The following is a 57,516-nucleotide window of genomic DNA, read 5'->3' on the forward strand; positions in this document are numbered from 1 at the left end:
ACATGACTTTACAAGAAGCATGGGATTTCTTTTCTTCCCCTTATAACCTAAACGACATTACGCCGGCTTTTTTTCATGTGGAAATCACCTCCCAGGTTCCGAAAAAAATTTATGCGGGCCTGATGATCAGTTACCGGATGATAGCAGTGTTCGGGATTCCGATGGCCTGGCTGTCGGAAGTCAGCCACTGCGACGAACCGAAACGCTTCGTCTACCAGCAGCGCGTGGGGCCGTTCAAATTCTGGAGCCACGAGGTCTGCCTGACCGAAACCGGGAACGGTATCCGGCTGGAAGACGTCATATTCTATGCGATGCCGCTCGGTTGGCTGGGCGAACTGGTTCACCGCTGGCTGATTGCGGATCGGCTGGCGCGCATCTTCGATACCCGCCGCGATCGTTTGCAGGCCGGATGGGCATCCGCCGCACATGCGGATTGATCGGGAAATTCAGGTTTTGAAATAAGTCTCATGAGGACCGCGGATCATCGGCGTCAAATGGCCGAGGAACTGGCGGGCGCTTTGTTCCCAGGAATAATTCAGCGCATGGCGCCGGCAGTCGGCCGGATTCAGTTTCAGCGCGTCCAGCGCGGCCTGCCGCAGATCGGCGCCGAGTACGCCGACCGGGGCCCTGCCGATGATGTCGATCGGGCCGGGCGCGGGAAAGGCCGCGACCGGCACGCCGGAGGCCAGGGCTTCGAGAATCACCAGGCCGAACGTATCGGTGCGGCTCGGAAATACCATCACATCCGCGGCGGCTGCGTATTGCGCCAGCATTTCGCCGGTCTGGAAGCCGACGAAGCGGGCTTTCGGGTATTTGCTTTCCAGCTCCGGCCGCTGCGGGCCGTCACCGATCACATATTGGGTGCCGGGCAGCTCCAGCTTTAAGAAATCTTCGACGTTTTTCTCGACCACGACGCGCCCCACATAAGCGAAGATCGGGCGTTTGTCCGTCAGGAAATTTTTTTCGCGCGGCCGGTAGAGTTCAGTGTCGACGCCGCGCGACCAGATCACCATCCGTTCGAAGCCCTTGTCGGCCAAGGTTTGCCGCATCGATTCGGTAGTGACCATCACGCGCGTGCTTTCACTGTGAAACCAGCGCATGTAGCCGTAGCTGATCCACAACGGCAGGCCGATGCGCATCTTGAAATATTCGGGAAAGCGGGTGTGGAAGGAGGTGGTATAGTGATAGCCCATTTCGCGGCAATAGCGCCGTGCGGCGAAACCCACGCAGCCTTCGGAAGCCAGATGAATCGCGTCCGGTTTGAAGGACTGAAGGGTAGGGCGCAGGCGCGGGCCGCACAAAAATGCCAGGCCGACGTTCGGATAGCCGGGGCAGGACCAGGTGTAAAATCGGTCCGGGGCGCACAGCTCGACCGTGTGCCCAAGCCGGTGCAGCATTTCCATCGTATGGGTCAACGTGGTGACGACGCCGTTGATTTGCGGATGCCAGGCGTCGGTGATCAAGGCGATTCTCAAAACGGCAGCTCCTTATGTCATGATGGCGAGGAAGGACATAATTCACTCGTTGGGTTAGGAACTCCGCCTCTCCTCGATTCGGGCGCGCAGCTCCCGGTGACGGACTTCGTCGATCGGGAAATTCCAGAGCAGCGGGAAAGCGAGCAGCATGATCAGGCCGGGCAGCCAGCCGTAGATGTGCATCAGCGCCGAGATCGAGGCCGGGCTATGGCTCGCGGCATTCGGGATGAAACCGAACAAGGCCGGAAATCCGGTGCCCATCATCACGCCGAGCGCCACGGCCAGCTTGATTGCCATCCCCCAGAGCGCGAAAAAGAGGCCGGTGCGCTGTTTGCCGGTATCCAGCGTGTCTTGGTCGATCACGTCGGCGGCGATCGAATTGGACAGAAAGAAGATGGTTGCGAAACTGCTGCCGCGCAGCACGATCAGGGTGCCGTAGAATACGATGTCGCCGGCGCCGACCCAAGGCAGCGGCAGGCTCCAGAACCCGACCCAGAGCGCGGCGAGGGTGACCGCCCGGTGCTTGCCGATCCGGTCCGAAAGCCGCAGCCACAGCGGCATCGCGACCAGCGAGGCGAGCGTTTCGCCGAGAATCAGCGGCGCGAACAGTTCGGGCCTGCCGATTACATGCTTCAATACCAGTTTATGCAGGCTTGCCTGGATCATCAGTCCGGCCCCGAACAGAACGATCGCGATCACCGTGCGGAGAAATGCCCTGTTTTGGCACACGGAAATCAGCGCCGACCGGCCGATCAGAATTTCCCCGGTCAATTTTTCGGGCGGCGGTTCCGGCACCCGCCAGAGCGTGACGGCGACCAGCGGCGGCAGTGACAGGATCACCATCAGCGCGATGGCGCGCATTTCGTCGCTGCCGCCTGTATGTCCCGCCAGTCCCATCGCGGCCAGGACGGCGAGAAACAAAAATTGGCCGGCGGCGCCGAAGCCTTCGCGCCAGGCGGCGATCCGCGAACGCTCCCGGTAACCGGTCGCCAGTTCGGCGCCCCAGGCCTTGTAAGGCAGGTCGAAAATCGAATAGCCGATCGACAGCAGGCTTGCCCACGCCATCAGGTAGAGCAGCGAAACCTCTTTCGGCGGAACGAACAGCATCCAGGTGGCGAACATGATGAGCGGCGTGCCGACCGCCAGCCAGGGCTTGCGCCGACCCCAGCGGCTGTGCCAGCGGTCGCTGATCGTCCCGATCACAGGGTCGGTCAGCACGTCGAAGATGCGCGAAACGGAGATCATCGCGCCGACGCCGGCCAAAGGCAGCCCCATTTCGCCGGCATAAAAAGCGGGGATGAACAGCGCCATCGGCAGGGTCATCACCGCATCGGTCAGATGCGGCAAGGCGTACAGCGCCATCGTTTTTCGGGACAGCAATCCGGCGGCGGCCGAATCGACGGGATCGGGGCTCGTCAAGGCATCGCTCCTCTTGGGGTGAAAGCGTTTGCTCGAATCCCCTCAGCCTAACATACTTCCGTTAAACTCAACACCTTGCCGTGATGGCGATCCAAATCGATCGGGCTAATACAAGAAGCTGTCATTCCGGCAGCTCCTGAAGGAATGACCAGCAATAAGCCCATAAGGCGATTATTCTGGTCAACGGTTAAACTCGCCGGATCGAATGGTCTTCGATGACGATCAGCTGTTTTTTATAAAGCGCGCCGATCGCTTGTTTGAAGGCTTTTTTGCTGGCGCCGAAGGCCGCGTAGATGGCTTCCGGCGGGCTTTTGTCGCCGAGTTTCAGTACGCCGCCGTGTTTGTCCAGCTCCGCCAGGATCCGGTCGGCCAAAGGCTCGATCTTGCCGTAGCCGGGTTCGTTCAGGGTCAGGTCGAGCTTGTCATCGTCGCGGACTTTTTTGATGTAGCCGGTCAGCTTCTGGCCCTTGCGGAGCGGCCGGAAGATTTCGTTCTGATAGAGTATGCCCCAGTGGGTGTGGTCGACGACCGCTTTGACGCCCAGTTCGGTAGGATCCGCAATCAACAGGGATACTTGCTGGCCGGTTTTGAACTCGGGCCCTTCATCCGACAGGAAACGCTCGAGCTTGGTCGTCGCGACAATCCGCCCTTTGACGTCTTCGTACAGTTTGACCAGGTAAGACCGGCCGGGCTTCATTTCGGCGATTTGTTCGCTGAACGGCACCAGAAGGTCCTTCGGGATGCCCCAGTCAAGAAACGCGCCGTAATAATTGACCGAGACGACTTTCAGCCAGGCGATGTCGCCCGCTTCGGCCAAAGGGTTTTGCAGGGTCGCCGCCAGATGGCCTTCGCCGTCGATATACACGAAAGCGGAAACGCTGTCGCCGACCTGATAGGTCGTGGACGGTTTTTTGTCCGCCAGCAGCACCATCGGCGAGCCGGGCAGACCGAGGTAAATATTCGGGCCTTGAATTTTGACGACCTTGAGTGAGTTGGTTTTGCCAATGTTGATCATGGAATGGGAAATAGTTGAATGGAGCGTTCGATCGAATCCGCTGCTTCTTTTAGCTTAAATTAGCAGGATCAAGTGTTTGATAGGCGCAGGAGTAAGTTGCAATTCAGCAGCATACCAGATGGCCTTCCAATGGCTCATTAAGGAAAATAAAAAACACTAAAATAATGGTTGTCAGCACTGATCCCAGCAAGACCAAAAAATTTAATTTTGCATTATTTCTGAGCTTCCATGCTGCGATGGTGCCAAGAAGCGGGATTGGGGCTCCCCATATGAATGTTTGCGAGGTCATTACCCGAACACTCCAGGGAGGAGTAATTTCCCATTCCGCGAGCACGGGGAGTTCGGAACGGAGCGTATTCAAATATCCGTTTAGGGAGAAAAGATACAGACTTCCCAGTACGGACAGGCCGTAAAGCGTCAATCGGGAAATCTGTATCGGCAATTTCATTGTTTCGCCTAATTAGTGATTAGAAACCTTACCGCATCCAGCTTCAGCTCGGCCGATTCGATATTGTCGTGGGCGAGCAGCGTCATATCTTTCAGATGCTCGATTTCCTCAGGCTTGATCGACGGATTGACTTTTTGCAGGCGCATCATCCGTTTGATCTCTTCGGCCAGCGAGCCGAGCATTTCCCGGGCCGCATGTTGAACGAGCTCCTGTTTGTCGGTTTGGGCCCGTTGTTCGGCAACGCCGAGCATTTGCGTCAGATGATGGCGCTGGTTGTTGATGAAAGTGACGATTTTACTCTTGTCGAAGGTGATGCCGGCATCGATCAGGTCGTCATAATCGACGGTATCGGTCAGGTCCTGCTTGTTCTGATCGATCAGCACGCGGATCGGCGTGGGCGGCAGGAAGCGGCCGATCTGCAGTTCGGGCGGCGCGCTGCATTCGGCTACGAATAGGCATTCGAGCAGGAATTGCCCGGCCTTCAGCCCCGGATGTCTGACCACATTGATCGAGGCATTGCCGGTTTCGCTGGAAATGACCAGGTCCATCGCACCCGACACCATCGGGTGCTCCATCGTCAAAAACTGGAAATCTTCGCGAGCCAGCGCAATCGACCGGTTGATCGTGGCCGTCATGCCGTCTTCCGACAGGCTCGGAAAGTGCGAGGTGCGCAGATGGTCGCTCGGTTTGATGATGAAGCAATCGGGCGAATGGAATTCGGTATCCACGCCGTAGCTGTCGAACACGTCCTCCATGTATTGCCAGAGATGGCTTTCCCGTTCGAAGCGCTGCAATGCGTCGATGTATTTGTCGGCGATGTCTTTGCGGCAAGAGTTCAGTTCGAGCAGTTGGTCGCGGCCTTGATGGAGCTCGGCCTCGATTACGGCGCTGCGCTCGCGGGTTTTGGCGATAAAGCCGTCAAGTAAATCGAAGTCGCGCGCCGCCAGCAGGGCATCCAGTTCCGCCGCGAGTTCGTCCGCGACGTGCTGCGCGGCCGAATTGTTATGGCGGAACGCGTTCAGACCTTCGTCGTACCAGCGGAACAGCAGTTCTTGTTCGCTGCCGCGTAGGTACGGCACATGGATGCTAATGATGTGTTTCTGCCCGATCCGGTCGAGGCGGCCGATCCGTTGCTGCAGCAAATCGGGGTTGACGGGCAAATCCCACAGGATCAATTGGTGCACGAACTGGAAATTGCGGCCTTCGCTGCCGATCTCCGAGCATATCAGCAAGCGGGCCGAGCTTTCTTGGTCGGCGAAATAGGCAGCCGCACGGTCGCGTTCGATGATCGTCATCCCTTCGTGAAAGACCGCTGCGGCGATACCGGTCCGGTTCCTCAGCGTTTGTTCCAGGTCGATCGCGGTTTGCGCTTCCTTGCAGATCAACAGCGCCTTGTCGTCGCCGAAGCGCTTGATGGTATCGACTAGCCAGCCAAAGCGTGGGTCCTGTTCGAGGTCGTCCCGGTTTTCCTGGCCTTCCAGTGCATAGCCGTAGCGTTCGCGATCGGGGAAACCCTGCACCGTATGCCGGGAGTTGCGGAACAGGATGCGGCCGGTGCCGTGGTGGTCGAGCAGCACGTTGATCAATTGCGCACGGGCATGCGCGGATTTTTCCGGATTGTTCAGGTTTTTCAGCAAACCTTCGACATTGTCGTCCTTGACCAGCGCCTGCAGGGCCGCAGCGGCTTCATCGGTTAATGTCTCTTCGGCCAGCAGTGCGCGCGCCGCATTCGCGACCGGCTCGAAGTGTTTCTCGTCTTCCAGGTAACGGCTGTAACTGTAGAAACGGTCCGGATCGAGTAGCCGCAGACGGGCGAAGTGGCTCTCCTTGCCCAGTTGCTCGGGTGTTGCGGTCAGCAGAATCAGGCTTGGCGTCTGCAGGCCGAGCTGTTCGACGAACAGGTATTCGGGGCTCGGATTGGCTTCGCTCCACTCCAGATGGTGCGCTTCGTCCACGATCACCATATCCCAGCCCGCTTCCAGCGCCTGCTTCTGCCGGTTCGGATAGCGGCTGAAGAAGGATTGGCTGCACAGCACCAGTTGTTCGTTCACGAACACGTCTTCGTTTTCACGAGGTTCCTCGTCGAACTCTTCTTCGGCGAGCTCGTTCTCCAGATTGATGTTACGACAGCGCTCCTCGTCGACGATGCTGAAACGCAGATTGAAGCGGCGCAGCATTTCGACCAGCCATTGGTGCAGCAGCGTCTCGGGTACGATGATCAAAATACGGCTGGACAGTCCGTTGATCAGCCTGTGGTGCAGGATCATCCCGGCTTCGATCGTTTTGCCGAGGCCGACTTCGTCCGCGAGCATGATCCGCGGTGCGAGCCGGTTCGCGCATTCGTGCGCGATATAGATTTGGTGCGCGATCAGGCTGGTGCGTCCGCCCATCAGACCCTTGACCGGCGACTGGTGATGTTCGCGAAGCCGCCGCCAGGTGTCGTAGCGCAGCGAAAACCAGGACGGCGGATCGAACTGGCCGGTGAACAGACGGTCCTGAGGTTTGTTGAATTGAATGTGGTGGTTCAGTTCCATTTCTTCCAGGCGGAATTCCTTGCCCGCCTTGTTTCTGCCGATATAGGTAATGACGCCGTTATTTTCGGACACGGACTGTACGGTAATTTTGGAGCCGTCGATGGCTTCGATCGTATCCCCGGGTGAAAATTTGACGCGGGTCAGCGGGGCGTTATCACGCGCATAGATTCTTTTCTCGCCGGTCGCCAGGAACAGTACAGTGACCCGATTGTAGGCCGCTTCAAGAACCAGCCCGAGTCCCAATTCCGATTCGGTATTGCTGATCCAACGTTGTCCCGGAATGAAATTTTCCATTGATCGATTCGCTCGTCTTAAGATGTGAATAAAGGCAGTTATTATAAGCCTTGTCGGGAAAAGTATACGGAGAAATCATCCTGAAACTGGAAGGCGGATCAAGTAGCTAGAGATATTCCGGTGTACAACCGGGCCGCCGAGGTCGGCATGTTAAGCCTCCGTTCAGATCATGCGGCTTATAATGGATAACATAATCATTTTAAGCTTTGATAACGACTGATCTTTTAACTGAAATTCCGAGACGGCTATGAAAAAAATATTGACCTTAATCCCAATTTTTGCGATGGCCCTGAGCTTTGCAGGCGCTGCCGAAGCTTCCGGCGGCCACCCCGGCAAGGCCAAAGGGCATTACAAGCATAGACATGGGCACCGGGACGAGGTGGTGCATTATTATGTGCCGGTAGCGCCGCCTGCGCCTGCACCTGCACATTATTATCCGGCGCCGGTTCCTGCGCCGCAGCCTTACCGGCAGCCGGCGCCCGACCGCCGTTCTACGGCGGGGCTGGCAGGCAGCGTGGTCGGCGGCGCATTGGGTTATCAAGTCGGCAACGGCAATCCCCTTGCGGCCGGCGTAGGGGCGGCGGCCGGCTCCCTGATCGGCAACGAAATCGGCAAATAAGCCGGGGAACGGAGCGGATTCATTGAATGACTCCGCTTTTTCGGCTTGTTCTATTGCCCGATCAAATTATTTTTTTCGTTAAGGAAGCATTCAGTTAAATCATGGATAATGCAATCAACAAAAAATTTTAATCGTTATTTTTTAAATACTTGATACATCATGGAGAACGATTTTATGAAAAAGTCATTGTTATTCATTTCCCTGGCGGTGTCAGCCATGATGTTGCCGGGTGCAGCATTCGCGGATGGATGGGGCCATCATCACGGACATGGGCACGGTTGGGGACATCACCACCACCATCATCATGGCCATTACTATCCTGCCCCTATCGTGCAGAATTATTATCCGCAGCCGGTGGTAAGCTACATTGCCCCACCGCCGGCCGTGGTTTATCCTGTGCCGGCAGCTGTTCCTGTCCCGGTTCCAGCTCCGGTGCCTTACTATTCCGGCGGCGGTCGTCCTTCCACAAACGGCTTGGCGGGCGGAGTGATCGGCGGCGTGATGGGCTACCAATTGGGTGGAGGCGACCCGCTGGCGGCCGGCATCGGTGCTGCGGCCGGTTCATTTTTGGGTAACGGAATCGGCGGCTACTAACTCACCTGCACTTAACTTATCTACGCGGGTCTTTTTTTCAAATTTCTCAAGCAGTCATCAAGACCTTTCGCCGGCCCGGCCGGCAGGTCTTGAGTTTTTCCTCCGCATTCCGGCCCCGTGGGCCGCATAGTCAAACGGGTGAATTGCGTTACACTTAAACCGTGTTGTTTATTTTTTAACCGGTTTAACGTGGGTGCTATGGTCCTTTTTCTCCGTACTGCAGTTTTCCTCGCTGTTTTCTCGGCCTTAGGCTGCGCTAGGACGTATCAGGCCCGTTATGTCGAGACCAGCAACTTTCTGAACGATTATTCGATTCTGGAGGAGGATCGGGACGACGATGCGTTGATGAGCTATTGGAAGGAAGGCGCCGATTGGTCGCATTACAAAAAAATCATCGTCGATCCGGTCGTGATTCGGAAGACCCTGGATTCCGGGCTAAACGATCGCCCCCAGATCGAAAGCAGCCGCCTGAAAGAATTGCTGGAATACCGGGTGCGTGAAGCCTTGAAGAGGGATTTCAAATTGGTTACCCGTCCGGGACCGGATACGATCCGGGTCCAGCTGGCGATTACCGATGCCGAGACTTCGACCTTGTTCCTGGACCAGCTCACGACTTTGTATCCTTCGGCACGCGTGTCGTCGCTGCTGAAGCGGCTGGCGTTCGGCACCGAATCGTTCGTCGGCAAGGCGAGCATCGAAAGAAAAGTGACCGATTCGACGACCGGGGAGTTGTTGATGGCCTCGGCCGATTGCCGGGCTGGAGGAAAAACGCTGGTTGGCTCGTTCAACGACTGGGATGACGTCGAACAGGCTTATGTGTACTGGGCTCAACAGTTGAGCTATCAGCTTTGCGAAAAGGCCGGAAATCCCGAATGCCGGGAGCCGGAGTAGCATAAAGAGGCGGGAGGAGAGAAGCTTTAGTTGTGCCCACCTTGTCTAAAGCTTCCCGAAGCGCGTCGAATTTCCCGTGTCGGTAAAATTTTTCGATTATTCCTTATCGAGATCGCTCAGGAACATGTCCTGAATCAGATTCCTCTCGCCGCGGGTCAGTTTGAAACGCGCATATTTGGTACCCGGCGGCAAAGTTTCATGCTCCTGCTTTGTGTTGGACAGCGGTTTCCTGCGGTCCTTCAGGCGCCTTTCCGCTTTGCGCCGGTTGAGTTTGGCGGATGCCGATTCGCCGCCCTGCGTTTTTTCCTGTATTTCGGCTGCGGTCAATCGATTGGGCGAGCCACGGCGATCACTATTCGGACGCGTATCGGTTGCGCGTCGGACATGTTTTCGTAAGTTAATAATATTCATTGCAGTAATAACCTATATCGTTGATGGCGAAATGGAGATACAAAATGCTGCAATTCTCGTTTCTCCATAACAATCAAATATAGAACAAAATCCCCCCTTCCTCTACCTTATAGTCTGTAAGTTTTTGTATTCTAATATTTCTTGATTTCAGAGCGAAGCGGCCAGCCGCCGCAGCGCATCGCCGCCGTTATTGAATAGCGGCCAGCCGTCCCCCGGTAAAACGGTTTTGATGCCGGGCAGGGCGGCCAAGCGTTTGAGCGAGTCGACTGCGTGGCTTTTATCCTGCAGTTTGTCGTCCGGCAGCAGGCACAATTCTCCGCCTACATGGCAGCGGATCAGGTCGCCGGTGATCAGCGTTTCGTCTTCGAGCAGCAGCGCCAGTTCGCCGGGCGTTTTCGAACCTTTCAAGCCGTACACGGTCAATCCGGGGACGATTTCTTCATTTCCGTCGAGCCAGACATCGCAGGAAAACGGAATCAGATCCTTCTCCCCGGCCGGTCCGTAGAGCTTGGCGCCGTATTCCTGGGCCATCAGCCAGCCGGCGCGAACGTGATCGAAATTGGTAATCACCACCAACTTGACGCCCCCCAGGGTCTGCAGGTGTTTGCGGTCGTGAGCGGACAACGGCAGCGGGTCGATTGCAACATTACCTTCGGGTCGAACCCACAGCACGCTGTGGAAGTCCAGGTTGCGTTCTTCGTTGAAAACCGACCAGCCGAATAAATCTTTACGATGTAATTGTTTCATGGTTGCGTTTCCGGAAGATTGAAGGGTAAAAATTATTGTTCGCTCCTGCCATGCTGCAGGCGCCGCTTTTCGGTTTGAGCCAGAACGGCCAGGCGCGCGGCCGCCGTCATTTGCGTCCAGCCGGTGATTTCGTCGAGAGTGCGAAAGCAGCCCAGGCAGAGGTTGTTCCGGTCGAGACAACAGCATCTGACACAGGGCGAAGCCGGTGGTTCCTGGGAAAAATTCATCGGGTTGCGCTGTAAGAAAGGGCGGGGCATCAGCGGTGCAGAATCAATTCCAAGACCAGCTTGCTGCCGAAATAGGCGAGCAGCAGCGATAGAAAACCGCACAGAGTCAACTTGATCGCGGTCCGGCCGCGCCAGCCGTAGCGGATGCGTCCGAAGATCAGCCCGGAAAAGATGATCCAGGCCAGTATCGACAGCACCGTCTTGTGTACGAGGTGTTGCGCGAACAAATCTTCTATGAAAATAAAGCCGCTGATCAGCGAAATCGTCAGAAAAAACAAGCCGGCGCTAAGCATCTGAAACAGCAGCGCCTCCATCGTCTGCAGCGGGGGCAGGGATTGAATGAAGCGTTTCGGCGGATGGCTGCGCAATTGCTGATCCTGAATCGCCAGCAGTATCGCCTGCACGGCGGCAATATTCAGCAGGCTGAATGCGACAATCGAAGTCAGGACGTGCGTGCTCATCTTCCAGTTATGGATGTGCAGCGGATGGGGCTTTTCGGACAAAGTCGAATCCAGTCCGAGCATCAGGGCGGTGACCGGAAACAGGATCACACCGAGCTTTTCGACCGGTTTGTTCAATGCCGCAGTCAACAGCAGCAGGGATACAATCATCGAAACCAACGAGGCGGTGCTGAAAAAACTGAAATTAAATCCCTGGTATTGCTGGAAATTGGCCCCAATATACGCAAAGTGCGCGGCGACACCGATCCAGCCGGGCGACAGCGGCGCTTTTTCGTTCCTGTGCTTATGGAAATGCCGGGCGATCAGCAGCGCATTGCAGACATATGCGCCGATGGACAGAAGAGCAAGCTGAAGTGTGGTCATTCAACGGTTTCGTGGCTGAAAATGGGTCCGATTCGAATCGATTATGCGGTTGTGAAAGCGTCGGCGTCCGCCTCGGCTTCTGGAAAATCGGTGAAGATTACAGGACTGCTCAAGGTATGGTAGTATAGCCTGTTAATGTGTCCTGATCCTAGCCCATTATGTGCGGGGCCAGTTTTCCCAGTCACCAGTAAGTTTACGCCATGTTTGATAATTTAACCGACCGATTAAGCGATACCCTCAAAAAACTGAAAGGCCAGGGCCGCCTGACCGAGGACAACATCAAGGATACCCTGCGCGAGGTGCGCATGGCCTTGCTGGAAGCCGATGTCGCCTTGCCTGTGGTGACCGATTTTATCGAACGCGTCAAAACCGGCGCTTTGGGCCAGGCCGTGCAAAGCAGCCTGACGCCGGGCCAGTCGATGATCAAATTGGTACAGTCCGAGCTGGTCAAGGTGATGGGGGAGCGCAACGAGGCGTTGAACCTGCGCACCAACCCGCCCGCGATCGTGCTGATGGCGGGCTTGCAGGGTGCCGGTAAAACGACTACCGTCGCCAAACTGGGCCGCTGGCTGAAAACGAACCAGAAGAAAAAGGTCGGCGTGGTGAGTGCCGACGTTTATCGTCCGGCCGCAATCAAGCAGTTGGAAACGCTGGCGCAAGATTTGGAGCTCATGTTTTTTCCGAGCGATCCGAGCCAAAAACCGGTCGATATCGCCAACGCCGCGATCGACGCCGCGAAGCGCAAGTTTCTGGATGTGCTGATTATCGATACCGCGGGCCGTCTGCACATCGATGACGAGATGATGGCCGAAATCAAGGAACTGCATGCGGCGGTCAAGCCGATCGAAACCTTGTTCGTGGTCGACAGCATGACCGGCCAGGACGCAGCTAACACCGCAAAGGCGTTCAACGAAGCGCTGCCATTGACCGGCGTCATTTTAACCAAAGCCGACGGCGATGCGCGCGGCGGTGCGGCATTGTCGATCCGGCATATTACCGGCAAGCCGATCAAATTTATCGGCGTCGGCGAAAAGGCCGAGGCGCTCGAACCTTTCCATCCCGACCGGGTCGCTTCGCGGATTCTCGGCATGGGCGACATGCTCAGCCTGATCGAGGAGATCGAACAGAAAGTCGACAAGGAAAAAGCGCAGAAGCTGGTCCGCAAGATTCAAAAAGGCAAGAGTTTCGATCTGGAAGACTTCCGCCAGCAACTGATCGAAATGCAGAACATGGGCGGCGTCGGTACGATGCTGGACAAACTGCCGGGTATGAGCAGCGTGCCGCGGGAAATCCGGGAGAAGGTCAACGACAAGGAACTGGCTCGCCAGATCGCGGTGATCAATTCGATGACTCCGCAGGAGCGCCGCTTTCCCGACCTGATCAAAGGCAACCGCAAAAAACGGATCGCGGACGGTTGCGGCCAGGATCTGAACGCGGTGAACCGGATGCTGAAGCAGTTCATGATGATGGAAAAGATGATGAAAAAGCTGAAAGCCGGCGGCAACATGGCGAACATGATCCGCGGCATCAAGAGCAACGTACGCGGACTGCGGCGCTGAGCTTTGTGCTTGAAAGCCCTTTCCCTTTGCGGGAAAGGGCAGGGTGAGGACGATTGAAAGGCGCTGACCACGGCAGTATTGGTTTTAAGTAATTTCCGAATAACTCCTCTCCCTCCGGATTGCCGTTAAGTCAAGAAATAAAGATACCGTAGAGTGGAAGCGTAGCGCATCCACTGCACTGCCATTGCCGGATGCGTGAGCTACGCTTATCCGGCCTGCAGCTCTCTTGACTTAACGGCATTGCCCTTGGAAAAGGGAGTTTCCCGGACTCAGAGTTTTCTTAAATCCCTTCCCTCAAGTCTTCTCGCAGGGTAAATAGTCAGGTTAGAGGGCATGTCGGCTACTCTGAAGGGCATAAAGAGCGTACTGGGTAATCGAACGCCGCCGATCCCTATTTGACATCTCACCCACAAGATCCACAAACCGAATTTTGAGCCTATTCCGCACTTTACATATCGCTAAAATCGCGTAGAATAGGCGGATTAATTTTTTGAATTAAATGTTTCGAGGAAAACTTTAATGGTTACCATTCGCCTTACCAGAACCGGCGCGAAAAATCGTCCTTTTTATCATGTCATCGTCGCCGACAGCAGAAGCGGCCGTGACGGTCGTTACATCGAGCGCGTCGGCTTCTTCAATCCTCTGGCGCGCGGCAACGAAGTCAGATTGCGTCTGGACAGCGAACGCGTCGAATACTGGAAATCGCACGGTGCGCAACCTTCCGATCGCGTTGCAAGACTGATTAAAGACGCTGCGAAGGCGTCGGCCTAATTCGGGTTGACCAAGGAACGCGATAACACCGTCTGCGTCGGCAAAATCTCCGGCGTTTTCGGTGTCAAAGGCTGGCTGAAGATTTTTTCTTATACCAGCCCGAAGGAAAATATCCTGACGTATTCTCCCTGGATTTTAATAAAAAAGGGCGAAACGAAGATTATCGAAATCGTTGACGGTCATTTGCACAGCGGTGGCGTGATTGCCCAAATCAAGGGCGTGAGCGATCGCAATCAGGCGGAAACCCTGCTCGGCTACGAGATTTTTATCCGCCGCGAGCAATTGCCCGAGACGTCCGAAGGCGAGTATTACTGGTCCGATCTGATCGGGCTGGAAGTAGTGACGACCGAAGGCGTGGTATTGGGCGTCGTCGACAACCTGCTCGAAACCGGCGCGAACGACGTATTGATCGTCAAAGGCGAGCGCGAGCGTGCGGTGCCGTTCATTCAGGGACGGACAATCGTGAAGGTCGACACCGATGCCGGCCGGATCGTGGCCGATTGGGATCCCGAGTTTTAAATCGGCGGCATGCGTTTCGATGTCGTTTCGATTTTCCCGGACATGGTGGCTGGCGCTGCCAGCTACGGGGTCACCGGCAGGGCGATCGAGCGGCAGCTCGTCAGCCTGAACCTGTGGAATCCCAGGGATTATACCGAAGACCGCCACCGGACCGTCGATGATCGGCCCTACGGCGGTGGCCCGGGCATGGTGATGAAGTATCCGCCTCTGCACGATGCGGTGGCGGCGGCGAAAGCGGCGGGCGAAAGTCCCGCCAAAGTGGTCTACTTAAGTCCTCAAGGCAGATTATTGACCCAGGAAATGTTGGCCGAGGCCAGCCGACTCAGTCAATTGATTCTTGTCGCAGGGCGTTATGAAGGCGTCGACGAGCGCTTCGTCGAACTCGATTGCGACGAGGAATGGTCGCTGGGCGACTACGTGATCAGCGGCGGCGAATTGGCCGCCTTGATCGTAATCGACGGGGTAACGCGGTTATTGCCCGGCGTGCTCGGCGATGAAGCGTCCGCGGAGCAGGATTCGCACCGGAACGGCTTGTTGGATTGCCCGCACTATACCCGGCCCGAGCATCTGGACGGCCATCCGGTGCCGAAGGTGTTGCTGGGCGGCAATCATGCCGAAATCGAGCGCTGGCGAATGAAACAGGCGCTCGGCAGAACATGGCTAAGACGCCCGGACTTGCTGGAAAAAATGCAGTTGAGCCCGGATCAGCAAGCCCTGCTGAATGAATTTAAAATTGAACTTGATGTTTATTAGGTGTGGTAATGAGCAATATTATTGAAGCATTGGAAAAAGAACAATTAAAGCAGATCCCGGAATTCGGGCCTGGTGATACCGTGGTCGTGCAAGTCCGGGTGAAGGAAGGCGAGCGTGAAAGAATCCAGGCGTTCGAAGGCGTCGTGATCGCGAAGCGCAACCGCGGTCTGAACTCTGCTTTCACCGTCAGAAAAATTTCGCACGGCACCGGCGTCGAGCGTGTTTTCCAGACGCACAGCCCGCTGATCAGCGAAATCCAGGTCAAGCGCCGCGGCGACGTGCGTCGGGCGAAGCTGTACTACCTGCGCGATCTGACCGGTAAGGCGGCGAGAATCAAGGAAAAACTGTCCTAAGTTTTTCAGTTTTTCTCAGGAATCAAAAAAGGCGGCTTCGGGTCGCCTTTTTTATTTGTGGTTATTTAAGGCTCTTTCTTTCAGTGGATTGACCAACTTACACGGTCAGCGACCCCAGTTCGTAGGATGCGCTGACCATCGGGAAGCGCATCGTTTGTGATCGGTGCTTCATAATGCCAATAAGAAGGTGCCTCTCTCGCTAACGATGCGCTTCACTTCGTTCAGCGCATCCTACGGCCCTCATCTGGCATATGCCCATATGGTTGATTACTTTGTCTCGGATGACAAATTTTATAAAAAATTCAAAAACAATGAAATACTAAAAGTTAACTTTATTAAATTCGATGAATACAATGAAATATGCAAATGAATATAAATTCAACTTCAAAAATAATGGCAGACTTTATAAATCCACCTAACAAAGCGATGCAGCTGAAAACGCCCTTTGGTTCTTTCTTCAATTTCGATGGTTACTCGAAGTTTCCGACTTCGGTCGATTTCCCGAGGGGCGTTTCCGCTGATCTTGAACATTAGATCGCACCGAACGCCATGTCTATCGCTAGCATCTACCACTACACCAGCATTGAGTCGCTCGCCCTCATACTGAAGACGCGCAAGCTTCGATTCACGCGACTCGATGGTGTTGACGACGTTCGAGAGGCTCAGGCCCACGTCGGAATCGACTTTGGGAAGTTCTTCTTCGTAAGCTGCTGGACCCAACAGACCGAAGAGAGCATCCCTCAGTGGAGCATGTACAGCCGCGAGATGCAGGGCGTCCGTCTCGAACTTCCAGAGTTTCCGTTTGCCAACGATCCCCTACGGCCAAAACCCGGATGGGGCGGCATCGAGTGGCAAGGAGACCTTTTGAGCCCGCTGTCGTTCGAGGTGCTTTGGGGGTCAAGCTACTTCATCGTTCCCATGTTTCTCAAACGGGAGCACTTTGCAGGGCCGGTCGAGTATGTTTCCAACGTCTCCGACGTGTATGCGCATTCCATCCGCAGAGAAGTTCATCCAGATGGACGGGTGAACCTGAAGATCGATGGCCTCCCACTGCTGCCTCGCCGAAAGTCAGCCGAATGGTTCTTCCAGAAGGAGTATCGGTTCTCGCTATTCGTACTGCCTTCACTGCCCGTTCCACCTGCGGGCCCGGGCACGCCGCAGTTCTTCGAGAGCGTCGGGCAACATATGAGCAACTCATTCATCAACAACATCGACCCTGGGATCACCTACGTAGATGTACCACTATCCGACCAGGCAATTCAGAGTCTCGTTGTTCGAACTGGGCCACTGGCTACGCCCGGCGGTCGGGCGTGCGTCGAAGCGCTCGTTGCTCAGCTTGCACCGCAGGCACGTATCGAGCAAAGCGGGCTCTCCGGCGCAATTCGTGCAAAGGGGCGGTAGGGCCGTAGGTACGATTAGCAAAGCGTAATCGTACGAATTTGGATTGGCTTCCTCCGATTACGTTTCGCTAATCGGAGCTACAAATATTTTTAGGTACTTTATGCGCCACAATCGTGGTGCAGTCGCCTTGGCATATTACGCCGAATGAGGTTCGGCTGGCATGCGTTTTTCGTGCCCACGCGGAACCGGGCCGCGATGTAAAAGGCGCGTACCCTACATTGTTTCTGGCGGCCTTTTTTATGCGCGAGAGCCGTAGTGGGCGTTTTTCTGCTTGAAGAAATTCAAATTTTCTATTTCTTGACACGTTGGCTTTGGATATACTTCGCCGAAGCCTCCTCACTCAGACTACGAGCGGCTGAAAATGCGCTTTTCGAAGGTGAAACATCATGAACTGGCAGGAAGTCTGCGAGCATCCCAGCTTAAAAAATTTACCCTTTAAAATCGAACTGGACGAATACGGGCATATTGTCATGAGTCCTGTCAAAATTAATCATTCCATTTTACAGGGCGAAATAGAATTTACTTTGCGCTCCCTGCTCAAGGAAGGGAAAACGCTGCCTGAGTGCGCGATTAAAACCCGCAAAGGAACAAAAGTTGCGGACGTAGCATGGGCTTCATTGGATGTATTGGCAAGGATTAAAGGAGAAGTCGAAGCCTCGATCGCCCCAGAAATTTGCGTCGAAATCGTTTCCGGCAGTAATACAAAAAAAGAAATGGCGGAAAAAAGACAACTATATTTCGAAGCGGGAGCAAAAGAAGTTTGGTTATGTAATGAAAGCGGTGAATTGATTTTTTTTAACGCCGAACAACAGTTAGTTCATTCCGAAGTAGTTCCTCTGTTTCCCGATAAGATCGAAATATGACCCTTGTAAGGTACCAGCTCACCCTGCCTTATCTTTTTTCGAAAAACCCGTGTAAGGCGGAACCGGTTTGCCGGGTTCCGCCATAGGGGATGGAGCAGAGTACCGGAGGGTTTCTGTGAGCCTGATGCGGTGAGCGTAACTTTGCTTTTTTGTCGGCTTCAAATTGGCGGATCGCCTATCGGCATCCGCCCTACGACGGCTTATCTTTTTTCGAAAAGCCGCTTGTCCCAGATGATCGGCTCGGGCGGGGCGATGATCAGTTTTTGCGCATCCGGATGATGGGGGTTGACCAGGGCGTTGGCATCCAGACGGGCGATCACCGACGGCACGACCAGGACCGCCGTTCTCGATTCCCCCAGCCATTGATCGCCGAAAGCTCTGGCAACTGCGTTGTCTTCAATATCCCACCCGGCAGGAAGCGACTCGGCATCGTGCATTTCAACCGATACCGAATCGAGTGCTTCGGCGATTACATAAACATGCGTCGTCGGAATTCGGCCGATGTTCGCATGCGCCAGAATTTCGACCATTGCGCAGGAATAACTCAACGAGCCGTAAATGACCGGCCGGCCGGGACTGTTCCACCGGCCCCCGACAATCGCTGCGCCGGTGCCGTCCCACACCGGATGCCGGTTGTCGGCTATCCGGAAAATCCGCATCATGCCGCGATACCGTAAAACAGTTTCCAGAGCAGTTCTTCGACACGGCGCGCGCCGAGTTCGGTCATCGACACTTCGAGCGGCGTCCGGCCTTCCAGCATCGGATGAGAGGTGTGCAGAAACGCTCTTGCTTCATCATCCGAAACCCAGACATAGTGTGCCGTCGCATAAACCCTGGCTAGACGTTCGGCGCGTTCCGATTCTTCCGGGCTCAGCCGGTCGCGGCGGCGCTTGAAGGTTGCCTCGGGCACGATCCGATACAACAGCCGCTTTTTTTCCTCCAGACTCAAACCGATGCGCTCGACGCTCGCCTTGAGCGCTTTTTTAGGCAAGCCTTCGGCAACCAGCCGGTCGAGTTCGGAAAAGGAATGCGGAACGGTTTCCAGTTCCATCACGGAAGCGATATTTTCAGGCGTAACGAGTAGCATGGCGAAGACTGTCAGGTATCATTTTGACGATATTAATGGATCGAATGATGCCGCTTGTCAAGCGAAGATTTCAAAACGGGAATGGCTAGGCGGCTGTGCTGTAGGGCGGGCACGATGGGTTTTATGGGTTCACGCGGAATAGGATGGTAATCCCGAAGGGTGAGTCGAAAATCTGCCTGTCGTACATCTTGATTCGACCTCGATAGTTTGAATGATTTCTTAATTAGGGCCTTTTCACTTTTACTACGGCGCTTTTTGTGTCACCGAGCTCCTTTTGCACTGCTGCGGGCGCATAGAATTCCCAAGGCGGAACACCGGTTCCGCCCTGTGAATGGCTAGACGCTTTCAATATCCGAGCGCGATCCGGATTGGAGGCTCCACTCTCCGATGTTTTGCTCTTTCCCGAGATGGTGCCAGTTGCTTTCAATCCATTCTTTAATCTGGGCATGGCTACGCAAATGGCCGGGCATTCTTTCCTGTATCAAGCGCTCGACCTCCAAGACATCAAATCTTCGCTTGAAGGGAGTGTTTTCCATTAAATGGTTCAAGAAATCAAGCATCTCGTAACCCTGATTTCTATCCAGTTGCTCAATATCCGGATGTCCCTTAATTCCTGTATTACCGCTGATATACTCCGAACTCCATGAATAATGATATTTGCTATCGTTCAGATCGGAAGCTTTTATTTTTACCGTCATAACGCACCTATATGGAATATGAACTTCCATCAAAGAAAATTATATACGCGCAAGAGATAGTAAAAATATTATTAACGAACAAATTACTTATTATTAATAGAGTCTAATATTGCAAAAGGTTTTTAATGTGAAAGCAAGTAAAAATCGATCTATGAAAATATCAGACGTAATTTCAATATTCTCTTACGCCATCCCGTCCCATCGCCCCTCTGTTGCCGTCATAACGACGAATGAGACCATGATCGGGCATTTCCTTCCCGATACTCATTCCGTCAAAAGTCTACCCCCAGACGAAAATATTGGTCGCATTTCTCGTTGCGAAGTTCAAGAATTTTTTGTCCGTTGGCTGTGTATTCCCGGGGTGAACTCGAAAAACGGCGAGGCATCCAATGTGGAAAGTCATAAACGGAAAATGAAGCGCTCTATTCGTTACAGGCGCAGGAGAGATTTGCATGGAATATCCCGATAAAATACTCGCCATCGTGCTTGCGGGCGGCGAAGGCTCAAGGCTCTATCCTCTCACTGCGCATCGCTCGAAGCCGGCGGTTCCTTTCGGAGGGAAATACCGCCTGGTGGATTTCGTGATCAGCAATCTGATCAATTCGGGCGTAGGATCGATTTATGTGGTGGTGCAGTACAAATCCCAATCCCTGATCGAACATTTGCACAAGGCCTGGGAGCCTTCCCGGGTGTCGACCGGTGAGTTTGTGATGGAAGTGCCGCCGCAAAGACAGTTTGGCGACGACTGGTTTCAGGGAACAGCCAATGCGGTGTATCAAAACCTGACGCTGCTCGACCGGCATCAGCCCAGGCTGGTGGCCGTTTTCGGCGCCGATCATGTGTATCGGATGGATGTGCGCCAGATGATGGAGTTTCACTGCGCCAACGAGGCGGATGTTACGGTGGCGGCGCGATCGGTGCCGCTGGCCGAAGCCGTTTCTTTCGGCGTACTGGAAACGGATGAAGCTGGACGAATCAACGCTTTCAGGGAAAAGCCGGCGCAGCCCAGGCCGATGCCGGGCGATTCCAAAAGGGCTTACGTGTCGATGGGCAATTATCTTTTCGATGCGGAAAAGCTGCGTGCCATCGTCGAGGAGGCCCATCAACGCGGCGAAACCGATTTCGGCGGTGAAATCCTGCCGCGTCTGGTGGGGACGCACCGTCTGCTCGCTTATGATTTCGCCTCCAATCAGGTTCCGGGCATCAAACCTTATGAAGAAACCGGATACTGGCGCGATGTAGGCACGCTTCAATCCTACTGGCAGGCCCATCAGGATCTTCTCGGGGAACGGCCTTATTTCGATTTGTTCAATCCCCAGTGGCCTATCCGTTCGTCCCGTTACGACGGCCCCGGCGTAAAAATCACCAGCCATTACGTGGAAGACAGCTTGATCTGTTCAGCCAGTTGGCTAAACAAAGTGCTGGTCTGCCGCAGCATTGTGGGGCGGGAAGTGGTGCTGGAGGAAGGCGTGCAACTGGATGAGTGCATCATCCTGGATTACGTGAAAATCGGGAAGGGCAGCCGGTTGCGCCGAGTTATCGTCGACAAGCAGAATATCATTGAAGCGGGCACCGTGCTCGGATTCGATCGCGAAAAAGACGCCCGGCAGTATTTCGTGGATGCGTCGGGGATCACCGTCGTGCCGCGCGGGAATCGGATGATTTCCCTGGCCTATTGAGCGCGGCCGGCTGGCGGGCTATCCGTTTCCGTATAGATACTGTTTCGCGTTGACGAAGGCGCCCATGACGAACAGGGAAGTCGCTATCTCGCTGCCGACGATGATCCGGCAAGGGTGGCGAAGGCGCGTCCATTCGTAAGGCTGAAAAAGATGGCCTTTTATGCCTTCTCCCAGCGCATCCGAGATCGCCTTCAAACCCGTGGCGATCAAGCCGTCATCCCGCGGTTCATGCCGCAGCAGCACCAATGCAGCCACGGTGAGGGCGGCGTCGAACGCATTCAGGGTAAAGCCGATCAGCTCGGATTTGCAATAGTCCAGCGCGACTTGACGAATTTCTTCGATTTGCCCTTCGGGAGCCAGGTTGTTTTTTTCAGCCTCGCTGAGCGTCAAGTAGGCTTCGTAGAAGCGGCCGATGTAGTAAATGTATATCTCCGGCAGATAATACTGAAAAGCGGATTCATGCCTGAAGTTGCCGCTCACGACTGTTCGGTAATGAAAATCGAGCAGGCGCCGCACGGTCTTCAAATTGTCTCCTTCAAGGGACAACCACTGCTTTCTGTTGACCAGCATGGACTCCAGAATGTCCATGTTATGGCCGGGGCAGATTTCGTTCCCTGACGCCTCCCGAACGATCCGTCCGTCGGATTTTGGGAACCGCTTGTCGAACCAGATCGGAATCGCTCCCTGATAGTCCAGCGGGCGGGTCATCCGGATTGTCGGCGGATTTGAGGTGTAGCCGCTGCCGATCTGGTATTCGGTGATGATTTCCATCCAGGGGTGCGCCAAAAAATTCCGGCATTCCCTGAGTAGTTTCACATCGGCGGCAAGGTGCTTTTCCTCGACAATATCCAGCCACTTTTTCGCGATGGAAAGCGTGAAAAAAGTCGTGTCGGTATCGGGAGCATAATCGCCGAAGCCCAGATCCTTTTTGATGGCTTGATTTTTTTTGTCCAGCCGGGGCAGGCATTCCGCCCTTTCATCCTCAGGAAAACAGGTCGTCGCGGGATGCCGGAGGCCGTTATTGGGGGTTACCAGCCATTCCTGGCAGGTGACGACGCAAAAGTGGAGCAGGTTTTCCAGGATTTGCACGATTTGCCGCAACTCATCGGGCGGTAGCCGGTTTGTTGCGACCCGGGTTAGCAGCAATTCGAAAAAATTGGCATCGTAGAAAGCGGTACGGTGGATAAACCAGTGCGAACGCTGAAACAGCTTTTCCGCAATGCCTTGATAAGGTTTGCGGACGATCTTCAATTTTACGGGATTGCAATGAATGAAGCAGCGGATTAAGGCGAACAACAAAACGGCATTCTGGTATTCGAAAGCGCCGACGCCGCGGAGAATATTTAGGAAGTTTTCGCCGTTCATCTGATCGTCGCCGGACAAAACGACCTGCGCCGCAACCGGAAAATAGGGATTTTTGTTATGTGAGTTCCACGTTTGCAGGATATCCTGCATGCAGCGTTCGATGACGGTATCCAACGCGTCCGGTTTGGGATTTGTCTGGATCAAGGGTATTTTTTCCCGCCGGCGAAAATGTGGCTTGTCGATCCGGTCGAGCAGTTCGGCAATCGGCATGAATGTCCGGTCGATCCAGTCGGCATCCCGCCACTCATCGTAACCGGCACGCATTGCGGCGCGGATAACTGCCTGATAGGCGGGAACAGCCTGCATCGGAATCCCCGGATGGCGGCAGCCTTTAAGGATCAGGTATTTCAATAACCAGTTGCCCGCGGCTTTTCGATAAAGCCGCTTCAGATTACGGCCCGGTTCTGCGTAGGGCTGTTCTGTTAAAATAGGCGCATCGCAGATGTCATAAATATTGGCGTATTGGGCCATCCATCCACCCTCCCGGATCGAGTTATCCGCTCAGCCTGAGCCAATCGCGGCTTCAAGTCGGTACGCCGGACAACAGATGCAAGAAATCATCGAGCCGGTTGGCTTCCGACGCGATCAGCCGCGTTTTTTGCCTGCGGCTTAATTTTTTAAGCCGCAGTTCGCGCCGGGTTGCGGAACTGCGGTCATGCCCGGTTTCCAGATACACGAGCCGCTCAGGCCGCCGGCCGTAGAAATATTTAGCGCCGCGCCCGTCGGCATGCTGCTCGAAGCGCCTCTGCACGTCATTGGTGATGCCGGTATACAGCGAGGTATCGCTGCAGAGGATGATATAGACGAACCAGGTCATCGGCAGCCTACACCGCGGTCCCGAACAGCCTGCCGACGCCGGCCGTCAGTCCCATCGCCAGCGCGCCCCAGAATGTGACCCGGAAGGCGCCTCGGGACAGGCTGGAGCCGCCGGTATAGGCCGAGACGAGGCCCAGCAGCGCCAGAAACAACAGGGACGACGCTGCAACCGCCAGTCCGGTATCGGGGCCCGGTGCCCATAGCGCGATCAGTAGCGGGAGGGCCGCGCCGATCGAGAACGTAAACGCCGAGGTGAGGGCTGCCTGGAGCGGACGCGCGGCGCCTTGCTCCGAAATGCCCAGTTCTTCCAGCGCGTGTGCGCCGAGCGCGTCGTGGTCCATCAGCTGGATCGCGACCTGCTCCGCAAGCTGCGGATCGAGGCCGCGCCGGATGTAGATGCCGGTCAGCTCGTCCAGTTCATGCGAGTGGTTTTCTTCGAGTTCTTTGCGTTCGCGCGCCAGGTCGGCTTTTTCGGTATCGGCTTGCGAGCTGACCGAAACATATTCGCCGGCCGCCATCGACATCGCGCCGGCGGCCAGCCCCGCCGCGCCGGCCAGTAAAATATCGTGCTGCGCCGCGCGCGAAGCCGCGATTCCCACAATCAAACTGGCCGTCGAGACGATGCCGTCATTGGCTCCCAATACCGCGGCGCGGAGCCAGCCGGTTCGATGCGTACGGTGAGATTCCGGATGGTGAAATTGCATGCCGATTTCCTGGTTAACACAAGTCGGGTTCGAGGGAAAGCAGGCGGTTGATCCGGGCTTTGATCTCCTTGGCCGCTTTTTCCAATGCTTTCCTTTCCGTTCGGTTCAGGTAAGGATGGAGATGGCGAATGACGCCGCGCCGCCCGACCACGACCGGAATACTGAAGCAATTGTCCCGGATTCCGAGCCAGTCTTCAAGATAGGTGCTGAGAGGCAGGGTTCTATGCGAATCGTAGACAATCGCGCGGACCAGTTCGCAGACCGCGGCGGCGATCGCGAAATTGGTGTAGCCTTTGGCGTTATACACATCGAAACCGGCGTTGTACACGGCGTTGAAAATTTTGCGGTGCAAAGGGTTGTCGTCGATATGCTCGCTGCCCATCGAAGCGGTGCTGAACAGCGGAAACTGGTTCGGACCGTGTTCGCCGAGAATATAGGCGCGCAGATCGTCCGGATGGATCTGCTGCTCTATCGACAGCAGCGACCTGAAGCGCGCCGAATCGACCAGGGTGCCGATACCGATAATTCTTGAAGCCGGAAAACCCGAAATCTGCGTTGCCAGATAAGTCAGGATATCGACCGGATTTGTGATGATGATCAAAATTGCGTCCGGATTGTTGCGCGCCAAGCGCGGAATCAACTGCCGGAACAAGGCTGCATTGGCCGGGCCGAGCTCCATGCGCGCGGTCATGTGGCCCGATAACGGCACCGAGGCGGTAACGATCAGAATGTCGCTCTCTGCGACGGCTTCGATCGGAGCGCTCTCGATCTGCATCGTGCGTTCGCAGAAGGCGAGGGCATGCTGTAAATCCAGTTCGTCGCCATGCGCTTTGGCCAAATTCCTGCCGGCCAGCACCAAATGGTCGCAGAGGCCTTTCAGCACCATTGCATAAGCGATGGTCGATCCGACATGGCCGGTGCCGATAATGGCAATTTTCATAGGCTGGGGCTCCCATACGGCGGAGTTGTCGAAAAGATACGGCGGGTTACACTCGCCGATCCAGGGATTCTGCCGGGAAAGGCTCCACCGTTGAAGACTGCACAATTAAAGCCGATCGTTTTTAAAAGCACTTTACCCGGCTGTGGCTCATTCTACTCTGTTTCGCCCCGGCTGCAGACAGCGAAAGGAGGTTAGTCCGCCGGTAAGGGCTGAGCAGCGGCAACGACGAGGTTGCATCGGCGCGGGAAAGAGAGCCGGAGGACGGAGGGAGGCAGGGGGCAAAATAGCGAGAAGCGCGGGACTGCGAAGAAAAAAGGTGGGCGGAAAAACCGCCCACCAGCTTTTTTATCAACCGTTCAATCTTACGAAGCCGCCTCGGCCGCTGCTTCGTACGGTTTGGTTGTGCGAGCATCCTGCGGGGCGTTCAGTATCACGTCGGCCGCTTTTTCGGCGATCATGTAAATCGAGGACACGATAAAGAAGCCCGGAATCTTCGGGAATACCGAGGCGTCGACGACGCGCAGGCCCTGGATCCCGCGGACGCGGAACTGGCTGTCCAGTACCGCCATCGGATCGTTGTCGGCGCCGATCGGGCAGGTGCAGGAGGCATGGTGGCCCCAGGCATTGAAGCGGACGAAATCGCGCAATTGGTCGTCGGTTTGCACGTCTTTGCCGGGCGCGACTTCCTCGGTCAGTATGCCTTGTTCGAACAGCGGCTTGGCAATGCTGCGCACGAATTTGACGCCTTCGACGACCGAATCGAGATCTTCGCCTGTAGTATCGTTGCCTTCCTCGAAATAGCGGAAATTGATGTAGGGCCGGTCGCGCGGATCGCTGGAGGCCAGCCGGACTTCACCGGCACGGTTGACCGTGTGCGCTTTCAGCACGGCCCAGGTCAGGTAGTTCAGATTGTCCTTAATCAGCTTCGAATAGCCAGGGAAGTAGCCTTTGAAATATCCCAATACAGCGAAACAGAACAAATCGGGCAGCGGCCGCTCTTCGAAAGAACGCCTGATGACCGCCAGCACTGCGCCGTTGGTCGTGTAAACGCCCTTGTTTTCGTTCTTCCACTCGTTGTATTGCGGATCGCCGGGCGAATATTTGGCGCCTTTCAGGACTTCCCAGTCCTGATTCATACGGTTCACGACGCCGACTTCGTAACGGTCCTGCAGGTTGGTGCCGACGCCGGGCAAATGCTGCTTGACCGGAATGCCGTGCTTTTGCAGTTCTTCCTGCGGACCGATGCCGGACAGCATCAGGAGCTGCGGCGTATTGTAGGCGCCGCCGGCCAGAATCACTTCTTTCGAGGCTTGGACGGTGCGGCGCTCGCCGGGCTGGCTGCTCGGATTGGCATGCGCCTTGTAGAGTTTGGCGCCTTTCAGGTATTCGACACCGATGGCGCGGTTGTTTTCGTCGAGAATGACCTTGGTGACCAGGGCGTCCAGTTCGATGGTCAGATTGTTCGGATATTTCTGCTGCGCCACGAGCAGGCGTTCGCGGGTGCTGTGGCGGCGGCCGTTCGTGGTCGCGAGCGGCGGATAACGGAGTCCGGTGGCATTTTCCTTGACCAGACGCCAGTCGTTCGGATCGGCCAGTCCTTCGATTTGCCATTTCAGGCGCTCGAAAAAGTTCGGCAGGGCGCCGGCAGCCTTGGCGGCGGACTCCAGTATCGTCAGGATCAGTTTCTTGTCCTTCGCCAAGGCTTGCAGCGGCAGCGCGGCTTCGGTCTGGAACCAGCCCTTGAATCCGTGGCGGGACGGATTGATGCCGAGCCAGGTGGCGAGCTTACGAAGCTTCGGCCGGTGCTCGCAGTTTTCCATTCCTTCGAAATATTTGCGCATATTGTCGGAATTCCATGAGGAATCGCCGGTCAATTGCGCAACTTCGTCCCAGTCCGCGTTGTGCGGATAGACCGTGATCATCGCATTATGTGCAGTGCAGCCGCCTAGGCAGCCCGCGCGCGGGTACAGCACGCCTTTCTCGGCCGGCGTGTATTTGGGGTCTTGCGCTTGAAGCGCTTCGGTTTCGTAATGGCGTACGAAAAAATCCCAGCGCATCGCTTCGTTTTCGGTCGAAAACGGATGGAAGACCGGTACATCGTAATCCTCGGGCAGGCGGTTTTCGCTAGGGAAAGCCAGGTTGTCGCCCTGGAGCTGTTTCGGGTCGCCGCCGGCTTCCAGAACGAGGACCTTTTTGCCTTTTTCGGCGAGGCGCGCCGCGACGGTGCCGCCGCCCGCGCCCGAGCCGACGACGATATATTCGTAAGTTGCGTTCGATGCTGTCATGTTTGTTTCCTGATCTAGATAAGTAAAAGCCGCCTTAATCAGAGATCGCGGCGGCTCCGTGACGCTGTAAGTGATAACGGTCCGGGGGCGGTACACCGCCCCCGGTCGAAGGCCGGAGACTTAGAATGTCTTCAGGAATTCGATCAACGCGTTTTTGTCGGCATCGCTCAGGCCGGGCTCGATATCGGCTTCCTTGAAATACTCGGTACCGAAATAATGGCCGCGGTTGACGATGTAATCCGGGCATTTGCTGGCCTTAACCAACGGATCGACCAGATTCTTAAAGACTTCGGCCGCCTGTTCGTCGGTCGCGTCTTTCGGCAGTTTTTTCAGATCGTACTTGATCTTGAGCAGCAGTCCGACCAGTTCGGCATCGTGCTTGACCTTGTTGACGAAGCCGTCAGGGCGGTCCAGGTTGATGTTGGTCAACAGGTTGACCGGTGTGCCTTTCGGAATCGGTCCCAGTTCGAGGCCTTGTTCGCCGGCGAATTTGCCGCCTTCGATCTTGCCGATCAATTTGTTCAGCAAGTCAGGCAGGAACCCCGATGGCACCCTGAGATAGCTGGTCGCGAAGGTGCGGTCGATCCAGCCCGGCAGCATTTTGCCGTTCGCGGTTTGATACTGGATGTTGCCTTTGCGCGTTTCCGGCCACAGCAATTGATGGATCGAGTCATCAAACGATGAGAGCCGGGCTTCGACCGATGGGCTTTCCTCGAACTTGCCGAGCGCGTTGTTCAGGAAGAACGGTGCGGTCGACCAGACGCTGACCAGCGAGGCAGGGCGCGTGTAACCCACGCCGCCGCCCGGCATGTTGAATTCCCAAGGCTTGCCGGTCATCGGATGGTGGACAGTGAATTTGCCGACCGACGGCAGGCTCTTATACGATTTCGAGGTGAAGTCGTTCCAGATGTTGCCTTCGATGCCGTTGGTTGCGAGTGGGCTGCAGGCGTTCGTTTCGAGCAGCGTGACCGGGATACGCAGTTCGGTCGAGAGGAAGTTGTCCTGAAGGAAAGCGTCTTCCTTGACGAGGGCCGTCATCGCGGTTTTGAACTCGTCGGTCTGCGTCCAGCGCCAGTAGTTGTTCCAGTATTTCAGATAATTCGGCCCGACTCCGCCGTTGCCCGGGAAGAAGCTGTATGCTTTCGGAGGCAGTTTGCTGGAATGGCAGCGCGCGCAGCGTTCCGCAAACACTTCCTTGCCGCGGGTCAGCACCGCTGCGTCCTGGGTGATTTTTTGCTCGCCGCCGGGGGCGTTTTTCAAGAGATCAGGACGGGTGCCGGCGATAAAGAACAGCGCCAGATCCGGCGTTTGCGCTTCATTGGCTTGCCAGTAGGACGAGTTTTTCCGCGACTGGGTAATTTTAATCGGCGTGATCGGTTTGCCGCCGACCAATGGATTGAAGTGAGTCAGCCAGTCTTCGCTGAACAAGCCGATATTGATGAACACGCGGTTCAGTGCACCGAGCGCGCCGACCGAATCGGCGCCGTCTTTCAATACGCGCGGCGTGAATACGGTATCCGGGGCTTTATAGAATTCGGTCAGCGGCCCGGTTGTGACGTAATCGTTCAACTGCTTGTTGTTTTCGCTGCCGCCGCCGAGTTTTTCCTCGCCGAATTTCTGCGCGTTCAAGAGGCGCGGCACCAGGTTATAGACCGCGTTCATCGTGCGCGGGTTGTTGATGTAGTCGCTCGAAATCAGCGAGGTGTCCAGCGCACCGGGACGCGAGGTGGCGAACAGTTGGAACGGGAACGCGCTGGGGTCGGCTTCCCAGGAGAAGATCCGGTCGATCCAGAAATATTGCGCGCCGGGATTCGAGTTCAGGTTTTCCCATTTCGGATGTTCGGGATCGGCAGGCGGATTGGTCGGATTCGGGCCGACATGGCAGAAACCGCAGGCCATCCCGACGCGGTAGGGGCGGACCAGATTCTTGTTGTTGTAATAGCTCGGATCGGTGTAGTAACGTTCCGGATCCCAGGCTTTTTCGGCCTGCTCGTCGAAATCCGGGTTCGGGAACAGGCGCAGGCCGACGATGCCGGTCGCATAGCCGTAGTAGGAGCCGGCCGGAATGTTTTTGCCGCGCGCGCCGTATTTGACGCCGGGGTATTTTTCTTCATTTTCGAAAGGGTCGGCCGGACAGTCTTTCGAGCGCACGTCGAGCCAGAGGCCGTAGCGGTCCTTACGCGGCCCGGTGCCCTTTTCGAAGCAGGGTTCGTTGACCAGGCCCAGATAGCTCCAGCGGTTGTCCCGGCTGAATTTAAGGTTCGGGTGATTGGACAGGGTTTTCAGGAAGTCGAGGTTGCCGACGCTGCGATAGCTGATGGTGTTCCACAAGCGGTCGTTGCCGGCGGTCCAAACGTTCCAGTTGTTCCGGCCAATCGCGACGCGCCTGGCCGCTTCTTCGGGCGTGATGCCGGGCACGAATGGGGCCAGCGTTTTGGCCAGTTCTTCGGGATGTTTGGTGATGCCGTAGTCCATGTCGCGGAAGTAGTCTTCGTCCGCGCCTTTCAGGCTGGCGGCATCGCGGCCGACGCACATCGCTTCGTCGATAATTTCGCCTTGTTTGTTCTTACAGACGTTGCTGCTAAAAAGTGCTGCTGATCCCACGCTGCTATAGCCGGCCAGGCCCAAAAAACCCGTGCCGGTCAGCATCAGCGCAAGTGCTGATTTTCTCAGTTTCATATTTATCTCCCCGGTTAAATTGAAAATCCTGCAGATGATTGACATCCATGAAATGCGGTGTTTTTGGTTGGCCTCCGTTAGAAGTGATTCTATTTTATTGGTTATTGTTTTTATTATGAGCCTGTCAGGTCTTTAGCATGAATAGCACGTCGGCCGGAGCGGTGCTGATTTTTCAGCAATAGCTCCTGCAATTCCGGACTTTCAACGCAAAAACGCCAGGATATCCCGGCTGAAAATGGAGCTTGATCGGTTTTCGGCGATTTTAGGTGAAACTCAGTTAGAATATTTCTTAAGTTGTTAATCCAATACGCTTAAGTTAGGGCGTATTTTTCTTAAGTTATTCTTGCTTTCGGATTGAGTTGTCTATGTTGAGCCAAGCTGATCTGCTCAATTGTGTACCTAACGGCGAATTTTTGTCAACTAAAGAGTGACGGGGATGCGGATAAAAATTATCTTGATATATCATGGTCTTGTAAGAAAATGCTTACATAATTTTGAGTTGCTGGCGGTGGGGTCCCCAATGATGCCGCAGCAAGGTAGATAGACGGATGCCGCTCACAGTCGAATGGGTCGAGCAGTGCCGGGAGCCGGTGAAAGATATCCGGGTAGAAACGCCCGCAGGGTGGTTGCGTGTAAGCGTAAGCGGCGATGTGATGGTCGGCTGCGACTGGATTATTGAAACGGATAGCCGAATCCCCGGCGACCGCAAGTGGCAAAATCTGTTCGACGCTTATTGGCATGACAGTAAGATTGATCTCGCCGTGAAGGTATTGATGCAGGGCACGCCTTTTCGGCGCCGTGTATGGGCCGAATTGTGCCGGATTCCGTTTGGCGAAACGCGGACTTACGCCGCTTTGGCCCATGTGCTGGCTTCTTCCCCGCGAGCGGTCGGCAATGCCTGCCGCGACAATCCTTACGCACCGCTCATCCCTTGCCATCGGGTCGTTTCGTCTGCGGGCCTTGGCGGTTATTGCGGCGTCACCGAGGGCGCCTTAATGGATGTCAAAATCAAACTGTTGCAATTCGAGGCGGAGCATTGCCGATGAAAGCCGCGGACGTAATCGATCAGTATCTGGATGCGGTCTGGGCCGAGCAGGGGCTCAGCGAGAATACGCTGGCCGCCTATGGGAGCGATTTAAGGATATTTGCCGACTGGCTGAAGGGCAAGCCGATGCTGGAGGTCGACGGCGACCAGCTGTCGCGTTTCCTCGCCTTCCGTTATCAGCAGGGCATCGGCAGCCGCTCCACCGCGCGCATTCTTTCGACTCTGCGCGGTTTCTACGGTTATCATCTGCGCGAAAACCGGATCAGCGCCGATCCGACCGCGCTGATCGAGTCGCCGTATATCGGTCGGCCGCTGCCGAAATCGCTGTCCGAAAAGGACGTAGAACGCTTGCTCGAAGCGCCCGAGGTATCCAATGCGCTCGGCCTGCGCGACAAGACGATGCTCGAAATGCTCTATGCGACAGGGCTGCGGGTGTCCGAGCTGGTCGGACTCAAATTCGAACAGATCAGCTTCCGCCAGGGCGTGGTCCGGGTTACCGGCAAAGGCAGCAAGGAGCGGTTGGTTCCGGTCGGCGAAATCGCGATGAGTTGGCTCGAAACCTATATGAATCGGGCAAGGCCGGATATTCTCGGCGCCCGGCAATGCGACTATCTGTTCGTGACGAACCGGGCGGAAGGGATGACCCGGCAGGCCTTTTGGCATATCATCAAGCGGCACGCAAAAAAAGCCGGCATCGCTGCGGAACTGTCGCCGCATACCTTGCGCCACGCTTTCGCGACGCACTTGTTGAACCACGGGGCGGATTTGCGCGTGGTGCAGTTGTTGCTCGGCCATTCCGATCTGTCGACGACGCAGATTTATACACATATCGCCCGCGAACGGCTGAAAGATTTACATTCCAAATACCATCCGAGAGGCTAAATACAACATGACACAACAGATTCACCCGACCGCTTATATCGGCTCCGACGTCACGCTCGGAGAAGGAACCCTCGTCGGCCCGTTCGCGGTGATCGAAAGCGGTGCGGTGCTCGGCGGCCGCTGCCAGGTCGGCGCGCATGCGGTCGTGCACGGCCATGTCAGAATGGGAGCGGGCAATATTCTGCATCCGCATGCGGTATTGGGCGGCTTGCCTCAGGATCTCGGCTTCAGGCCGGAAACCGCAACCTGGCTGACCGTCGGGGACGATAACGTATTCCGTGAAGGCTTTACCGCGCACCGGGCGACTAAGGAAAACGGCGAAACCCGGATTGGTTCGGGCTGCTATTTCATGAACAACAGTCATGTCGCGCATGACTGCACGATCGGCGACAAGACCATCTTCGCGAACAATGTCGCGATCGGCGGCCATGTCGAAGTCGGCAACAATGTGTTCCTGGGCGGCGCGGTCGTTGCCCACCAGTTCTGCCGAATCGGCGCATTCGCGATCGTACAGGGCACCACCGGCCTGAACATGGACGTGATTCCGTTCACGCTGGTTGGCGGCCGGCCGGCGCGTCATTACCGGCTGAATACGGTCGGCCTGAGAAGGGCCGGTATTACCGGCGAACGGTACAATGTCTTGTCCCAAGCTTTCCGCTTGCTCAGGAACAAGAAGACTTTGGATGATCTGGAAGAAACGGAGGAATTGAAGCTTCTGAAAAACTGGCTGGCGGTCAAATCGAAGCGGGGCCTGCACGGATTTGTCGATATTTCAGCGGATTAAAGGCCGATGCAGAAGAATTCGGACATCTCGGGGGCAGTATTAAGTGACGATCTGGTCGAACTCGCCGGACGGTTGGGCCAGCGATTGAGTGAGGCCGGCCACATGCTTGCCCTGGCCGAGTCCTGCACCGGAGGCTGGATTGCGCAGAGCGTGACCGAGATCGCCGGCAGTTCGGTCTGGTTCGACCGGGGGTTCGTGACCTACAGCAACAGCGCGAAAACCGCCATGCTCGGTGTTCGCGAAAGCACGCTGCAGCAGTATGGCGCGGTCAGTCCGCAAACCGCCTCTGAAATGGCGGCCGGCGCCTTGGCGCACAGCGCGGCGGACATCGCCCTGGCCGTGACCGGCATCGCCGGTCCCGGCGGCGGCACTGCCGAGAAACCGGTCGGCTTGGTATTCATCGCCTGGCAGCGTCGCGGACAGCCGTGCCGTTGCCGGGAGCTACATTTCGAAGGCGACCGGCATGCAATTCGTCGGCAGACCGTGGTGAAGGCTTTGCGGGGCCTGCTGGATGAATATCGGGAGACCGATCGCCCTTAAGGGTCTCCTATCCGGTATATGACCGGCGATTCGGGAGCTATTCGTGGGGAGTTTTTTGAAAAATTCGAATAACATTATCTACTTATGGTCTCCGTTCGGACTTTGCCTTTTATTCGCTGAGCCTGAATATCATCGCAGCCAGAGCTGAAATCTAAGGGAATGCTCATCCGGAGTTTGAATTGCGCAGCAAAAAGATTGAGTTAGCGCATAATTAACAGTAGAAATAAAAAACTATTCAACTGATGCTGAAAATTAGATACTTGACGTTGTAAGATAAAAACGAAAAAAGAGTTCAATAAGCTCACTATCATGCAAGAAATTTACGGTAGCCATCCGATGAATAAAAGCATCTCAACCGATTTAAGATTGCAGGCGCGCGTGCTGAGCGTTATGGTTGTTTTATTGGGCTTTGCCGTTTTGGGGGGATGGGCATTCGGCTTCGATATGTTGAAAAGCCTTCTGCCGGGTTTACCCTGCATGAAAGTGAATACCTCGATTGGCTTTATCTTATGCGGGGCAAGTCTCGGGTTAATTACCGTTAAAGACTTCTCGGGATCGGTTCGAGCGGCAGCCTTTGCGCTTACGGGCATTGCACTGTTATTGGCGGCGATAACGCTGGCCGAGTATGCCTTGAAATGGAATTCGGGTATCGATGAATTCTTTTTCAAGGATTCATCGTCTGGCGCTGCCAATCCGGGCAGGACTTCGATAATAGCGGCCGGAATGTTTCTGTTAACCGGCGCTGCGTTGCTTTTAATGGCATTACGTCGTCATTACGGGCTTATCCAGTCTCTTGCCTTTATCAACGAGGCGCTTGCTGTATTGGCGTTCGTAGGCTACCTCTGCGGTAATTTGTACCTGCCTCTCTTTACGGGGGCCTCGGGAATGGCTGCCCATACGGCGCTTGGTTTTCTTGGCTTGGCGACCGGTATATTGGTTGCAACAGCTCGGCATGGGTGGATCGCGGCTTTACTGCCTCATGCTCGGCCGATCAGTGTTGCAATATCGGTTGCGATTTTGTTTGTTTCGATTGCCGCTATGCTTCATAGCGCGTATCAAAGCCGTAAGACGGTAGATAGCGTGGCGCAAACGTACCAGTTGCTGAACCTGACTGAAGAGATCGCATCGGCTTCCTATGAACATAAGGCAATCAACCGTTCCTACCTGCTGACCGGCAATGAGAGTCTTGTCGCACGTGCATTGCGAATTCGGCAAACCATTCGGGATAAGCTGGATAGTCTGAAACGGTTGACGATCGGTAACACCGAACGGCAACTGGACTTGAAGCAGCTTGCCGGTCAATTCGATGATTTATATTCCTTGGCTGACAGGTTGATTTTGATTCGGCAGAGCCAAGGAATCGAAGCTGCAGCCGGGATCGTGGCCGAAGGCGAGATTGATCGCCTCCATGCAGGCGTAATGACTAAACTGACGGAAGTAAAATCGGCTGAACAATCCTTTTTGCAAACTCAATTAAACGCTCTCGAACTAAGAGACAGCATTGCACGCATCGCATTAAGCACCGTGTTATTGCTGGGCGGCGGTGTCTTGCTGCTGACGTTCAATATTCTTCATAACGAGATAACGCGGCGAAAGCAATCCGAACGCCTGGAAAAGTCTCGTAGCGGAGTATTGGAGCTCCTTGCTTGCGGCGCATCTTTGTCGACGGTACTCGAAGCCATCGTCTTAGGTGTAGAAGCCGAACATCCTGCCATGCGCTGCAGTATCCTGTTGATCGATGAGGCAGGGAGGCGGCTTCTCCATGGCGCAGCTCCCACTCTGCCGGATTTTTATAACCAAGCGGTCGACGGTATCGTTATCGGTTTTGGGGTTGGCTCTTGTGGAACAGCTGCCGGCACCCGACAAAGGGTGATCGTTTCCGATATCCAGAGTCATCCTTTTTGGTCGGATTTTAAGGCACTGGCAAATAAAGCCGGCTTGGCTTCATGCTGGTCGGAGCCTGTTTTTTCCTCGGAAGGCAAAGTGCTGGGCACTTTTGCGATTTATCATTCCGATATCCATTATCCCACTCAAAACCATTTGGCACTCATTGAACAGGCTGCGAAATTGGCAAGCATTGCGATTGAAAAGCACCAAACCGATCTGGCGCTGAAAGCGAGCGAGGCTCGCTATCGCAACCTCTTTGAGGCCAATCCGCTGCCTATGTGGGTTTTTGATGTCGAGACATTGGATTTTCTTGCCGTTGACGAAGCTGCGATCCGGCATTACGGATATAGCCGGGATGAGTTTTTGGCGATGAAAATGACCGCCATTAGCGCTCCTGAAGAATGCGAACGGCTTAGAATCGCGATATCAGCCAGTGAAGGCGCCAACGGTTTCGGTATTTGGCCGCACATAACCGGAGACGGCCGCGAGATTCAGGTAGAGATTACCGCGCAGCTGCTGATCTTTGAAGGCCGAAAAGCGGTAATTATCCTGGCAAACGACGTAACCGATCGCCTTCGCATCGAGCAGCAGTTGCGTAAATTATCGATGGCGGTCGACCAGAGTCCGGAAAGTATCGTCATTACCGATTTAAATGCGACTATCGAATATGTTAACGATGCGTTCATAAGAAACTCAGGTTTTAGCCGGGAAGAAACGCTTGGCCAAAACATCTCGTTGATCAAATCGGGAAAAACGCCGTCTCCCGTTTATCGGGAATTGTGGGCTGCACTGAAGCAGGGGCGGGTTTGGGAAGGAGAATTTATTAACAGGCGCAAGGACGGTACCGAGCATAATGATTTTTCGCTTGTCCTTCCTATCAAGGATGGATGTGGGATGACGACCCATTATGTGGCCATTCAGGACGATATCACCGAAAAAAAGAAACTGAGCATCGAGCTGGAGCAGCATCGTCATCATCTGGAAGAGCTGGTCCTATTACGCACTGCCGAACTGGAAGAAGCCAAAGCCGCAGCCGAAGCCGCGAATGTGGCGAAGAGCGCTTTCTTATCGAATATGAGCCATGAAATCCGCACGCCCATGAATGCGGTACTCGGTTTTTGTTATCTGCTCGAACATCAAGCCTTGCCGGCGGAATCCCTGAATCTGGTGCATAAGATTCATGGCGCCGGAAAAGCATTGCTTTCGATCATTAGCGATATTCTCGACTTTTCAAAAATTGAAGCCGGCCGGCTCGATATCGAAAATCAACCGTTCCAGTTGAATGACATGTTGGAAAACCTCGCCGCTTTAATGTCGGTCGGTGCCGGCAGTAAAAATCTGGAGCTGACGATTCTTCCGCCGTTGAATGTCAATCATTTGATTGGCGACGAGATGCGCCTGCAGCAAGTTCTGGTCAATTTACTCAGCAATGCCGTGAAGTTTACCGAAAATGGCGAAGTCGAGCTGCGTATCTGTGTCGCGTCCGAACAGGACGATCAGGTTTATTTGCGTTTTAGCGTGAGAGATACCGGCATAGGCATTTCCGAGGATCAGCAACAAGCCATATTCGGAGCATTCTCTCAAGCCGATAGCTCGATCAGCAGACGCTTCGGCGGAACAGGGCTTGGTTTGGCCATCAGCCAACAATTGATAGCCATGATGGGAGGGCAATTGCAAATCAAAAGCGCACCGGGCGTCGGCAGCGAGTTTTGGTTTGTATTACCTTTCCAGCGCCATACGGACGCGATTCAGGGTAATAATGAAATAAATCTTTTGAGCGTATTAGTTATCGACGACTGTGAGACGGCACGTAATGCCTTGCAGCATGTGGTAGCCGGTTTTGGCTGGAAGGCCGATATTGCCGGCTCGGGTGAGGATGCGGTATTTCAAACGCTGGCAAAAGAACAGGTGTCTTATGATGTCGTTCTCGTCGATTGGAAAATGCCGGGGCTCGACGGTGTAGCCACCTCACGGGCATTAAGGCGGGCATTTGCCGAGGTATCGACCAATTCCAAAAAAGTGCCGATTATCCTGATGGTGACGGCGTATTCTCAGGAAGAACTAAAAGCGCAACTGGACGCTTGGGATGTCGATGGCTTATTAAACAAGCCCGTTACGCCTTCTTCGCTTTACGACGCAGTGAATAAGGCAATGCGCCGGGATCAATCGGAAGCGGAGAGTCATCCGGCCAGGGTTAAAAAACCTTTGAATAACAGGGTTACCGGTGTGCGTATATTGGTCGTCGATGATAGCGACATTAACAGGGAGGTTGCCAGGCGCATCTTGGAAAGGGACGGCGCGCTTGTCAGCGAGGCGCGCGATGGACAGGAAGCCGTGGATTGGCTGTCGGCGCATATGGGTATGGTCGACGTGGTCTTGATGGATATACAGATGCCGCGTTTGGACGGTTACTCCGCGACGCGGCGGATACGCGAGAATCCCGGTTTCGCGAATCTGCCGGTGCTTGCCCTGACGGCAGGTGCTTTCAAAAATTTGCAGGACGCCGCACTGAATGCGGGGATGAACGATTTCATCGCCAAACCGTTCAACGCCGATTTATTAATCCAAAAAATCCGGCATTGGAGCCATTGCGAAATGCCCGGCAATAAACCGCAGGACAAAAGTCAAGAGACTCTTTATCCGGCCAATCTACCGGAGCTGCCCGGCATCGATGTAAAGAGAGGACTGGAGCTTTGGGGCGATACTGAGGTTTATCGGGATTACATTTCGCATTTTGTCAGCCAATATAACCGAGCCGGTTCCGAGATTGTTCAATTGTCGCAGGCTGGCGATTTAAAGGCGGTAGCCGCGTTTGCGCACAAATTGAAAGGCTCCTCCTCCAGTCTGGCTTTGCCTACAATCAGCCTTCGCAGCCGGGAAATCGAAAAAGCTGTGGAAACGCCCCGATTGATAATCGATGCAGCCAATGCCCTGCAGCAAGCGATTGACGAAGTAGCGGACAGTGTATCTCATTGGATGGCGATATCATCCGGACCGGCTAAACCGGAAAATAACAGCCTTCAGGGTAGAAATAATGAGGAGGCGGTTAAGCCGGTGTTAAACAAACTCCTCGTCGCGCTCGACGAGGATAATCCTACTAATGCTAAGCCCCTGGTGAGTGAACTTGAAGCAATGTTGGGCATTGAAGCGTTAGCCGACATTAAAGAGAGCGTATTGAGCTTTGATTTCCGTAAGGCGGAAAATTTGACGCGCAATTTTATCGATAACTTGAACTAACCGTATGGAGGGGCCATGCCGACCCGGCCTATTTTAGTCGTTGATGATGAACCGTATAATTTGGCGGTTTTCAGTCAAATCCTAGAACCGGAGTACAGACTGGTATTTGCCCGGAATGGCGCCGAAGCGCTATCGGCCGTTGCCAAACATAATCCGCGCCTGATCTTGCTGGATATTCAAATGCCCGACATGGATGGCTATGATGTCTGTAAAGCGTTGAAAGCGAATGCGGCCATAAGCGAGATACCCGTTATTTTTGTAACGACGTTAAACGATTCGGGCAACGAGGAAATGGGGTTTGCGGTTGGCTGCGTCGATTATTTAATCAAGCCGGTCATCCCCAGTATTGTTCGCGCCCGGGTGCGGACGCACTTATCCCTGGTGCAGCTTGCCAAGCTGGAGAAAAGCCACCGCGACGCCATCTATATGCTGGGCGAAGTCGGTCATTTCAACGATGACGATACCGGCGATCACATCTGGCGTATGGCTGCTTATTCATCGCTATTGGCTAAAGAACTCGGTTGGAAAACACAAGATGTCGAATTATTAGGGCTTGCAGCGCCCATGCATGATACGGGCAAAATCGGCATACCGGATGCAATCTTACGCAAGCCGGGCAAACTGGATGAAGCCGAATGGCAAGTCATGCGGCGCCATTGCGCGTACGGACGGCAAATTCTTTCCAAAAGCAATGCCCCTGTTTTTGTATTAGCCGCAGAAGTGGCCATGTATCATCATGAAAGATGGGATGGCAGCGGTTACCCGGAGAATCTGGCCGGATTGTCCATTCCCGAATCCGCGCGCATTGTGGCTATTGCGGATGTATTTGATGCGTTGACTACTGCGCGGCCTTATAAACAGCCATGGCCGCCCGAAAAGGCTTTTCAGGAAATCCGGCAAGGCGCCGGCCGCCATTTCGATCCGGATTTTGTCGCCTGCTTCGTCAATATGCAGCCGAAAGTGCTTGAAACCATGAGGCAATGGAATTCTTAAGGGCGCTCGGGGCAATGGAGCCATGAACTCTGTACATTCGGGTTTAACTAGGCCTTGAGGGTGTTACAACCGGTAAACGATTCACCCGAGCATTTGCCGGATCGCTTCGATTTCCTCCTTGGCAATGTCCAGAATTTCGAGACTGCCGCTCGCGTCGAGCCGGCGGGCGATCTTTTGATAAGCAGGCAGCGTGTCGAGTTTCGGCAGGGTTTTGATGTCGACCTTGCCGATCAGGCTGTGGAATTGCGCCAGCATCACGATGTCGGCGTAATCGAGGTGTTCGCCGGTATCGCGCTGCCAGTTTTCCGAATGGAGCACGACATTCTCGAAGTCGTCCGGAAAATTCCATTTGCGGATGATATTCAGGCCGATCATGCCGTGCAGCTTATCGATCGTTTCAGTGAGGTGGGCGGCGTTCGCTACCAGGTCGATGTGTTGATCGGCAAAGGCCAGAATCGGGATTTTGCCGATGTCGTGAATCAAGCCGGCCAGCATCGCGCGGTCGGGATCGAAGCCTTTTGCCTTGTGCGCCAGTACGGCGCTGATTGCGGCGACAAAACTGCTGTGCGCCCATAATTCGACCATTCGTTGGCGGATGAAAGGCGATTTGGCGGTGAATACCGACTTTAGCGAGAACGCCGTGATGATGTCCTGCACGGCTTTCAGTCCGAGCCGGGTGATTGCTTCCGGGCAGCTTTCAATCGTTTTGCGGCCGCGGTAAAGAGCGCTGTTCGAAATCTTGATCAGGCGCGCGGTGAGCGAAGGGTCGGCCTGCATGGTGCGAGCGATCTTGGCGCTGTTGGCTTTCTCGTCATTGATCACGCGGCGGATTTTAAAAGCGACCTCGGGGATCGTCGGCAGGATCAGCTGGTTTTTTTCGAAATGGCGGTAACACACCAGCAGCAGCTTGTTTTCGCTCTGGCCGGTTGCGGAAGAGGTTGTTAGCGGTTCGGCAGCTTCCATGGGTAAGGTTTTAAAAATCGGACAGTAAGGCAAGTTTAGTTTAAAATTTGTCTCTTTGCGCAGAGGCCGGCCGGCCAAGAATTTCCAGCCATGCAATCTATTTCGACCGAGGTCACCGATACTTTAACCACAATTAGGGATTATATTCGCTGGGCGGCCAGCCGTTTTACCGAGGCCCAGGTCTACTTCGGTCACGGCTCCCTGACCGCAATCGACGAGGCGGCGGGTTTAGTATTGCATACGCTGCATCTGCCTTACAACGTCTCGCCGTTTTACCTGGAGGCGGTCCTGACCCACCCGGAACGGCAGGCGGTGATCGACATCGTCGACCGCCGGGTCAACGAGAGGAAGCCGGCCGCCTACCTGACGCACGAAGCCGTTTTCGCAGGCTTGCCGTTTTATGTCGACGAACGGGTGCTGGTGCCCAGGTCGCCGATCGCGGAACTGATCGAGCAGCGTTTCGCACCGTGGGTCGACGAGGACAATGTCGACCGGATCCTGGATTTGTGCACCGGCAGCGGCTGTATCGCGATTGCCTGCGCCTATGCGTTTCCGACGGCGGCGGTCGATGCGGTCGACTTGTCGACCGATGCGCTGGCGGTCGCCGAGATCAACGTCGCCAAGCATCAGTCCGAAGATTCGGTCGCGCTGTATCAGTCCGATCTGTTCGAGAATCTGCCGGGACAGCGCTACGATATCATCGTCAGCAATCCGCCCTATGTCGCGGTCGCCGAATGGGAAAGCCTGCCTCCCGAATACCATGCCGAGCCGGAGATGGGCTTCACCGGCGGCAAGACCGGGTTGGACATCGTGCTGCGCATCCTGGCACAGGCGAAAGACTATCTGAGCGAGCAGGGCATCCTGGTCGTCGAAGTCGGCAGCAGCGCACAGACGCTGCAGGACCGGTTTTCGGACATCCCTTTCTACTGGCTCGATTTCGAGCGCGGCGGCGACGGCGTCTTTTTACTGACCGGCGAGCAGCTTGCGCTCTACCACGACCAATTCATCGCGGCTTTGGATTAATATGTCTGGCAACACCTTTGGAAAACTGTTTACCGTCACTACCTTCGGCGAAAGCCATGGGCCGGCGCTCGGTTGTATCGTCGACGGCTGCCCGCCGGGGCTCGAACTTTCGGAGTCGGACATACAGGCCGATCTCGACCGCCGCAAGCCCGGGACTTCCCGGCATACGACGCAGCGGCGCGAAGCGGATGAAGTGAAGATTTTGTCCGGTGTGTTCGAGGGCAGAACCACCGGCACACCGATCGGCCTTCTGATCGAAAACACCGACCAGCGTTCGAAGGATTACGCGAAAATCGCCGAATCGTTTCGGCCCGGCCATGCCGATTATACCTATCAGCAGAAATACGGTTTCCGCGATTATCGCGGCGGCGGCCGTTCCTCGGCGCGCGAAACCGCGATGCGGGTTGCGGCGGCGGCGATCGCGAAGAAATATTTGAAAGAAAAGGCCGGGATCGAGATTCGCGGCTTCCTGGCGCAGTTGGGGCCGATCCGGATCGACAGGTTGGACTGGTCGGCCGTGAACACGAACCCGTTCTTTTGCGGCGATCCCGAACGCGTGCCGGAACTCGAAAGCTACATGGATGCGCTGCGCAAGGAGGGCGAGTCGATCGGTGCGCGCATCAACGTCGTCGCGACGAATGTGCCGCCGGGTCTCGGCGAACCGATCTTCGACCGACTGGATGCGGATCTCGCACATGCGCTGATGAGCATCAATGCGGTCAAGGGCGTCGAAATCGGCGACGGTTTCGCCTGCATCGAAAGTAAGGGTACCCAATTCCGCGACGAGATCACGCCGGAGGGTTTCCTGAGCAATCATGCCGGCGGTATTTTGGGCGGTATATCGAGCGGCCAGGATGTCGTCGCCAGCATCGCGCTGAAGCCGACTTCGAGTTTGCGCCTGCCCGGACGGTCGATTAATATTCACGGTGAGCCGATCGAAGTGGTGACCGAGGGGCGTCACGATCCCTGCGTCGGCATCCGCGCGACGCCGATCGCAGAAGCGATGGCGGCGCTTGTGATCATGGATCACTATCTCCGGCACCGGGCGCAGAATAGTGAGGTGCGCTCCGGTTTGCCGGTTTTAAGATAAAGCGTAGGCTGGGTTGCGACTGCCGGGCAGAAATTTGTTCCTTGGCAATATAGCCTGGATTGCCTCGATCGCGTGTTCCATACGCGATTCTACCTCCCTTATCTCTGAGGGGCCGTACCTCCTGCCGCCATGCAGTCGTGCAATTTCTGCATTCACGTCCTCCATGGTGTGCATGCAGGAAGCTCGACCCAGGGATAGGGAGAGATAGATGACGTCGGGAACACGCGATCGACGCCCCCACGGATGGGGAAGGTAGATCGCGTCGGGAACACGCGATCGACGCCCCCACGGATGGGGAAGGTAGATCGCGTCGGGAACCAGCGATCGAGGTCAACGCCCCCGCTAAAGGGGAGTTTGAGGGGACAGCTGTTGCCGCGCCGCGCAAAGCCCGTGCACTTTCCGTTATTGCCTGCGTTTCCGCGCGTCTTACCTACCGATTTATTGTATGTATGTCCCATATTGGCGCCTGTCGGGTTTCTACCTGTTCTATTTTGCGACGCTCGGCGGCTTTTTGCCCTACTGGAACCTGTACCTCAAGGCTCTGGGACTCGATGCGGCACAGATCGGCAATCTGTCGGCGGTGCTGGTCGGGAGCCGGATTATCGCGCCGAACTTTTGGGGATGGATCGCGGACCGGACCGGCAAAAACCTGCGCCTGATCCGGCTGACGCTGTTTTTTTCGGCGGCGGCTTTCTCGGGATTTCTGGCCGCGCGTGGTTACGACGAACTGGCGCTCTGCACTTTCGGCTTCGGCGTATTCTGGAACGCGTCGCTGCCGCTTTTCGAGGCGGTGACCCTGGCGCATCTGCGCGACGACACGCACCGCTACAGCCGGATACGGCTCTGGGGCTCGGTCGGCTTCATCATAGCGGTGCAGGGGCTCGGATGGTGGTTCGACCGTCAGCCGATCGAGCAGTTGCGCTTATTTGTCGTGACGCTGTTGCTGTTGAACTGGATCGTGACGCTGATGCTGCCGAGTCCGGCGCCGCGTCAGCCGCATTGGGAGCCTTCCCGTGTGCTGTCCGTCTTGAAACGCCCGGAAGTGCTGGCTTTTCTGGTGGTATCGATGCTGCTGCAGGCGGCGCACGGGCCTTATTACGTTTTTTATTCGATCTATCTCCAGCAACTGGACTATTCGGCCGCCGCCACAGGCAGTCTGTGGGCGGCGGGGGTATGCGCCGAGATCGTCCTTTTTGCTTTCATGCGGACCTTGCTCGGCTTTTTGAGCCTGCGGAGCATTCTGCTTTGGAGTCTGCTGCTGGCGGCGGCACGCTGGCTGTTGATCGGCTGGTTTGCCCAAACAGCGTTTCTGATCTTGGCCCAGTTGCTGCATGCGGCGAGTTTCGGCGCGGCGCACATTGCCGCGATCCATCTGGTGCAGCGCTATTTCGGCGAACAGCACCAGAGTAAAGGCCAAGCGCTCTACAGCAGCTTCAGTTTCGGGCTAGGCGGGATGGGGGGAAGCTTGTTCAGCGGCTATTACTGGGATGTGCTGGGGCCCCGGACGATATTCGGCGCAGCGGCGTTGGCCTGCTTTCTCGCTTACCTGATTGCCTGTTTCGGACTGGCGCGGGATCATGGCGAAAAAGCGGCAGCGCGTCTAAAATAGCGGGCTCAGAAAAGAATTCTTTGGCTTTGAACCACAAGGTGTAATGTGTTTGAAATAATTAAGAGCGGCGGCTGGATGATGTGGCCGCTGATGATTTGTTCGATCGGGGCGATGGCGATTATTGCGGAGCGTTTCTGGACGCTGCGCAAGAGCAGGATCATTCCCGAAGATCTGGTCGTGCAGGTCTGGAGATTACACAAAGACAACAGACTGGACGACGCGACGCTGCGCCGCCTGAAAGCCAGTTCGCCGCTGGGGCGGATCATTGCGACCGGCGTCAGCAATAGCACGCACGGGCGGGAAATCATGAAAGAGTCGATCGAGGATGTCGGCCGCCAGGTCATGCACGATCTGGAACGCTTTCTCGATGCGCTGGGCTTGATCGCTGAAGTATCTCCCTTGCTGGGCTTGTTGGGTACGGTATTCGGGATGATCGAGATTTTCTCCCAGCTGATGCAGCACGGCGCGGGTGATCCGACCGTGCTGGCGGGCGGTATTTCGGTCGCGCTGATCACGACCGCAACCGGGTTGTCCGTGGCGATTCCGAGCCTGATTTTCCACCGCTATTTTCTGCGGCGGGTCGACGAATACGTGATCAACATGGAAGCCGAGGCATTGCGGCTGATCGAGATGATGCACGGCGAGCGCGAGGCGACTTTATGAACTTTCATCGTAAAAAAAGGCGAAAAATCGATATTACGTTGATATCGATGATCGATGTGCTGTTCGTGCTTTTGCTTTTTTTTATGGTCTCGACAACGTTCAACCGGCAGACGCAAGTCAGGATAAAGTTGCCCGAAGCGGCAGGTTCCGAAGCGGAAGCCCCGCCGGTTTCGATTACTTTGGTGATCGACGCCGACGGCCTGTATTATGTGAAAGGCGGGGATGAGATGCTGCACCAGCTGGTCGATCAAAAGCCCGAAACCCTGCTCAGGGAGTTGCAGAAAATGGCCGCGCGCGGCACCGACATGCCGTTCATTATCAGCGCGGACGGCAAGACGCCGCATCAGGCGGTGATCAGCGCGCTCGATGCCGCAGGCAGGGCAGGGTTTACACATATCACCTTCGAAGCGCAGCAGCCGAAGACCGAATGATCAAGACAAGGCTGTCGCGGCTGGCAGCGCGCATCTGGTATCGGAAAAACGGCGCCGGCTTGTTGCTGTGGCCTTTCGGCAAACTGTTCGAAGGCATCGCCAGGCTGCGCAGGGCCTGTTATCGTTGCGGTTGGCTGAAAACCACGGTTTTCCAGGTTCCGGTGATCGTGGTCGGCAATATTACGGTCGGGGGCGCCGGCAAAACGCCGCTGGTCATCTGGCTGGCCCGGTTTTTAAAGGAAAAAGGCTACCGGCCGGGCATTGTCAGCCGGGGCTACGGCGGACGGGCTGCCATGTATCCGCAGTGGGTCGATGCCGGAAGCCAAGCGGGCGAGGTCGGCGACGAGGCGCTCTTGATCGTGGCCCGCACCGGTTGCCCGATGGCGGTATCCCCGGTTCGGGCGGAGGCTTGCCGGCTGCTGCTGGATAGGGCCGATTGCAATGTGCTGCTGTCCGACGACGGCCTGCAGCATTATGCGCTTGGCAGAACGCTCGAAATCGCGGTGATCGACGGCGAGCGCCGCTTCGGCAACGGCTGGTGCCTGCCGACCGGGCCGCTCAGGGAACCGCAGGCCAGGCTGAAGGATGTGGACTTGATCGTGGTGAACGGCGGCTTGGCTCGGTCAAATGAATTTTCGATGCAATTGGCGGGGGCGGAGGCGGTCCACTTACAGACCGGAATGCGTAAACCCTTGGCCGCGTTTAAAGCGGCTCCCTGCCATGCGGTGGCCGGCATCGGGCATCCCGAGCGGTTTTTCAGGCATCTGGAGATGGCGGGGCTAGGGTGTATTCCGCACGATTTTCCTGACCATTTTGCGTTCCGGCCGGAGGATCTCGACTTCGGCGATGCGTTTCCGGTTCTAATGACCGAGAAGGATGCGGTAAAATGCAGGGCATTTGCCGATGAAAGGCTTTGGGCCGTTCCGGTGGAGGCGAACATGGACTCCGTTTTCGCGACGCGGTTAATCGAATTATTAAGTGAGAAGCATGATAGATAAAAAACTGCTCGACATCCTGGCTTGCCCGATCTGCAAGAGTTCGCTGATTTACGACAAAGACAGGCAGGAACTGATCTGCAAGCCCGACCGGCTGGCGTTTCCGATCCGTGACGATATTCCGGTGATGCTCGAAGACGAAGCGCGCGTGCTCAGCCTCGAAGAAGTCGACGCACTGAAAAAATGACCTCCGTCTTAACGGCGATTTCCAACCCGAAGACCTGCCAAGCTTCTAAAACCTGGCAGGTCTATGGTTGGGCCCCTATAAAAGCGGGTTTTGGCCGGCAGGCAGAGGCACGCCGGTGAGCGTCCGCTTTAAAGTCGTGATTCCAGCCCGCTACGGTTCGACCCGGCTGCCCGGCAAGCCCTTGCTGCCGATCGCCGGCAGGCCGATGATCGAGCATGTCTGCGAGCGCGCCCGTGAGGCCGGTGCGGACGAGATCGTCGTCGCGACCGATGATGATCGTATATGCCAAGCAGTCCGTGCATTGGGCATCGAGGCGGTAATGACGCGTGCCGATCATCAAAGCGGCACCGAAAGGATCGCGGAAGTCGCGGAGCAGCGAGGCTGGGCTGGCGGCGACATCATTGTGAACCTGCAGGGCGACGAACCGTTGATCGATCCCGTGTATCTGCGCGAAGCGGCGGTGGTGTTGGCCGGCCAGCGGCAGGCGGGTATCGCGACGCTGGCGGCCGAAATTCACGACGGCGAGGAGCTGTTCAATCCGAACGCCGTCAAGGTCGTGTTGAACCGGCACGGTTATGCACTGTATTTCAGCCGCGCGCCGATCCCGTGGGATCGGGACGGATTCGCCGGAGGCCGGAAGCACTTGTCCGGCGGAATGCCCTATTACCGGCATATCGGCATGTATGCCTATACGGTCGATTTTTTGCGCCGTTACTGCGGTTGGGAGGCTTCCGATTTGGAGAAAACCGAGTCGCTGGAACAGCTCCGCATTTTGTGGCAGGGCGAAGCGATCGCGGTCAAGGTGGTCGATAAGGTTCCGCCCGCTGGCGTGGATACGTTCGAAGATTTGCAGCGTGTCGAAGAGTTTTTGAGAATGGCTTTGGAGGGCGGATAAGCGAAGCGCATCCGCCGAAGCATACTAAAAAGGCGGATGCGCTTCGCTTATCCGTCCTACGTCCGTTATTTTCCTGCCGAGCGGGAATGAAAAATTTTTATTTGTTTTAATTGTTTATCTGAAAGAACGTAAATGGACCAATTTTCACGCATCAGCCGCTTGCCCCCCTATGTTTTCAACATCGTGAACGAACTGAAGGCCAAAGCGCGAGCGGCGGGCGAGGACATCATCGATTTCGGGATGGGCAATCCGGATCAGCCGACGCCGGAGCATATCGTGAACAAGATGCTCGAAGCGGCGAAGCGGCCGGATACGCACCGTTATTCGATGTCGAAAGGCATCCCCCGGCTGCGCAAGGCCATCTGCACCTGGTACAAGAACCGTTTCGATGTCGATCTGGATCCGGAATCCGAGGCGATCGTCACGATCGGTTCGAAAGAAGGCCTTGCGCATCTGGCGTTGGCGACGCTCGGGCCGGGCGACGTGGTGCTGGTGCCGAATCCGGCCTATCCGATCCATCCCTACGGAGTCGTGATTGCGGGCGCCGATTTGCGCCACGTGCCGTTGATTCCCGGCGTCGACTTTATCGAGGAACTGCAGCGCGCGATCGTCGAATCGTGGCCGAAGCCGAAGATGCTGATTTTGAATTTTCCGGGCAATCCGACCAGCCAGTGCGTCGAGCTGGACTTTTTCGAAAAGATCATTGCGCTCGCAAAAGAACACAAGATTTGGGTCGTGCACGACATCGCCTATATCGATATCGTGTTCGACGGTTATCAGGCGCCTTCGATCCTGCAGGTCGAAGGGGCGAAAGACATCGCGGTCGAGTTTTTCTCGCTGTCGAAAAGCTACAACATGCCGGGCTGGCGCGTCGGTTTCATGTGCGGCAACAAAAAACTGGTCGGCGCCCTGGCGCGGATCAAGTCCTATCTCGACTACGGCACCTTCACGCCGATCCAGATCGCCGCGATCAGCGCGCTCGAAGGGCCGCAGGACTGCGTACACGAAATCGCCGCCATGTATCAACGGCGGCGCGACGTGCTCTGCGACGGCCTGAACGCAGCCGGCTGGCCGGTCGAGAAGCCGAAGGCGACGATGTTCGTCTGGGCGCCGATCCCCGAGCCTTATAAAGAAATGGGGTCGCTGGAGTTTTCGAAAAAGCTGCTGATCGAGGCGAAAGTCGCGGTCGCCCCCGGCATCGGCTTCGGCCAGTACGGCGACGACCACGTCCGTTTCGGGCTGATCGAGAACGAGCATCGGACCCGGCAGGCGGTGCGCGGCATTCGCCATATGATGAAGAAAGACAAGGTTGTATAATAGCCGGTTTTTGAGGTGTTGCAGGGTACGCTATGCATACCTTTCATTACGTTCTATATGAATAACGAACGGTACGCGCAGCGTACCCTACTCAGGAGTGTGTTTTGAAACCGGTAAAAGTCGGAATATTGGGACTAGGGACGGTCGGCGGCGGTACGGTCAATGTCCTCAAACGCAACGCGGCCGAGATTGCCCGCCGGGCCGGGCGCGAAATCATCGTAACCCGCGCATCGAGCCGGGATCTCGCCAAACCGCGGATCTGCAATACCGAAAGCATTGCGGTTACGACCGATCCGTACGACGTGATCAACGATCCCGAAATCGACATCGTGCTCGAATTGATCGGCGGCGCCGGCCCCGTTAAAGATATGGTCCTGGCCGCGATTGCGAACGGCAAGCATGTGGTCACCGCAAACAAGTCGTTGATCGCCCTGCACGGCAACGAGATCTTCGCGAAGGCCAGCGAGAAGGGTGTGATCGTCGCGTTCGAAGCGGCGGTCGCGGGCGGGATTCCGATCATCAAGGCGATCCGCGAGGGACTTAGCGGCAACGAGATTCAATGGCTGGCCGGCATCATCAACGGCACCGGCAACTTCATCCTGACCGAGATGCGCGAGAAAGGCCGCGATTTTGCGGACGTATTGGCCGAGGCGCAGGCTTTGGGCTATGCCGAAGCCGATCCGACCTTCGATGTCGAAGGCATCGATGCGGCGCACAAGCTGACGATCCTCGCTTCGATCGCATTCGGGATTCCGCTGCAGTTCGAGAAGGTTTATACCGAAGGCATCACCAAAATTACTCGTCTTGATGTCGATTATGCGGAAAAACTGGGCTATCGGATCAAGCATCTGGGTATCGCCCGCAAGACTGACGAAGGTATCGAACTGCGCGTGCATCCGACTTTGATTCCCGAGCGACGTTTGATTGCAAACGTGAATGGAGTGATGAACGCGGTACTGGTCAAGGGCGATGCGGTCGGCCCGACCCTGTATTACGGCGCCGGCGCGGGAGCCGACCCGACCGCTTCGGCGGTGGTCGCGGACGTGGTCGATGTAACGCGGGCCCTGACCAGCGATCCGGAAAACCGGGTGCCGCATCTGGCCTTCCAGCCCGAGGCGATCAAGGAAATCCCGATTCTGGCCCCGGACCGCTTCAAGTCCGCCTACTACCTGCGCCTGACCGCCGAAGACAAGCCCGGCGTATTGGCCGACGTGACCAAAATTCTGGCCGACCATCAGATCAGCATCGAGGCGATCGTGCAAAAAGAACCGATTTCCGATGAGAAAGCGGTGCCGATCATTCTGCTGACGCAGATCACGCTCGAAAAAGAAATGAACGACGCGATCCGGAAGATCGAGGCCTTGCCGACCGTGACCGGCCAAGTCTGCCGGATTCGCCTGGAAACCTTAGGATAACCACCCCATGTCTACAGCAAAACATTACACCGGTCTGATCGACCGTTACCGCGACCGTTTGCCGGTCAGCGCCTCGACGCGCGTGATCAGCCTGAACGAAGGGAATACTCCCCTGATCCAACTGCAAAACATTCCGCGCCTGGCCGGCAAGGACGTCGATATCTATGTCAAGTTCGAGGGCCTGAACCCGACTGGTTCGTTCAAGGACCGCGGCATGACGATGGCGGTCACCAAAGCGGTCGAAGAGGGCAGCCGTGCGATCATCTGCGCCTCGACCGGGAATACCTCCGCCTCGGCAGCGGCTTATGCCGCCCGTGCCGGGATCAAGGCATTCGTGATCATTCCGGAAGGCAAGATCGCGCTCGGCAAATTGGCCCAAACGCTGATGTACGACGCGACGATCATCCAGATCCGGGGCAATTTCGATCAGGGCATGAATCTGGTCAAGGAAGTGGCCGCGCACGCGCCGGTCACGATCGTCAATTCGATCAATCCATACCGGATCGACGGGCAGAAGACGGCTTCATTTGAAATCATCGACGCGCTCGGCGATGCGCCGGACTACCACTGCCTGCCGGTCGGCAACGCGGGCAATATCACCGCCTACTGGAAAGGCTACAAGGAATACTCGGCCGACAGCGAAACACATAAGGCGATAACTTCGAAGCGCCCGGTCATGTGCGGCTATCAGGCGGCCGGTGCCGCGCCGTTTCTGGCCGGCCATCCGATCGAGCATCCGGAAACGATTGCGACCGCGATCCGGATCGGCAATCCGCAGTCCTGGGACTATGCCTGGGCCGCACAAAAAGAGTCCGGCGGCTGGTTCGACAAATTCACCGACGAGGAAATTCTCGAAGCGCAGAAAATGCTGTCGCAATTCGAAGGGATTTTCTGCGAGCCGGCCTCGGCGACTTCGGTTGCGGGCGCGTGGCGCGATATCCGTAGCGGTAAAATTCCGGAGGGCAGCAAAATCGTCTGTACGCTAACCGGAACCGGCCTGAAAGATCCCGATACCGCGATCAAACAATGTGCCGACGCGCGCACCTTGACTATCGAAGCGGAACTCGACTCGGTCAAGCGAGCGATTCTCGATCATATGTAAATCCCAGGCGGTCGCCCGGAGCAAGCAATCCCTTTGCTCCGAAGCGATCAGCCGAAAATGAGGTTGCCGGCCTTTCCGGCAGCCTGCCGTTTTTCGCGATTCCATTCCGGATCGGCTTCACTTCCTTCCCTCCCGCATTACTCATTCCCTTAAGGTAATGGTCATGTCTGCAAATTCACAAAACCAAACTCACACACAATTGGCAGGGCTAGCGCTCAGCGCGATTGGCGTGGTCTTTGGCGATATCGGCACCAGCCCTTTATATGCACTGAAAGAAGTTTTTCATGGCGGCATGCCGATCGACGAATTTCATGTGCTTGGCGTCCTGTCGCTGATCTTCTGGTCGTTGACGCTGGTGGTTACGATCAAATATGCGATCTTCATCATGCGCGCCGACAATAAGGGCGAAGGCGGGATCATGGCGCTGATGACCCTGGCTCTGCACGGGGCTCGGGATTATCCGCGCAAGATGGCTTTTATTCTCACGATCGGGCTGCTCGGTGCGTCGTTGTTTTACGGCGACAGCATCATTACGCCGGCCATTTCGGTACTCAGCGCCGTGGAAGGCCTGCAAGTCATAGCGCCTCCCTTGGCCGAATTTGTGTTGCCGATTGCCATCACGGTGCTCGCCGGGCTGTTTATCATTCAAGCCAAAGGGACCGGCAGGGTCGGCAGGATGTTCGCGCCGATCATGTGTTTCTGGTTCGGCTGCCTGGCGGTGATGGGGGTAGCCAATATGGTCCACCAGCCGGGTGTGTTGCAGGCCGTCAATCCTTATTATGCCGTCAGTTTGCTGATCGAAACCGGTTGGGAAGGATTTTTGATCATGGGGACGGTCGTGCTGGCGATCACCGGTGCCGAAGCGCTGTATGCGGATATGGGCCACTTCGGCCTGAAGCCGATCCGTTATGCCTGGTTCGGTTTCGTGTTTCCGGCGCTGCTGCTGAATTATTTCGGGCAAGGCGCCTTACTGCTCGCCCAACCCGATGCGATACGCAATCCCTTTTATCTGCTCGCGCCGAGTTGGGCACTATACCCCTTGCTGATCTTGTCGACGATGGCGACCGTGATTGCCTCGCAGGCGGTCATTTCCGGGGCCTTTTCGGTCACCCGGCAGGCAATCCAGCTGGGCTACTGTCCGCGCATGGCCATTCGTCACACCTCGGACGACGAACAGGGTCAGGTCTATGTGCCGACCGTGAACTGGCTGTTAATGGTATCTGTATTCGTGCTGGTGTTGAGTTTTCAATCGTCGTCGGCGCTGGCGTCGGCCTACGGCATCGCGGTCACCGGTACGATGATCGTCGATACGGTATTGGCTTATATCGTGATCCAGGCGCTCTGGAAATGGAACAGGGCGACCAGCATCGTATTTTTGTCGGTATTTCTGATCATCGATTTCCTGTTTTTCTCCTCCAACACCCTGAAAATCCCGACCGGCGGCTGGCTGCCGCTGCTGGTCGCCACCGTGCTGTTTCTGATCATCACGACCTGGATCAAGGGGCGTGCGCTGCTGCACGAACACATGGAAGAACGCCAGGTGTTATTTGAAGAGCTGGAAAAAGACATCACCGAGAATTTGACGACGGTCGAGGGGACCGCAATCTATTTGGCCAGAACGCTGCATGGCGTACCTCCCGTGCTGCTGCACAACCTTGAACATAATCACGTGCTGCACGAACAGATTATCGTGCTGACGATCGCGACGAAGGATGAACCTTTTGTGGATGAAGCGCACCGGGTCAAAATCCGCAAGTTCGGCCAGGAGCGCGAGTTCTATCGCGTCAAACTCTATTACGGATTCAAGCAGAACGCGGATGTGCGCCGGGCGCTGGATTTGTTAATGCGCGAAGGCCTGGTTTTCGATCCCAAGAAGGCCTCGTTTTTCATCGGCAGCGAACGCGTTTCCTTCCGAGCCCGCAGTCCGATGGCGAAATGGCGGCGGGGCTTGTTTCTGTTTTTGTTTCGTAACGCTTCGAGTCCGATCGAGTTTTTCAAAATTCCCGTCGACCGAGTCATTGAGCTCGGCATTCGTGTCGAGTTATAGTTGACGCCTCGGGTAAAAAAAATCCATGAACGGGTGCTAAGCCTGCATCCGGAGGATCAGGCGCGATCAACTAAGGAGGAAGCGTATGGGGTTTGATTGGATGCCGGCAGTCATCGTCGCCGGGTTGTTGCTGGTATCGATTGCGGTTTTGCAATTGATCGCGCTCAGGCGTTTGCAGGCTTTACTGAAGGCAGCTCCGGACGGAGGCGTGCAGGAGCTTTTGCTGACGTTGAAGGTTCAGGAAGCTGCTTTGCAGCAAGGTTTTGCCGAGTCCAGAAAGGAGCTTCGGGAGGTCAGCGCGGAAAATCGGCGCGAGCTGCAAGAGGCCTTCAAAAGCCTGCAGGATACGCTGCTCAATCGGGTCGCCGAGAACCAGCGCCTCCACAATGCGCAGATGGAGGCATTCAAGAACGGATTGGCCGGCATGTCCGAAAAACTGATCCATAACGCCAACGAACTCAAAGAGAGCGTGAACCTGTCGTTTCAGGCGACCGGCGAGTCGCTGAACCGTAGACAGGACGATTTCCGAGACAAAACTGCCGAGACGCTGAAGCAGTTTCAGGAAGGCATCAAAGCCGATGCGAAGGAAAACCGTCAGGAACTGGCCGCCGGCCTCGGGTCGTTCGAAGGCAAGTTCGCCGAAGGTATCAAGGAATTCAACGAGCAGCTTCGGCTCCGGTTCAGTGATTTGAACCGGCAGCAGCAGGAGGCGAATCAACTGGCGAAGGCCGGCATCAACGAAATTCGCGAATCGATCGAAAAACATCTGCACCTGATACGGGAAGACAACACCCGGCAGCTGAACGAGATGCGCCGGACCGTCGACGAAAAACTGCACAATACGCTGGAGCAGCGCCTCGGCGAGTCGTTCAAGCTGGTCAGCGACCGGCTGGACCAGGTGCATAAGGGGCTCGGCGAAATGCAGAACCTGGCGGTCGGGGTCGGCGATTTGAAGAAGGTGCTGTCCAACGTCAAAACGCGCGGCATTCTCGGCGAATACCAGCTCGGCAACATCCTGGAGCAGATTCTGTCGCCCGAGCAATACGGGGTAAATGTGGCGACCCGGAAGGGCAGCCAGGCAAATGTCGAATATGCGGTCAAACTGCCGGGTAAGGCCGACGACAAGACCGTCTGGCTGCCGATCGATTCGAAATTTCCGCTCGAAAGCTACCAATCGCTGCTTGGCGCGCTGGAAGAAGGGAATCCGGCCTTGGTGGATCAGGCGCAAAAACAGTTGTTAAAAGCGATCGAAAGCTTTGCGAAGGACATCGCCGGCAAATACCTGGACCCGCCGCATACGACCGATTTCGCTATCATGTTCCTGCCGGTCGAAAGCCTGTACGCGGAAGTCCTGCGCTCCCCCGAACTGTTCGAGAAGCTGCAGCGCACTTACCGGGTCACGATCACCGGGCCAACCACTTTGTCGGCTTTATTGAACAGCCTGCACATGGGCTTTAGGACCCTGGCGGTGCAGCAGCGCAGCAGTGAAGTCTGGAAAGTGCTGGCCGAGGTGAAGACCGAATTCGGCAAGTATTCGGAACTGCTCGATACCGTGTACAAGCAGATCACCACCGCCTCCAACTCGCTGGAGCGGCTGAAAACGACGCGCACGGCGGCGATGGAGAGGAAGCTGCGCGGCGTGGAAGTGCTGGGCATCGAAAGCGAGCTGGCGCCGCTCGCGTTACCCGAGCCGGAATCAGTCGGGGAACACGCGGAACTGCAGTAACCGTAAGCCGCACGGCCGTTTTAATGCCGTGCGGCTTACGGTGCAGGGTGCATTTGTCCAGTGTCCGAGCGGCGGACCGGTGCGTTTATCTCGGCAGGTATTCCGGGAGATGGCTTCTGATTTCGGCTGCCGTCATGCCCGCAAGGTTTTTGTCCAATTCCAGGCTGACGAGGGTATTTAACGGGCCCGGCATGTGCTGTCTGATCAGGCCCAGCACCGACGGGTCGGCGACCACGATCAGCCGGTCGAAGCGGTTGGCATTACGCGCCTGTTCGAGATAATGCACGATGTCCGCCGCAAACACGTCGGCTTCGTGCTTTTTCGGGTCGGTTTCCTGCTCGAAGGCATGCCCGCCGCCGCGTCCGCCGGGATTTTTGACCTTGCCGGGCAGGTCCGAAGTGATGTCCCGGTCATGCATCCTGCCTTCCTCGTGGATCAGCGTATCGATCTCCTCCAGCGGCGCGGAAGACGATTCGGTCTGGAAAACACGTGCCCGTGTATGGTCTGCAGCAATTACCCATGTGTTCGTCATAGTTCAATCCTCAACGATTTACGGTGTTTATGGAATCGATAAGGCTATTGTGGGCAAAAGCTCCGCCATTGGCTATTGGTACGATTACCTAACCCGGATACCGGTTAAGGAAATGCACAGGTATTCAAGCCTAGCTAAAGGATTTATCATATGCGTCTGAAATTTCCGTTTCTCATTTTGTCTTCGTCTTTTTCTCTATCCCCCTTGATCCGAAAAAAACGCCGTTTGAAAACGGCTCGTCAGCCGCTACCGCTTCGCCCAATCTTTTTTCGATTCGCCTGGCAGGCCGCAGGCATTTTCATTGCCTCGTCGGTCGGGTTTTGCCTGCTGTTCCGCTGGCTGCCGCTGCCGACGACGGCTTTCATGCTGAACCGGCACGTCGAGGATTTCCGCTACGAGACGACATTCAAGCCGATCGATTACCGTTGGGTAGGCGCCAAAAAAATCTCGCCTGCGGCCTATCAGGCGGTGATCGCGTCCGAGGACCAGCGTTTTTTCGAACATAGAGGCTTCGACTTCCATGCGATTCAAACGGCGGTCGACAATTATTTCGACGGCCGCCGCCTCCGGGGCGCCAGCACCATTTCGCAGCAGGTCGCGAAAAATCTGTTTTTGAGTCCGTCCAAAAGTTTTATCCGCAAAACCTTTGAAGTCTGGTTCACGCTTCTTCTGGAAGCGTGCTGGAGTAAAGAGCGCATTCTGACCGTGTATCTGAACATCGCCGAATTCGGCGACCATCTGTTCGGCATCGAGGCGGCCAGCCGGCGTTATTTCGGGATTCCGGCCGCCGGATTGAGCCGCGCCCAGGCCGCCCTGCTGGCGGCGACGCTGCCGAATCCGCTCCGTTTCAAGGCGGCTTCTCCGTCCGCCTATGTCCGCGCGCGGCAGCAATGGATTCTCAGGCAAATGCGCCATGTCGATTACCCGCGTTGATGCCGCTTTGAATCCTTACTGTTTCGGTCGATAATAGGCGATCATTGCGCATTGAACATTGGCTCCAGCCCCCCGGTCCTATTAGCGGAGGAATCGAATGAAAAACTTTATCGTGCTGACGATGCTGTTCGCTTTCCTGATCCGGAACGCGGGTAGCGAGGACCGGGAGAACTTACAAAGCACTTCCGGACTGGCGGTTGCGACGTTTGCGGGCGGCTGTTTCTGGTGCACCGAAGCCGACTTTGAAAAACTGCCCGGCGTCAAAAAAGCCGTTTCGGGATTCAGCGGCGGACACCTCGCCAATCCGACCTACAAGCAGGTTTCGGGCGGCACGACCGGCCATCTCGAAAGCGTGCAGGTGTATTACGACCCGAAAGAGATCGACTATACGACCCTTTTGCAGGCCTTCTGGCGCATGATCGATCCGACCGACGGCGGCGGCCAGTTCGTCGACCGCGGCAATCAATACCGCTCGGCGATTTTTTATCATGACGATCGGCAAAAAGCCCTGGCCGAAAAATCGTTGGCCGAGTTGGCCGGATCAAGCCGTTATTCCGCGCCCATCGCAACCGAGATAAGGAAATTCGAGAATTTCTATCCGGCCGAGGCGTATCATCAGGATTATTACAAAAAGAATCCTCTGCGCTATAAATTTTGGCGCTACCGGTCCGGGCGCGATCAGTACCTAACCAGTACGTGGGGCAAGGATCTGGCCTTGAACATCGTTCCTAAAGCGCAGGCCGTCTCGTTTATAAAACCTTCCCAGGATGACCTGTCTAGTCGCCTAACTCCGCTGCAATACCAGGTGACCCAGGAAGAAGCGACCGAGCCGCCGTTCGATAATGCTTATTGGAACGAGAAGCGCGCCGGCATTTATGTGGATGTGGTCAGCGGCGAGCCGCTGTTTTCTTCGCAAGACAAGTACGATTCCGGCAGCGGCTGGCCGAGTTTCACGAAACCTTTGAGCGAAGAAAATATCGTTACGAAAAAAGATTTTCTGCTGCTCATTCCGCGCACCGAGGTACGGAGCCGGCTCGCCGATTCGCATCTCGGCCATGTCTTCAAAGACGGACCAAAGCCGACCGGGCTGCGCTATTGCATGAATTCGGCGGCGCTGCGCTTCATCCCGGTCGAAGAGATGGCCAAGGAAGGTTACGGAAAATTTTTGTCCTTTTTCGGAAAATAGAGAATTGCCCGGGCGCGGCAAAACGGCCGTTGGATTTATGGTAGAATCGTACGATTCGATGACG

53 protein-coding genes are annotated in these 57,516 nt (G+C 55.8%); 33 read left to right on the forward strand and 20 right to left on the reverse strand.

Features of this window, described 5'->3' with window-relative positions:
• Positions 1-2 precede the first annotated feature (2 nt).
• A complete protein-coding gene (locus JJL52_RS13215; protein WP_336885074.1) occupies positions 3-437 on the forward strand; it encodes an SRPBCC family protein in 435 nt (144 codons plus the stop codon).
• A gap of 9 nt (positions 438-446) precedes the next feature.
• Here JJL52_RS13215 and JJL52_RS13220 read toward each other — a convergent pair whose 3' ends face one another.
• The 5 genes from JJL52_RS13220 to rapA form a co-directional block, all read right to left on the reverse strand.
• Complete coding sequence (locus JJL52_RS13220; protein WP_202052947.1) at positions 447-1,475, reverse strand: glycosyltransferase family 4 protein; 1,029 nt, start codon at positions 1,473-1,475, stop codon at positions 447-449.
• Positions 1,476-1,529: 54 nt separating this feature from the next.
• Positions 1,530-2,894, reverse strand: a complete 1,365-nt coding sequence (locus tag JJL52_RS13225; protein ID WP_202052948.1) for an MFS transporter — start codon at positions 2,892-2,894, stop codon at positions 1,530-1,532.
• A 187-nt stretch (positions 2,895-3,081) separates the two neighbouring features.
• The gene (locus tag JJL52_RS13230) at positions 3,082-3,909 is read right to left on the reverse strand and encodes a CvfB family protein (RefSeq protein ID WP_202052950.1); all 828 of its coding nucleotides are present in this window, start codon (positions 3,907-3,909) and stop codon (positions 3,082-3,084) included.
• A gap of 103 nt (positions 3,910-4,012) precedes the next feature.
• Positions 4,013-4,357 carry a hypothetical protein gene (locus tag JJL52_RS13235; protein ID WP_202052952.1) on the reverse strand — a complete coding sequence of 115 codons (345 nt, stop codon included), beginning with the start codon at positions 4,355-4,357 and terminating at the stop codon, positions 4,013-4,015.
• Between the two features lie 8 nt (positions 4,358-4,365).
• Positions 4,366-7,185 (reverse strand): RNA polymerase-associated protein RapA, encoded by a 2,820-nt coding sequence (rapA, locus tag JJL52_RS13240; protein ID WP_202052953.1) that lies wholly within the window; start codon positions 7,183-7,185, stop codon positions 4,366-4,368.
• Positions 7,186-7,432: 247 nt separating this feature from the next.
• On the opposite strand from rapA, the gene JJL52_RS13245 reads away from it, so the two are divergent.
• From JJL52_RS13245 to JJL52_RS13255, 3 genes are all read left to right on the forward strand, one after another.
• Positions 7,433-7,804 (forward strand): glycine zipper 2TM domain-containing protein, encoded by a 372-nt coding sequence (locus JJL52_RS13245; RefSeq protein ID WP_202052955.1) that lies wholly within the window; start codon positions 7,433-7,435, stop codon positions 7,802-7,804.
• A 174-nt stretch (positions 7,805-7,978) separates the two neighbouring features.
• On the forward strand, positions 7,979-8,398 hold the full coding sequence (locus tag JJL52_RS13250; RefSeq protein WP_202052956.1) for a hypothetical protein: 420 nt from the start codon (positions 7,979-7,981) through the stop codon (positions 8,396-8,398).
• A 198-nt stretch (positions 8,399-8,596) separates the two neighbouring features.
• Positions 8,597-9,289, forward strand: a complete 693-nt coding sequence (locus JJL52_RS13255; RefSeq protein ID WP_202052958.1) for a DUF3313 domain-containing protein — start codon at positions 8,597-8,599, stop codon at positions 9,287-9,289.
• 96 nt (positions 9,290-9,385) lie between these two features.
• On the opposite strand, the gene JJL52_RS13260 is transcribed toward JJL52_RS13255, so the two are convergent.
• The 4 genes from JJL52_RS13260 to JJL52_RS13275 all read right to left on the reverse strand — a co-directional run bounded on the left by JJL52_RS13260 (position 9,386) and on the right by JJL52_RS13275 (position 11,498).
• Positions 9,386-9,700, reverse strand: a complete 315-nt coding sequence (locus JJL52_RS13260; protein WP_202052960.1) for a hypothetical protein — start codon at positions 9,698-9,700, stop codon at positions 9,386-9,388.
• A 147-nt stretch (positions 9,701-9,847) separates the two neighbouring features.
• Positions 9,848-10,447: an MBL fold metallo-hydrolase gene (locus tag JJL52_RS13265; RefSeq protein ID WP_202052961.1), complete on the reverse strand. Its 600-nt coding sequence runs from the start codon at positions 10,445-10,447 to the stop codon at positions 9,848-9,850.
• 32 nt (positions 10,448-10,479) lie between these two features.
• Positions 10,480-10,704: a DUF1289 domain-containing protein gene (locus JJL52_RS13270; protein ID WP_202052963.1), complete on the reverse strand. Its 225-nt coding sequence runs from the start codon at positions 10,702-10,704 to the stop codon at positions 10,480-10,482.
• Complete coding sequence (locus JJL52_RS13275) at positions 10,704-11,498, reverse strand: cytochrome C assembly family protein (protein WP_202052965.1); 795 nt, start codon at positions 11,496-11,498, stop codon at positions 10,704-10,706. Before JJL52_RS13275 ends, JJL52_RS13270 begins: the two co-directional genes overlap by 1 nt.
• A 200-nt stretch (positions 11,499-11,698) precedes the next feature.
• On the opposite strand from JJL52_RS13275, the gene ffh reads away from it, so the two are divergent.
• From ffh to JJL52_RS13310, 7 genes are all read left to right on the forward strand, one after another.
• Complete coding sequence (ffh, locus tag JJL52_RS13280) at positions 11,699-13,057, forward strand: signal recognition particle protein (protein WP_202052967.1); 1,359 nt, start codon at positions 11,699-11,701, stop codon at positions 13,055-13,057.
• Between the two features lie 519 nt (positions 13,058-13,576).
• Positions 13,577-13,828, forward strand: coding sequence for a 30S ribosomal protein S16 (gene rpsP, locus JJL52_RS13285; RefSeq protein ID WP_005370081.1), 252 nt, complete (start codon positions 13,577-13,579; stop codon positions 13,826-13,828).
• A 6-nt stretch (positions 13,829-13,834) separates the two neighbouring features.
• Positions 13,835-14,347, forward strand: coding sequence for a ribosome maturation factor RimM (gene rimM, locus JJL52_RS13290; protein WP_202052969.1), 513 nt, complete (start codon positions 13,835-13,837; stop codon positions 14,345-14,347).
• Positions 14,348-14,356: 9 nt separating this feature from the next.
• Positions 14,357-15,100: a tRNA (guanosine(37)-N1)-methyltransferase TrmD gene (trmD, locus tag JJL52_RS13295; protein WP_202052970.1), complete on the forward strand. Its 744-nt coding sequence runs from the start codon at positions 14,357-14,359 to the stop codon at positions 15,098-15,100.
• Positions 15,101-15,108: 8 nt separating this feature from the next.
• On the forward strand, positions 15,109-15,453 hold the full coding sequence (gene rplS / locus JJL52_RS13300; protein WP_202052972.1) for a 50S ribosomal protein L19: 345 nt from the start codon (positions 15,109-15,111) through the stop codon (positions 15,451-15,453).
• A 549-nt stretch (positions 15,454-16,002) separates the two neighbouring features.
• A complete protein-coding gene (locus JJL52_RS13305; RefSeq protein ID WP_202052973.1) occupies positions 16,003-16,854 on the forward strand; it encodes a hypothetical protein in 852 nt (283 codons plus the stop codon).
• Between the two features lie 386 nt (positions 16,855-17,240).
• On the forward strand, positions 17,241-17,717 hold the full coding sequence (locus JJL52_RS13310) for a Uma2 family endonuclease (protein WP_202052974.1): 477 nt from the start codon (positions 17,241-17,243) through the stop codon (positions 17,715-17,717).
• A 200-nt stretch (positions 17,718-17,917) separates the two neighbouring features.
• Here JJL52_RS13310 and JJL52_RS13315 read toward each other — a convergent pair whose 3' ends face one another.
• The 3 genes from JJL52_RS13315 to JJL52_RS13325 all read right to left on the reverse strand — a co-directional run bounded on the left by JJL52_RS13315 (position 17,918) and on the right by JJL52_RS13325 (position 19,502).
• Complete coding sequence (locus tag JJL52_RS13315; RefSeq protein ID WP_236994244.1) at positions 17,918-18,379, reverse strand: RES family NAD+ phosphorylase; 462 nt, start codon at positions 18,377-18,379, stop codon at positions 17,918-17,920.
• Positions 18,376-18,804 carry an Xre family toxin-antitoxin system antitoxin gene (locus JJL52_RS13320; protein WP_202052975.1) on the reverse strand — a complete coding sequence of 143 codons (429 nt, stop codon included), beginning with the start codon at positions 18,802-18,804 and terminating at the stop codon, positions 18,376-18,378. Before JJL52_RS13320 ends, JJL52_RS13315 begins: the two co-directional genes overlap by 4 nt.
• 335 nt (positions 18,805-19,139) lie before the next feature.
• Positions 19,140-19,502, reverse strand: coding sequence for a hypothetical protein (locus tag JJL52_RS13325; RefSeq protein WP_202052976.1), 363 nt, complete (start codon positions 19,500-19,502; stop codon positions 19,140-19,142).
• Between the two features lie 452 nt (positions 19,503-19,954).
• Here JJL52_RS13325 and JJL52_RS13330 point away from each other — a divergent pair, with 452 nt between their 5' ends.
• Positions 19,955-21,181, forward strand: a complete 1,227-nt coding sequence (locus JJL52_RS13330) for a glucose-1-phosphate adenylyltransferase (RefSeq protein WP_202052978.1) — start codon at positions 19,955-19,957, stop codon at positions 21,179-21,181.
• A gap of 18 nt (positions 21,182-21,199) precedes the next feature.
• Here the strand turns inward: JJL52_RS13330 and JJL52_RS13335 are convergent, their stop codons facing one another.
• The 6 genes from JJL52_RS13335 to JJL52_RS13360 form a co-directional block, all read right to left on the reverse strand.
• Entirely contained in the window at positions 21,200-23,017 is a 1,818-nt protein-coding gene (locus JJL52_RS13335) for a hypothetical protein (protein ID WP_202052979.1), read from the reverse strand.
• A 52-nt stretch (positions 23,018-23,069) separates the two neighbouring features.
• On the reverse strand, positions 23,070-23,363 hold the full coding sequence (locus tag JJL52_RS13340; protein WP_202052980.1) for a GIY-YIG nuclease family protein: 294 nt from the start codon (positions 23,361-23,363) through the stop codon (positions 23,070-23,072).
• 7 nt (positions 23,364-23,370) lie between these two features.
• Positions 23,371-24,066, reverse strand: coding sequence for a VIT1/CCC1 transporter family protein (locus JJL52_RS13345; protein ID WP_202052981.1), 696 nt, complete (start codon positions 24,064-24,066; stop codon positions 23,371-23,373).
• A 13-nt stretch (positions 24,067-24,079) separates the two neighbouring features.
• Positions 24,080-25,006: a malate dehydrogenase gene (locus tag JJL52_RS13350; protein WP_202052982.1), complete on the reverse strand. Its 927-nt coding sequence runs from the start codon at positions 25,004-25,006 to the stop codon at positions 24,080-24,082.
• A 362-nt stretch (positions 25,007-25,368) separates the two neighbouring features.
• Positions 25,369-27,291 carry a GMC family oxidoreductase gene (locus tag JJL52_RS13355; protein WP_202052984.1) on the reverse strand — a complete coding sequence of 641 codons (1,923 nt, stop codon included), beginning with the start codon at positions 27,289-27,291 and terminating at the stop codon, positions 25,369-25,371.
• A 120-nt stretch (positions 27,292-27,411) separates the two neighbouring features.
• Entirely contained in the window at positions 27,412-29,970 is a 2,559-nt protein-coding gene (locus tag JJL52_RS13360) for a cytochrome c family protein (RefSeq protein WP_202052985.1), read from the reverse strand.
• A gap of 548 nt (positions 29,971-30,518) precedes the next feature.
• Between JJL52_RS13360 and JJL52_RS13365 the strand changes: the two genes are divergently transcribed.
• From JJL52_RS13365 to JJL52_RS13390, 6 genes are all read left to right on the forward strand, one after another.
• A complete protein-coding gene (locus JJL52_RS13365) occupies positions 30,519-31,016 on the forward strand; it encodes a methylated-DNA--[protein]-cysteine S-methyltransferase (RefSeq protein WP_202052986.1) in 498 nt (165 codons plus the stop codon).
• A complete protein-coding gene (gene xerD, locus JJL52_RS13370) occupies positions 31,013-31,897 on the forward strand; it encodes a site-specific tyrosine recombinase XerD (protein ID WP_202052987.1) in 885 nt (294 codons plus the stop codon). Before JJL52_RS13365 ends, xerD begins: the two co-directional genes overlap by 4 nt.
• A gap of 7 nt (positions 31,898-31,904) precedes the next feature.
• Positions 31,905-32,681 carry an acyl-ACP--UDP-N-acetylglucosamine O-acyltransferase gene (gene lpxA / locus JJL52_RS13375; RefSeq protein ID WP_202052988.1) on the forward strand — a complete coding sequence of 259 codons (777 nt, stop codon included), beginning with the start codon at positions 31,905-31,907 and terminating at the stop codon, positions 32,679-32,681.
• A 6-nt stretch (positions 32,682-32,687) separates the two neighbouring features.
• The gene (locus JJL52_RS13380) at positions 32,688-33,221 is read left to right on the forward strand and encodes a CinA family protein (RefSeq protein ID WP_202052989.1); all 534 of its coding nucleotides are present in this window, start codon (positions 32,688-32,690) and stop codon (positions 33,219-33,221) included.
• A 309-nt stretch (positions 33,222-33,530) separates the two neighbouring features.
• Positions 33,531-38,345, forward strand: a complete 4,815-nt coding sequence (locus JJL52_RS13385) for a response regulator (protein ID WP_202052990.1) — start codon at positions 33,531-33,533, stop codon at positions 38,343-38,345.
• Positions 38,346-38,360: 15 nt separating this feature from the next.
• Positions 38,361-39,338: an HD domain-containing phosphohydrolase gene (locus tag JJL52_RS13390; RefSeq protein ID WP_202052991.1), complete on the forward strand. Its 978-nt coding sequence runs from the start codon at positions 38,361-38,363 to the stop codon at positions 39,336-39,338.
• An 81-nt stretch (positions 39,339-39,419) separates the two neighbouring features.
• Here JJL52_RS13390 and JJL52_RS13395 read toward each other — a convergent pair whose 3' ends face one another.
• Positions 39,420-40,301 carry an HDOD domain-containing protein gene (locus JJL52_RS13395; RefSeq protein ID WP_202052992.1) on the reverse strand — a complete coding sequence of 294 codons (882 nt, stop codon included), beginning with the start codon at positions 40,299-40,301 and terminating at the stop codon, positions 39,420-39,422.
• A gap of 90 nt (positions 40,302-40,391) precedes the next feature.
• On the opposite strand from JJL52_RS13395, the gene prmB reads away from it, so the two are divergent.
• The 13 genes from prmB to JJL52_RS13460 all read left to right on the forward strand — a co-directional run bounded on the left by prmB (position 40,392) and on the right by JJL52_RS13460 (position 54,801).
• Positions 40,392-41,324, forward strand: a complete 933-nt coding sequence (prmB, locus tag JJL52_RS13400; protein ID WP_202052993.1) for a 50S ribosomal protein L3 N(5)-glutamine methyltransferase — start codon at positions 40,392-40,394, stop codon at positions 41,322-41,324.
• A gap of 1 nt (position 41,325) precedes the next feature.
• Positions 41,326-42,414: a chorismate synthase gene (gene aroC / locus JJL52_RS13405; RefSeq protein WP_202052994.1), complete on the forward strand. Its 1,089-nt coding sequence runs from the start codon at positions 41,326-41,328 to the stop codon at positions 42,412-42,414.
• A gap of 445 nt (positions 42,415-42,859) precedes the next feature.
• The gene (locus JJL52_RS13410; protein ID WP_202052995.1) at positions 42,860-44,023 is read left to right on the forward strand and encodes an MFS transporter; all 1,164 of its coding nucleotides are present in this window, start codon (positions 42,860-42,862) and stop codon (positions 44,021-44,023) included.
• A gap of 45 nt (positions 44,024-44,068) precedes the next feature.
• Entirely contained in the window at positions 44,069-44,686 is a 618-nt protein-coding gene (locus JJL52_RS13415) for a MotA/TolQ/ExbB proton channel family protein (protein ID WP_202052996.1), read from the forward strand.
• Positions 44,683-45,117, forward strand: a complete 435-nt coding sequence (locus tag JJL52_RS13420; RefSeq protein ID WP_202052997.1) for an ExbD/TolR family protein — start codon at positions 44,683-44,685, stop codon at positions 45,115-45,117. The genes JJL52_RS13415 and JJL52_RS13420 overlap by 4 nt, the downstream gene beginning before the upstream one ends.
• Positions 45,114-46,115: a tetraacyldisaccharide 4'-kinase gene (gene lpxK / locus JJL52_RS13425; protein ID WP_202052998.1), complete on the forward strand. Its 1,002-nt coding sequence runs from the start codon at positions 45,114-45,116 to the stop codon at positions 46,113-46,115. Before JJL52_RS13420 ends, lpxK begins: the two co-directional genes overlap by 4 nt.
• Positions 46,105-46,299, forward strand: a complete 195-nt coding sequence (locus JJL52_RS13430; RefSeq protein ID WP_236994245.1) for a Trm112 family protein — start codon at positions 46,105-46,107, stop codon at positions 46,297-46,299. Before lpxK ends, JJL52_RS13430 begins: the two co-directional genes overlap by 11 nt.
• A 115-nt stretch (positions 46,300-46,414) precedes the next feature.
• Complete coding sequence (gene kdsB / locus JJL52_RS13435; RefSeq protein WP_202052999.1) at positions 46,415-47,194, forward strand: 3-deoxy-manno-octulosonate cytidylyltransferase; 780 nt, start codon at positions 46,415-46,417, stop codon at positions 47,192-47,194.
• A gap of 132 nt (positions 47,195-47,326) precedes the next feature.
• Complete coding sequence (alaC, locus tag JJL52_RS13440) at positions 47,327-48,511, forward strand: alanine transaminase (protein WP_202053000.1); 1,185 nt, start codon at positions 47,327-47,329, stop codon at positions 48,509-48,511.
• 104 nt (positions 48,512-48,615) lie between these two features.
• Positions 48,616-49,926: a homoserine dehydrogenase gene (locus JJL52_RS13445; RefSeq protein WP_202053001.1), complete on the forward strand. Its 1,311-nt coding sequence runs from the start codon at positions 48,616-48,618 to the stop codon at positions 49,924-49,926.
• A gap of 7 nt (positions 49,927-49,933) precedes the next feature.
• Positions 49,934-51,028, forward strand: coding sequence for a threonine synthase (thrC, locus tag JJL52_RS13450; protein WP_202053002.1), 1,095 nt, complete (start codon positions 49,934-49,936; stop codon positions 51,026-51,028).
• 163 nt (positions 51,029-51,191) lie between these two features.
• On the forward strand, positions 51,192-53,075 hold the full coding sequence (locus JJL52_RS13455) for a potassium transporter Kup (RefSeq protein WP_202053003.1): 1,884 nt from the start codon (positions 51,192-51,194) through the stop codon (positions 53,073-53,075).
• A gap of 85 nt (positions 53,076-53,160) precedes the next feature.
• Entirely contained in the window at positions 53,161-54,801 is a 1,641-nt protein-coding gene (locus JJL52_RS13460) for a DNA recombination protein RmuC (RefSeq protein ID WP_202053004.1), read from the forward strand.
• Positions 54,802-54,886: 85 nt separating this feature from the next.
• Here JJL52_RS13460 and JJL52_RS13465 read toward each other — a convergent pair whose 3' ends face one another.
• Complete coding sequence (locus JJL52_RS13465) at positions 54,887-55,333, reverse strand: host attachment protein (protein WP_202053005.1); 447 nt, start codon at positions 55,331-55,333, stop codon at positions 54,887-54,889.
• A 150-nt stretch (positions 55,334-55,483) separates the two neighbouring features.
• On the opposite strand from JJL52_RS13465, the gene mtgA reads away from it, so the two are divergent.
• Together mtgA and msrA are read left to right on the forward strand one after the other, a co-directional pair.
• Positions 55,484-56,266: a monofunctional biosynthetic peptidoglycan transglycosylase gene (gene mtgA / locus JJL52_RS13470; protein ID WP_202053006.1), complete on the forward strand. Its 783-nt coding sequence runs from the start codon at positions 55,484-55,486 to the stop codon at positions 56,264-56,266.
• A 97-nt stretch (positions 56,267-56,363) separates the two neighbouring features.
• Positions 56,364-57,452: a peptide-methionine (S)-S-oxide reductase MsrA gene (gene msrA, locus JJL52_RS21795; protein WP_236994246.1), complete on the forward strand. Its 1,089-nt coding sequence runs from the start codon at positions 56,364-56,366 to the stop codon at positions 57,450-57,452.
• Positions 57,453-57,516: the final 64 nt, after the last annotated feature.

It is taken from the genome of Candidatus Methylomicrobium oryzae (assembly GCF_016745425.1).
GTDB lineage: Bacteria > Pseudomonadota > Gammaproteobacteria > Methylococcales > Methylomonadaceae > Methylomicrobium > Methylomicrobium oryzae.

Excerpts from the sequence above, each read along its gene's own strand:
- JJL52_RS13215 (WP_336885074.1), top strand. The coding sequence starts at position 3 with ATGACTTTACAAGAAGCATGGGATTTCTTTTCTTCCCCTTATAACCTA.
- JJL52_RS13230 (WP_202052950.1), bottom strand. The coding sequence starts at position 3,909 with ATGATCAACATTGGCAAAACCAACTCACTCAAGGTCGTCAAAATTCAA.
- JJL52_RS13235 (WP_202052952.1), bottom strand. The coding sequence starts at position 4,357 with ATGAAATTGCCGATACAGATTTCCCGATTGACGCTTTACGGCCTGTCC.
- rapA (WP_202052953.1), bottom strand. The coding sequence starts at position 7,185 with ATGGAAAATTTCATTCCGGGACAACGTTGGATCAGCAATACCGAATCG.
- JJL52_RS13245 (WP_202052955.1), top strand. The coding sequence starts at position 7,433 with ATGAAAAAAATATTGACCTTAATCCCAATTTTTGCGATGGCCCTGAGC.
- JJL52_RS13250 (WP_202052956.1), top strand. The coding sequence starts at position 7,979 with ATGAAAAAGTCATTGTTATTCATTTCCCTGGCGGTGTCAGCCATGATG.
- JJL52_RS13255 (WP_202052958.1), top strand. The coding sequence starts at position 8,597 with ATGGTCCTTTTTCTCCGTACTGCAGTTTTCCTCGCTGTTTTCTCGGCC.
- JJL52_RS13260 (WP_202052960.1), bottom strand. The coding sequence starts at position 9,700 with ATGAATATTATTAACTTACGAAAACATGTCCGACGCGCAACCGATACG.
- JJL52_RS13265 (WP_202052961.1), bottom strand. The coding sequence starts at position 10,447 with ATGAAACAATTACATCGTAAAGATTTATTCGGCTGGTCGGTTTTCAAC.
- JJL52_RS13270 (WP_202052963.1), bottom strand. The coding sequence starts at position 10,704 with ATGCCCCGCCCTTTCTTACAGCGCAACCCGATGAATTTTTCCCAGGAA.
- JJL52_RS13275 (WP_202052965.1), bottom strand. The coding sequence starts at position 11,498 with ATGACCACACTTCAGCTTGCTCTTCTGTCCATCGGCGCATATGTCTGC.
- ffh (WP_202052967.1), top strand. The coding sequence starts at position 11,699 with ATGTTTGATAATTTAACCGACCGATTAAGCGATACCCTCAAAAAACTG.
- rpsP (WP_005370081.1), top strand. The coding sequence starts at position 13,577 with ATGGTTACCATTCGCCTTACCAGAACCGGCGCGAAAAATCGTCCTTTT.
- trmD (WP_202052970.1), top strand. The coding sequence starts at position 14,357 with ATGCGTTTCGATGTCGTTTCGATTTTCCCGGACATGGTGGCTGGCGCT.
- rplS (WP_202052972.1), top strand. The coding sequence starts at position 15,109 with ATGAGCAATATTATTGAAGCATTGGAAAAAGAACAATTAAAGCAGATC.
- JJL52_RS13305 (WP_202052973.1), top strand. The coding sequence starts at position 16,003 with ATGTCTATCGCTAGCATCTACCACTACACCAGCATTGAGTCGCTCGCC.
- JJL52_RS13310 (WP_202052974.1), top strand. The coding sequence starts at position 17,241 with ATGAACTGGCAGGAAGTCTGCGAGCATCCCAGCTTAAAAAATTTACCC.
- JJL52_RS13315 (WP_236994244.1), bottom strand. The coding sequence starts at position 18,379 with ATGATGCGGATTTTCCGGATAGCCGACAACCGGCATCCGGTGTGGGAC.
- JJL52_RS13320 (WP_202052975.1), bottom strand. The coding sequence starts at position 18,804 with ATGCTACTCGTTACGCCTGAAAATATCGCTTCCGTGATGGAACTGGAA.
- JJL52_RS13325 (WP_202052976.1), bottom strand. The coding sequence starts at position 19,502 with ATGACGGTAAAAATAAAAGCTTCCGATCTGAACGATAGCAAATATCAT.
- JJL52_RS13330 (WP_202052978.1), top strand. The coding sequence starts at position 19,955 with ATGGAATATCCCGATAAAATACTCGCCATCGTGCTTGCGGGCGGCGAA.
- JJL52_RS13335 (WP_202052979.1), bottom strand. The coding sequence starts at position 23,017 with ATGGCCCAATACGCCAATATTTATGACATCTGCGATGCGCCTATTTTA.
- JJL52_RS13340 (WP_202052980.1), bottom strand. The coding sequence starts at position 23,363 with ATGACCTGGTTCGTCTATATCATCCTCTGCAGCGATACCTCGCTGTAT.
- JJL52_RS13345 (WP_202052981.1), bottom strand. The coding sequence starts at position 24,066 with ATGCAATTTCACCATCCGGAATCTCACCGTACGCATCGAACCGGCTGG.
- JJL52_RS13350 (WP_202052982.1), bottom strand. The coding sequence starts at position 25,006 with ATGAAAATTGCCATTATCGGCACCGGCCATGTCGGATCGACCATCGCT.
- JJL52_RS13355 (WP_202052984.1), bottom strand. The coding sequence starts at position 27,291 with ATGACAGCATCGAACGCAACTTACGAATATATCGTCGTCGGCTCGGGC.
- JJL52_RS13360 (WP_202052985.1), bottom strand. The coding sequence starts at position 29,970 with ATGAAACTGAGAAAATCAGCACTTGCGCTGATGCTGACCGGCACGGGT.
- JJL52_RS13365 (WP_202052986.1), top strand. The coding sequence starts at position 30,519 with ATGCCGCTCACAGTCGAATGGGTCGAGCAGTGCCGGGAGCCGGTGAAA.
- xerD (WP_202052987.1), top strand. The coding sequence starts at position 31,013 with ATGAAAGCCGCGGACGTAATCGATCAGTATCTGGATGCGGTCTGGGCC.
- lpxA (WP_202052988.1), top strand. The coding sequence starts at position 31,905 with ATGACACAACAGATTCACCCGACCGCTTATATCGGCTCCGACGTCACG.
- JJL52_RS13380 (WP_202052989.1), top strand. The coding sequence starts at position 32,688 with ATGCAGAAGAATTCGGACATCTCGGGGGCAGTATTAAGTGACGATCTG.
- JJL52_RS13385 (WP_202052990.1), top strand. The coding sequence starts at position 33,531 with ATGCAAGAAATTTACGGTAGCCATCCGATGAATAAAAGCATCTCAACC.
- JJL52_RS13390 (WP_202052991.1), top strand. The coding sequence starts at position 38,361 with ATGCCGACCCGGCCTATTTTAGTCGTTGATGATGAACCGTATAATTTG.
- JJL52_RS13395 (WP_202052992.1), bottom strand. The coding sequence starts at position 40,301 with ATGGAAGCTGCCGAACCGCTAACAACCTCTTCCGCAACCGGCCAGAGC.
- prmB (WP_202052993.1), top strand. The coding sequence starts at position 40,392 with ATGCAATCTATTTCGACCGAGGTCACCGATACTTTAACCACAATTAGG.
- aroC (WP_202052994.1), top strand. The coding sequence starts at position 41,326 with ATGTCTGGCAACACCTTTGGAAAACTGTTTACCGTCACTACCTTCGGC.
- JJL52_RS13410 (WP_202052995.1), top strand. The coding sequence starts at position 42,860 with ATGTATGTCCCATATTGGCGCCTGTCGGGTTTCTACCTGTTCTATTTT.
- JJL52_RS13420 (WP_202052997.1), top strand. The coding sequence starts at position 44,683 with ATGAACTTTCATCGTAAAAAAAGGCGAAAAATCGATATTACGTTGATA.
- lpxK (WP_202052998.1), top strand. The coding sequence starts at position 45,114 with ATGATCAAGACAAGGCTGTCGCGGCTGGCAGCGCGCATCTGGTATCGG.
- JJL52_RS13430 (WP_236994245.1), top strand. The coding sequence starts at position 46,105 with ATGATAGATAAAAAACTGCTCGACATCCTGGCTTGCCCGATCTGCAAG.
- alaC (WP_202053000.1), top strand. The coding sequence starts at position 47,327 with ATGGACCAATTTTCACGCATCAGCCGCTTGCCCCCCTATGTTTTCAAC.
- thrC (WP_202053002.1), top strand. The coding sequence starts at position 49,934 with ATGTCTACAGCAAAACATTACACCGGTCTGATCGACCGTTACCGCGAC.
- JJL52_RS13455 (WP_202053003.1), top strand. The coding sequence starts at position 51,192 with ATGTCTGCAAATTCACAAAACCAAACTCACACACAATTGGCAGGGCTA.
- JJL52_RS13460 (WP_202053004.1), top strand. The coding sequence starts at position 53,161 with ATGGGGTTTGATTGGATGCCGGCAGTCATCGTCGCCGGGTTGTTGCTG.
- JJL52_RS13465 (WP_202053005.1), bottom strand. The coding sequence starts at position 55,333 with ATGACGAACACATGGGTAATTGCTGCAGACCATACACGGGCACGTGTT.
- mtgA (WP_202053006.1), top strand. The coding sequence starts at position 55,484 with ATGCGTCTGAAATTTCCGTTTCTCATTTTGTCTTCGTCTTTTTCTCTA.
- msrA (WP_236994246.1), top strand. The coding sequence starts at position 56,364 with ATGAAAAACTTTATCGTGCTGACGATGCTGTTCGCTTTCCTGATCCGG.